This is a genomic window from Pseudonocardia acidicola, assembly GCF_012911935.1.
GTDB classification, from domain to species: Bacteria; Actinomycetota; Actinomycetes; order Mycobacteriales; family Pseudonocardiaceae; genus Pseudonocardia; species Pseudonocardia acidicola.
Genome location: NZ_JAAXLA010000030.1, coordinates 1 through 56,254, shown reverse-complemented (window position 1 = coordinate 56,254; position 56,254 = coordinate 1). Strand labels below are relative to the sequence as shown.

Genomic DNA, 56,254 nt, shown 5'->3' with positions numbered 1-56,254 from the left:
GGCACCGGGCTTGCAGATCTCGTCGAGCGCGGCGAACACGGCGCGTTTGATGTCGAGTTCCTCGGCGATGGCCTCGATGACCAGGTCGACGTCGGCGAAGTCCTCGAGCCGGGTGGTGCCGGTGATCCGGGACATCGTGGCGTCGCGGTCGGACTCGGAGATCCGGCCGCGGACCACGGCCTTCTCCAGCGACTTGCGGATACCGGCGATGGAGCCCTCGACCTTGCTGTCGCTGCGACCGCGCACGATGACATCAAGCCCGGCCTTGGCCAGCACCTCGACGATGCCGCTGGCCATCGTCCCGGTGCCGACGACACCGACGCGCTGCACGTCGCGCACGGGCACGTCGTCGGGCACGGTCCCGTTCGGGGTGAACGCGTCGGGCACCACCTTCGACGAGTGCGGCTTCTCGTAGGTGTAGAAGCCGCGCCCGCTCTTGCGGCCCAGCAGCCCGGCAGTGATCATCTGCTTGAGGATCGGCGTCGGCGCGTGCAGCTGGTTGCGCGACTGCCGGTACATCGTGTTGAGGATCTCGTAGGCGGTGTCGAGCCCGATCAGGTCGAGCAGTGCCAGCGGACCCATGGGGTAGCCACACCCGTAGCGCATCGCGGCGTCGAGGTCCTCGCGGCTGGCGTAGTGCGACTCGTACATGCCCGCGGCGTGGTTGAGGTAGCCGAACAGCAGCGCGTTCGCGATGAACCCGGCGCGGTCACCGATGACCACCGGCACCTTGTCCAGCGTCGCGGCGAAGGCCTTGAGATCGTCGATCACATCGGGCTCGGTGACGACGGTGCGCACCAGCTCGACGAGCTTCTGCACCGGCGCCGGGTTGAAGAAGTGCATCCCGACGACCTTGCCGGGCCGCGCGGTGCGCACGGACAACTCGGTGACCGAGAGCGACGAGGTGTTCGACGCCAGGATGACCTCGGGCCGGACGACCTTGTCGAGCTCGGCGAACACGGCGGCCTTGAGGTCCAGGCTCTCCGGGACGGCCTCGATGACGAGGTCGGCGTCGGCCATGTCGGCCAGCGACGTCGTCGTGGTGATCCGGCCGAGCAGCTCGGCGGCGGCCTCCTCGGTCAGCTTCCCCCGCTCGATGGCCCGCCGCGTCGACGTCTCGAGGTGGGAACGGCCCCGGGCCACGGCCTCCTCGTCCACCTCGGCCGCGATCACCTGCAGGCCGTTGCGCGCGAACACCTCCACGATGCCGGCGCCCATCGTGCCCAGGCCGACCACGCCGACCGTCCGGAACTCCCGTGCCACGCGCATACCTCCCGCTACCCCGAGGGACAAGTTCGCAACCGATACTCCCATCCCTGGCCGCTCGGTATCCCACGCATGTCACCGGGAACACCCTTCCCAGACGGGTGGCCGGGTGGATGCGGGTCGGCTCAGAACAACCGCAGGTCGTCGGATTCCACGCCGCGCAGCGCGTTGTAGTCGACGACGACGCAGCGGATCCCGCGGTCCTCGGCCAGCGTCCGGGCCTGCGGCTTGATCTGCTGCGCGGCGAACACCCCGGTGACCGGGCGCAGCAGCGGGTCGCGATCCATCAGCTCGAGGTAGCGGGTCAGCTGCTCGACGCCGTCGATCTCGCCGCGGCGCTTGACCTCGACGGCGACGCTGCGGCCCTCGGCGTCGCGGCAGAGCAGGTCGACCGGGCCGATCGCGGTCATGTACTCACGGCGGACCAGCGTGTAGCCCTCGCCGAGGACGGTGGGGTGCGCGGCCAGCAACTCCTGCAGGTGCGCCTCGACGCCGTCCTTCACCAGCCCCGGGTCGACCCCGAGGGTGTGGCTGGAGTCGTGCAGCACCTCGTCGATGGTGATCACCAGCGACTCGTCGGCCTTGTTGCGCACCGTCCACACGCCGGGCTGTTCCTCGAGCCAGCACGGCGGGCTCATCCAGTTCAGCGGTTTGTAGGCGCGGTCGTCGGCGTGCACGCTGACCGATCCGTCGGCCTTCACGAGCAGCAGCCGGGGCGCCATCGGCAGATGTGCGGTGAGGCGTCCGACGTAGTCCACCTGGCAGCGGGCGATGACGAGGCGCACGCTCGCAGAGCTTAGGGGGCAGCTGCGACAGGACCGGTGTTGCGGGCCGCCAGCGCGGCGCCCGCGGCCGCGAGCGCGGCACGCAACTGCGGCGGGTCGAGCGCCTCGACCTGCCCACCCAGAGCGGTGAGTTGTCCCGCCGCGACCACGATGCTCTCCACCTCCAGGATCAGCTCCCGCCAGCCCTCGTCGTCGGCCGGTCCGGCCAGCGCGATCGCCCGGATCGCAGCATCGTCGTCGGTGATGTGCGGCAGTGTCCGCAACCCGGCCGGTCCGACGCGCAGCCGCACCTTCTCGCGCAGCAGCGAGCCGGCGAACCGGGTGGCGGCGTCGGCCCACCATGCGGTGAGCACGAAGCGCGGCGGCCGCACGAAGCCCTCCCCGGTCGGCTCGGCGGCGAGGATCCGGGAGACCCGGTAGGTGCGGATCGTCATAGGCTCGCCAGCCACCCCGGCCACGAGGTACCAGACCCCTGCCTTGAGCACGAGCCCGAGCGGTTCGAGGACCCGCTCGACCGACCCGTCGCCGCGCCGGTAGTCGACACGCAGCCGGCGCTGCTCCCACACCGCCTCGGCCACCTCCGTGAGCCGGCCGGTCTGTTGCGCGGACTGGAACCAGCCCGGCGCATCGAGGTGGAACCGCTCGCCGACGGCCCGCGCGTGCTCGCGCAGGGCCGCCGGGAGGGTGGCGAGCAGCTTGGCCTGCCCGGCACTGAGCGCCGAGCCCATCCCCAGGTCGGCGAGCACCTGCGGCGCACCGATCGCCAGGATCGCGGCCGCTTCGCGCGAGGTCAGGCCGTCGAGGCGGGTGTGCCAGCCGTCGAGCAGCCGGATCCCGCCGCCGCGACCGGACTCCGTCCACAGCGGCACTCCGGCGGCCTGCAGCGCGGCGACGTCGCGGTAGATCGTCCGCTCGGAGACCTCCAGCTCGCCGGCGAGCTGGGCCGCCGTGGCCGCGCGGCGGCGTTGCAGGGTGAACAGCAGGGCCACCAGCCGGGACGCGCGCACCCCGCGATCGTGCCCTCCGTGACACGTCCCGGGAATACGTCGCCTTTGTACGATCTTGGTCGTTGATCGACAGCGGGGGCGCCGGGTGACGGACCTCGGTTACAGCATCGACGAGCTGCGACGGGGTGCGGGCGAGCACGCGACGCGGGTGAGGCCGCGGGGACTCCCGCCGGGGCATACACCAACGACCACGCGGAAGTGTTCGACGCCGACGTCTCCAACCACCGAGGGCCGGCTGCTGGCGATCCGCCTCGCCGCAGGATCGGCCGAGCCCACGCTCACCGACAGCCCGGAACCCTGGCTCCCGAAACCGCCGACTCACCCTCCCGAAACTGCCGACTCGCGGGTGGGGTCAGGCCTGGGTGTGGACGTAGGTGCCGGGGGCGTCGGCCAGCGGCGGGTGCTCCCGGTCCCCCGGCCCGTCCGGGGCTGCCTTCTTCGGTCCGGATCGCTCGCCGATCCACCCCGCCCAGTGCTCCCACCAGGTGCCGGCGTGCTCGGTCGCGCGCTTCCGCCATGCCTCGGGGTCCGTCCCCGGCTCGGGGCCGGTCCAGTACTTCGACTTCTTGTTGCCCGGCGGGCAGACCAAGGTCTGGATGTGTCCGGTGTTGGTCAGCACGAACGTCGAGGTCCCGCCGAGCAGGGCAGCCGAGGCGTAGCACCCGTTCCACGGCGTCAGGTGGTCGCTGGTGCCCCCGGTGACGTACGTGTCGACGGTGACCTGCTTGAGGTCGATCGGCGCCCCGAGCACGGTGAGCGCGCCCCGCTTGGTCAGCGTGTTCTTCTCGAAGATCTCCAGGAACTGGCGGTGCAGCCCGCTCGGCAGGTTCGTCGTGTCGGCGTTCCAGGCGAGGATGTCGAACGGCGGTGGGTCGGTGCCGAGCAGGTAGTTGTTGACCCAGTAGTTCCAGACCAGGTCGTTCGGGCGCATCCAGGTGAACACCGACGCCAGCGACCGGCCGTCGAGGACACCCGCTGAACGCGATCGCCAGTCCGCCAGCCGCAGCAGCGGTCCGGCCGACATCATCCCGATGGGCGCGGGCGCCGACCAGTCGAGCAGCGTCACCCCGAAACTCGCCGAGCGCACCCGTTCGTTCCCGGTCGCGGCAAGGTGGTTGAGCACTGTCGCAGTGGTGATGCCGCCCGCGCACAAGCCGAACAGGTTGACCTGCTCGGAGCGGGTGATCGCGGCGACGGCGTCGAGCGCGGACAGGATCGCGCGCCCGTAGGTGTCGAGATCCCAGTCGCGGTGGTCCTTGACCGGGTTGCGCCAGGAGATCGCGAACACCTGCTGGCCCTTCGACACCGCGTACTCGATGAGCGAGCGACCCGGCGCGAGGTCCATGAAGTAGTACTTGTTGATCTGCGGCGGCACCACGACGACCGGGACCTTGCGGACCTGCGCGGTCTGCGGCCGGTACTGCAGCAGTTCGAGGACGTCGTCGCGGTACACCACCGCACCCGGGGTGGCGGCGAGGTCGCGGCCGACGACGAATCTCCCGCGGTCCACCTGGCGGGGCAGCCCGCCGTTGTGCCGCAGGTCCGAGAACAGGTTGCCGATGCCGCGACGAAGGCTGCCGCCGCCGGTCTCCAGCGCCCGCTTCAGCGCGGCCGGGTTGCCGAACAGGGTGTTCGTCGGGGCCAGCGCCGAGGCCAGCACGGTGGCCAGGAACCTGGCGCGCTCGCGGTCGCGCCAGTCGGGCAGATCGGCATCGGCGACGGCCTCGTCGATGGCCGCGCAGGTGGCCAGGTAGGCCTGCATCAGCCGGTGGTAACCGGGGTTCTCGGTCCAGGTCGGGTCGGAGAAGCGGCGATCACCGCGGGCGGGTTCGACCTCGGACTGGCCCACCGCGACCTTGCCGAGCTCGGCGGCCAGCCGGGTTGCGGCGCCCGCCACCGCCGGGACACTGCCGGCGACCCGGACGGCGGCCTCGACCAGCCCCCGGATGCCCCCGCTCAGCACAGCCGATGGATCGGGCTTCGGGTCCGGCATCAGCGCGGCCACCCGGTGCAGGCCGGGGCGCGAACCAGGGTCGGGAGCATCGGGCCGCACAGTCACCATGTGATGTACCTCACTCCTCGCGTTCGGTGGAGTCAAGCCGCCCACCCGGCACCGTGTGCGCTGCGAAAACGCTCGGCGGCCGCCAGGTGTGGCCGACCGGGGGCGACGGTGCAGGCGGACGCGTGCCGCCGGGTTCGTGGCGGCCGCAGTGCGCGCCGCGCGACGCACAGGCAACGGTGGGGCCGGGAGGCCACGCAGGGACCCGGCGGGTGGAGATCACCTCCTGCCCGGTGATCGGGATCCGCGACTCCGCGCCCTTCGCCTGGCCACCCGGATCGCGCGACTCGTGCACGGAATTCCGCCGACTCGCACGTCGAGATGGGGCGACTCGCGGGTGAGGTGGTTCACGTTCGGGCGGCTGGGGCTTCCCGTCGCGGGCACGGCACTGTGTCGGGGTGGAGACGCTCAGCAGCCGCCAGGTGTACGCCAATCGGTGGATGACCGTGCGGGAGGACGCGATTCGCCGGCCCGACGGCAGCAACGGCGTCTACGGCGTGGTCGACAAGCCGACCTATGCGCTGGTCATCCCGCGCGACGGCGACCGCCTGCATCTGGTGGAACAGTTCCGCTACCCCGTGGGCCGGCGGCGATGGGAGTTCCCGGCCGGCACCGCGCCCGACCGCGCGGAGGTCGACCCGGCCGAGCTGGCCGCCCGGGAACTGGTGGAGGAGACGGGGCTGGTGGCCGGCCGGATGGATCTGCTCGGCGAGCTGGAGGTGGCGCCGGGCATGTCGAGCCAGCGCGGCATGGTCTTCCTGGCCACGGAGCTGACCGCGGGCCCGGCCCGGCGCGAGCACACCGAGCAGGACATGCGGGCGCGCTGGTTCGGCACGGCCGAGTTCGAAACGATGATCAGGAACGGGGAGATCACCGACGCGCAGAGCGTGGCCGCGTACACGTTGCTGCTGCTCCACGACCGCGGCTGACCGCCACAACAACCGACGACAAACAAGCAGGCTTGCTTGTTTGTTTGTGGCCGGGCACACTGCCACCCCGTGGTCACCCGCCAGCAGGAGCGCAGCGAGCTCACGCGCGCCCGGCTCATGGAGGCCACCGTCGCGAGCCTGGCCGAGCACGGCTGGAGCGGGACGACCACCACCGCGGTCGCGCACCGCGCCGGGGTGTCCCGCGGGGCGCAGCTGCACCACTACCCCACCCGCGCCGCGCTCGTCGTCGCCGCCGTGCAACATCTCGGCGCCGCCCGGATCGCCGAGATCCGCGAGCAGGCGGCCGCGCTGCCCACCGGCGCGGGACGCACCGTGGCCGTGCTGGACATGCTGGCCCGGCTCTACACCGGGCCGCTGTTCCACGCCGCGCTCGAGCTGTGGGTGGCCGCCCGCACCGATCCGGAGCTGCACGCGGAGGTCATGCCGCTCGAGGCGGCCATCGGGCGCGAGTCGCACCGGCTGACCGTCGAGCTGCTCGGCGCCGACGAGACGCGCCCGGGCGTGCGCGAGGCCGTCCAGCAGACCCTCGACCTGATCCGCGGCCTGGGCCTGGCCGACCTGCTCACCGACGACGGCCCGCGCCGCCGGGCCCTGCTCGCCGACTGGGCCCGCCACCTCGACGAAAGGCTCCGCGCAGGATGACGCCTGACCCCTGGGACACCCCCGAGCGCCGCGAGCTGCGCGCGACCGTCCGCCGGTTCACCGAGACCGAGATCGTGCCTCACCTGGACGGCTGGGAGCGGGCCGGCGAGCTCCCCCGCGAGCTGCACGCCCGGGCCGCGAGGCTGGGGTTGCTGGGTGTCGCGTTCGCCGAGGAGGTGGGCGGCGCCGGCGGCGGCCTGCTCGACTCCATCGTGGTGACCGAGGAACTGATCCAGGCCGGCGGCTCGGGCGGGGTCGTGGCCGGGCTGCTCACGCACGGCATCGCGCTGCCGCACATCGTCGCCGCCGGTGACCCGTCGCAGATCGACCGCTTCGTGCGGCCCACGCTGGCCGGGGAGACCATCGGTGCACTCGGCGTCACCGAACCCGACGCCGGGTCCGATGTCGCGGCGCTGCGCACCCGCGCGGTCCGCGACGGCGACCACTACGTCGTCAACGGGTCCAAGACCTACATCACCTCCGGTGTGCGCGCCGACTTCGTGACGGCCGCGGTGCGCACCGGCGGCGACGGCTACGCCGGGATCAGCCTGCTGGTGATCGAGAAGGGCACGCCCGGGTTCACCGTCACCCGCCGGCTGGAGAAGATGGGCTGGCACTGCAGCGACACCGCGGAGCTGTCCTTCGTGGACGCGCGGGTGCCCACGGCCAACCTCGTAGGACCGGAGAACGGCGCGTTCGCGCTGATCATGCAGCAGTTCCAGACCGAGCGGATCGCGCTGGCCGTGCAGGCCTACGCCACCGCGCAGCGCGCGCTGGACCTCACGCTGGACTGGGTGCGCAACCGCACGACCTTCGGACGCCCGCTGATCGCCCGGCAGGTGATCCGGCACCGGCTCGTCGACATGGCCCAGCGCATCGAGCTCGCCCGCACCTACACCCGCGAGGTGGCGACCCGGATCGCCGCGGGCCAGGAGGTCGTGGCCCAGGTGTGCATGGCCAAGAACGCGGCCGTCGCCGCCTGCGGCGCGACCGTCGACGACGCGCTGCAGTTGCACGGCGGCGCCGGCTACATGCGCGACTCCGAGATCGAGCGGCACTACCGCGACGCTCGGATCCTGGGCATCGGCGGCGGCGCCGACGAGGTCCTCACCGAGCTGGCCGCGCGACGGTTGGGCTTCGCCCCCGTGCGCGGATAACGCTGTTCCCACGACTATTTCCGCGCACGAGCACGACGAAGGAGTGCGAATATGGACCTGCGCGAGACCGACGAGCAGCAGATGCTGCGCACGTCGGTGGCCGCGATGGCCGCCAAGTACGGCCACGACTACCTGATCGCCAAGGCGAAGACCGGCGAGAAGACCACCGAACTGTGGGCCGAGGCCGGCGAGGCCGGTTACCTCGGTGTGGCCGTGCCCGCCGAGTACGGCGGTGGCGGCGCGGGCATGGTCGAGCTGGCGATCGTCGCCGAGGAGATCGCCGCGGCCGGCTGCCCGCTGCTGCTGATCGTCGTCTCGCCGGCCATCGCGGCGTCGGTGATCGCGACGTCCGGGACGCCGGAGCAGCGGGAACGCTGGCTGCCCGGGTTCGCGACCGGCCGGACCCGGATGTCGTTCGCCATCACCGAGCCGGACGCCGGATCGAACTCGCACAAGATCACCACGACGGCGCGCCGCGACCCGGACGGGGCGGGCTGGCGGCTGTCCGGGCGCAAGTACTACATCTCCGGGGTCGACGAGACCGAGGCGACGCTCGTCGTGGCCCGGCTGGAGGACGCGGCGTCGGGCGCCCTGCGCCCGGCCATGTTCATCGTGCCCACCGACACCCCGGGCATGAGCTACCAGCCGATCGACATGGCCATCACCTCGCCGGAGCGCCAGTTCACGGTGTTCTTCGACGACGCCCTGCTCCCCGACGACGCGCTCGTCGGCGGCGAGGAGTCCGGGCTCGCAGCGCTGTTCTCCGGGCTCAACCCCGAGCGCATCACCGTCGCCGCGTACTCCAACGGGCTGGCCCGCTACGCCCTGCGCAAGGGCACCGACTACGCCAGGGACCGCAGCGTGTGGGGCGCCCCGATCGGCAGCCACCAGGCCATCGCGCACCCGCTGGCCAAGGCGCACGTCGAGGTCGAACTGGCGAGGATGGCGACGACCAGGGCGGCCTGGCTCTACGACGCCGGCGACCACGCCGCCGCCGGCGAGGCGGCCAACATCGCGAAGTACGCGGCAGCCGAGGCCGCCATCAACGCCGTTGACGCGGCGGTGCAGGCGCACGGCGGCAACGGGATGTCGGTCGAGTACGGGGTGGGCACGCTGATCGGCGCCGTCCGCACCGCCCGGATCGCCCCGGTGAGCCGGGAGATGATCCTCAACTACATCGCCCAGCACACCCTGGGGCTGCCCAAGTCCTACTAGCCCGGAACCGAATGTCCGGGACATGCGATCGGTATTGTGATTCCCGAAAGGTTGATCAGTCCCCTCACCGTCATCCTGCCACGGAGTAGCGCCGTGATAGGATCGGGCCGTGGATAACTTCACGTACGCGATCGAGCGTGCGAGACTTAAGGCACTGATTGCGCAGCGCGACGAAGCGAAAGCCAAGGGTCACAATAATCGGTACGCAGACCTGGTTCGCGAAGTCCGCAGCAGCGAAGAGAAGCTTCAATCCATTCTGGGCGCAGGAAATCGGTAGGGTTGCCACCTGAGTGGATCGCCGCTCGCAAGGCGCGGGTCCGTTCAGGACGGACCGTCAGATAATGTCTGACGTCTTTTCGAGGGACGAACTCCATCGATGGTGCGGCAATCGTCATGACCGTCTCCCACCCGGCATGGATCCTGACCGCTGACGGCCCGGAGCATGTGCGACTTCCGATTCCCGCGACGGACTATCTGAGCGAACGCGAAGCGGTGGTGATCGGCGTCGGCACCGGGGAACTGACCGAACTCCGGATCGCTTATGCGACCGGCAAGCGTGAGGCGCTTTACGGCTCCCCGCTGGACGGTCTCCCGATCGCCGACCACCTCGCCGCGAAGAACGCGCGCGGGTACTGAGGCTCAGCGGCGGTACCGGGGCTCAGCGGCCGGTGGTCGGTCTCCTCACCACCGTCCCCAATGGACCACGTCCTCGAACGGACGGCGGTTGGGGCGCAGGATCGGGGTCAGCGGCCGGTCGGCGGGGTAGCCCATGGCGATCAGGCTCTGGGCGAACCTGTCGTCGGGGAAGCCGAGGAGCCGGCGCGCCAACTCCTGGTCCTCGACCGCCGAATGACCGCTCCCGATGCCGAGGTCGACCGCGGCCAGCATCATGCTCATCGTGGCCTGGCCGAAGTCGTAGTGGATCCAGTCGCGCTGCCGGTCGTTCTGCGGCACGGGCGCGATGAGTGCGATCGTCGCGGCCGAGGTCGCCACGTGACCCGCGCCCTGCCAGACCCGCGACAGTTCCCGCAGCGCTCCGCGATCGGTGACGACGACGAAGTCCCACGGCTGCCAGTTCTGCGAGGAGGGGCTGCGGCGACCCGCCTCGAGAACCCGCTCCAGGTGTTCGGCCGGAATCGGCCGATCCGCGAAATTGCGGACGTTTCGCCGAGACCTGATCGCATCCCATGTCTCCACGACCCCAACGTACCCAGCAGGACGCGTCCGGCGCCCGGCCGGAGCTAGAGATGCAGCAGTTTCTCGGCGTTGCCGTGGGCGATGCGGTCCCGGTCCCCCGGGCTGATCGGCAGCCCGTCCAGGAAGGTCCGCGCCTCCGCCATCGACGCGAAGGGGTGATCGGCGGAGAACATGATCCGCTCGACACCGACCTCGGCGAGCAGGATCTGGAACGTCGGCAGCCAGTTGAAGCCGGAGAAGGTGTAGTGGACGTTCTCCCGCAGGTAGGCGCCGACCGGACGGTGCAGCTCCGTCAGCTCGGTGGGCAGGGTCCGTTCCAGGCGCGGCATCATGAACGGCAGCGCCTCCCCCATGTGCCCGATCACGACCTGCAGCGTCGGATGGCGGTCGAAGGCGCCGCCGAGCACGAGGCGCAGCAGATGGGTCGCGGTCTCGATGTGCCAGCCCCAGGCCGCCATCGAGAGCATCCACGTGACCCGGGGGGCGAGCCCGCCGTAGGACGCCTCCACCACCGGGGCCGGTGGCAGCGTGGGGTGCAGGTAGATCGGCACGCCGAGCCCGGCGGCGCGCTCGAGCAGCGGTGCGAAGAACGGGTCGTCGAGGTAACGGCCCGCGCTGTGGCCGTTGACGACCGCGCCGACGAACCCGTATTCGCGCACGGCGCGCTCGAGCTCCTCGGCGGCGGCTTTCGGCGACGGTGTCGGGACGGTGGCGAACCCGGCGAACCGGGTCGGGTGCCGGCGCACCGCGTCGGCGAGCACGTCGTTCGACTCGCGGGCCAGCGCCACCGCGTCGGGTGCGGCGAGCTGCTCGACCCCGGGCGAGACCAGTGAGAGCACTTGCACGTCGATCCCCGCGGCGTCCATCGCCGCGATGCGACCGCCGTCCAGATCCGACAGCTGCCGGACCAGTGTCTCGTCGAACGCGAGGCGCGTACCGGGGCCGTTCTCGAATGCCGGGGTGGCGTAGTGCTCCTCGAGGGTGATCGTGCGCATCGGAACCCGCTCTCGTGGTCGTGGACGTCGGCCCACGGTGAGAATCTCGCGCCGCCGCGGCCGGCGCGCCCTGATCCGTCCCGGCTGCGCCGAACCCGCCGAATGCGAACCGTGCCCGGCACCGGAGTGCTGGGTGGCGTCCTACCCCACCCTAGGCGCGGCTGCCCGGTCGGCCCGCCAGCACCAGGACCGCATCGGCACCTCGATCTCGTCGAGGCCGGGGAAGCGCTGCTCCAGCGCGGCCCGCGCGCCTGCGAGGCCCGCGGATCGCTCCCGCGGGTCGGCAGTGATGAGGCCGCTGTAGGTGCCCAGCATGACGACGACGTCGTCGATCCGCATCGGGCGGGTGAACGCGAACGTCGTGCGTTCGACGTTCGCGAACAGCCCGCCCGCGGGCAGCGTGACGTCGCGGTGGCGTCGCCGCCGCGCCCGGGCCTCGGAGGGGTCGGCCGACGACGAATGGAACCGGTCGATGGCCCGCACCCAGTCGACCTCACGGTCACGGCTCGTCCAGATCACACCGAAGCGCCCACCGTCGCGGAGCACCCGCCCGATCTCGGGGACAGCCCGATCAGGATCCATCCAGTGCCACGCCGACGAGATGAGGACGGCGTCGGCGCTCGCATCGGGCAGCGGGATCGCCTCTCCCCGGCCCTCCACGACACGGACCCCCGGCGAGCGCGCCGACAGCACCGCCCGCATTCGGGGGTCGGGCTCGACGGCGACGACCTGCGGGACCCGCCGCGCCAGCGCGCGGGTCAGCAGGCCGGTCCCGGCGGCCACATCGACCGCGACCTCACACCCTCCGGGCAGCAACCATTCGACCGCGTCCGCCGGCGGCGAGGGCCGCACCCTGTCGTAGTCCTCGGCGATCGCGCCGAAGGACATCGCCCGCTGCTCACGCCCAGCCACGATGGGCACGGTAATCCGCGATCGGGTCGGTGCGTGGGCATGGTCGTCCCCCCAGCGACCATGCCCACGCACCGGGCTGGAGGGTCCCCGGCGGGTCCGCCCGGCCGTCGCGCCGGACGGACTGACCGTCCCGGAGACCATGCCCACTCCGTCTCTCAGGTGGTGTCAGCGGAGGCGGCGCTGCCACTCGTCGTCGATGTGCTCGATGAGGGATGCGAACAGTTCCGCGACGGCCTCCGCCGTCGCCGCCCCCGGGGCGGGGGCGCCGGGGGCCTCCAGCGATGCGGCCAGCGCGTGCCGCAGGACGTCGGCGCGGCGGGCCGGGTCGCCGGGCGTGGTGGGCGACGGCAGCGATTCGACGAAGTAGAACCCGTTGTTGACGGCGCTGAGCAGGTAGAGCTGGGCGGAGACGTCGAGGTCGGTGCGCAGCAGCCCCGCGTCGCGCAGCAGCCCGAACCAGGCCCGCCCGATCTCGGCCCGCCGCTGCGCCAGCTCGCCGAGGGTGTCGGCGGCCTCGTGCGCCAGCCGGCCGAGGATCTCGCTGTCGCCCAGGTAGAGCCGGCGAACGACCGGGTCCTCGGCGAGGGCGAGGAACACCGACCGCAGCATCCGGCTGGGCAGGGCCTCGGCCGGGTCGGCCCGAATGCGGTCGATCATGCCGGCGACGACGCCGTGGTGGGCCCGCAGCAGGACCGTCAGGAACAGCGCCTCCTTGGTGCGGAAGTGCAGGTAGACGGTTCCCTTGCCGATCCCGGCGTGCCGTGCGACCTCCTCGATGGTCACCCGCTGGTACCCCCAGCGCACGAGCAGATCGGTGGCCGCGTCGAGGACGCGGTCGATCCGTTCGGCGGGACGGGACAGGGTGCTCATCGGCGGCGTTCCTCATCGTCATGACCAGTTCGGGACGCACTGCGTGACGCGATGACCGGAGTCGACATCTGGTCACCGGTGCAACGCTAGGACCTCCCCGCAGCCGCTTTCAAGGGTCCTTCGGCCCGGCTACGGTGACCCCCATGGCGGACTACGAGTACCTGCTGGTGAAGCACGAGGGCGACACCGTCCGGATCACCATGAACCGGCCGGAACGACGCAACGCGCTCTCCGAGGCCCACCTGCTCGAGCTGCTCGACGCGTTCGAGACCGCGGGGCGCAGCGACGCCAGAGGCATCGTGCTCGCCGCCGAGGGCAAGGCGTTCTCCGCCGGGCACGACTTCGCCGACGTCGCCTCCCGTGACCTCGCCGGGGTCCGTGACCTGCTCACGCTCTGCACCAAGGTCATGAACACCATCCAGTCGGTGCCGCAGGTCGTGATCGCGCGGGTCCAGGCGCTGGCCACCGCGGCCGGCTGCCAGCTCGTCGCCACCTGCGACCTGGCGGTGGCCGCCGAGTCGGCCGGGTTCGCGCTGCCCGGCGGCAAGGGCGGCTGGTTCTGCCACACCCCGGCCGTCCCGGTGGCGCGCAACATCGGCCGCAAGCGGCTCATGGAGCTGGCCCTGACCGGCGACGCCATCGACGCCACCACCGCCGCCGAGTGGGGCCTGATCAACTACGTGGTGCCCGCCGCCGAGCTCGACACCGCGGTCGACGCGCTGCTCGCCCGCGCCACCCGGGGCAGCCGCTTCGGCAAGGCGGTCGGCAAGCAGACCCTCTACGCCCAGCTCGACCGCCCGGAGGCCGACGCCTATGCGATCGCCGTCGAGGTGATGGCGTCGCTGTCGCAGTCACCGGGCGCCAAGGAGGGCATGGCGGCGTTCCTGGAGAAGCGCCCCGCGGTCTGGCCCGACTAGCCGGCCCTTAAGGTGCTGGGCGATGCTGACCCGCCGGAGCCTCCTGACGCTGGCGGGCGGCGGGATCGCCCTCGCCGCCACCGGCTGCGGCACCACCGTGTCCGGATCCACGCTCGACCGCGCCCGCCACGCCGGCGTGGCCCGGATCGGCATCGCCGGCGAGCGGCCGTTCGGCTACTCCGCGACCGACGGCCGGGTCACCGGGGAGTCACCCGAGGTCGCACGGGCCGTGCTGGCCGCGATCGCCGTGCCCGGCATCGAGGCCGTCCAAGTGGGATTCCGCGACCTGATCCCCGGGCTGCAGGCCGGACAGTTCGATCTCGTCGCCGCCGGGATGACGATCACGCCCCGGCGCTGCCAGCGGGTCGCGTTCTCCCGGCCCGACTTCCTGGCTCCCACCGCGTTCCTGGTGCCGCAGGGCAATCCGCGGCGCATCCGCAGCTTCGACGACATCCGCCGCGGACGGCTGAAGCTCGGCGTGCTGAGCGACTCCGCCGAGCAGGAGTACGCCCGGGCCGCGGGCATCTCCGACGCCGACGTGGAGACCTTCGACGGGCAGAGCGCGCTGGTCCGGGCCGTCGAGGACGGCCGCGTCCCGGTGGCCGCGCTCACCCGGATCTCGCTGCTCGACGAGCTGACCCGCAACCCGGGATCGGGGCTGGAGGTGACCGCCGGCGTCCGCCCGATCGTGGACGGGCGGGAGGTGGTTCCGGCCGGCGGGTTCGCGTTCCGGCTGGAGGACCGCGACCTGCGGGCGGCGTTCGACGGCGCGCTCGCCACCCTGCACGACTCCGGCGAGTGGCTGCGGATCGCCGCCCCGTTCGGCTTCGCCGAGGAGAACCTGCCACCGCGCGACCTCACCACCGACGCGCTGTGCACCCGGGCGCCGCAACGCTGAGCCGCTGCGTCAACCCCGTTCCAGCACCGCGCGCAGGAAGTCCCGGGTGCGCTGCTCGCGCGGCTCGCTGAACAGCTCCGCCGGTGCCGCGTCCTCGATCACCCGGCCGCCGTCGAACATCATCACCCGGTGCGAGAAGTCCCGCGCGAAGCCCATTTCGTGCGTCACGCACAGGATCGTGATGTCGGTCGTCTTGCCGATGTCGCGCAGCAGGCCGAGCACGCCGGCGACGAGCTCCGGGTCCAACGCGGACGTCACCTCGTCGAGCAGCAGCACGTCGGGCCGCATGGCCAGGGCGCGGGCGATCGCGACCCGCTGCTGCTGGCCCCCGGAGAGCCGGGTCGGGTGTGCATCGATCTTGTCACTCAGCCCGACGAGCTCCAGCAGGTCGGCGGCGCGGGCGTTCGCCTCCTCCCCGGACAGCCCGAGGACCCGGGTCGGCGCCTCGATGAGGTTGCCGCGCACCGTCATGTTCGGGAACAGGTTGAACTGCTGGAACACCATCCCGATGCGCTTGCGCACCTCGCGGGAGTGCTTCTCGTCGGCCGGGACGAGTCGGCCGCCCCGCTCCATGTGCGACAGGTACCGGCCACCGACGGTGATCGTGCCGGCGTCGACCTTCTCCAAGGTCATCAGCAGCCGCAGGATCGTGGTCTTGCCCGATCCCGACGGCCCGATCAGCGTGACGTGCTCGCCGGGCGCGACGGTGAAGCTCAGCTCGGACAACACGACGTTCGAGCCGAACCGCTTCTCGACGCCGTCGAAGACGATCATGGGGTCGGCGGTGGGGGTGTCAGGCGGGGGCACGGCGGCGCTCCAGTCGTCGGACCAGTATCGAGGCCGGGTAGCTCAGCAGCAGGAACAGCAGGCCGGCGATGGTGTAGGGCTCCGTGGGCCGGAACGTCTCCGAGGAGATCTCCTTCGCCTTGTTGACCACCTCCACCACGCCGATGCCGAGCAGCAGCGGGACCTCCTTGAACATGGAGATCACGTAGTTGCCCAGCGCAGGCAGCACCCGGGGGATCGCCTGCGGCAGGATCACCCCGGTCCAGGTGCGCGACCGCGGCAGGCTCAGCGCCGTGGCGGCCTCCCACTGCCCGACCGGCACGGCGTCGATGCCGGCCCGGTAGACCTCCGAGGTGTAGGCCGCGTAGTGCACGCCGAGCCCGACCACACCCACGACGAATGCGCTGAGCACGATCCCGAACTGCGGCAGCACGAAGAACAGGAAGAACACCTGCACCAGCAGCGGTGTGGACCGGATGAACTCCACCAGTGCCCACACCACCTGGTCGACGACCGGGGTCCGCGCCCGGCGGACCACCGCGATGACCAGCCCGAGCAGCAGCGCCAGTACCGACCCCAGGAGCGTGATCTCGATCGTGACCAGGAGCGCGCGCAGCAGCTCGGGGACGATCGAGACGGCGTAGCCCCAGTCCCACAGCGGCATCAGTGCGCTCCTACCGTCGCCGTCACGGCCCGGGCCGCCCGCGACGGCCGCCGCCCCACCTTCCGCGCAGCCACCCGCTCGGCCAGCCGCATCACCGCGGTGATGAGCACGGCCAGGACGAGATAGATCAGCAGCATCAGCACGAAGATCACCACGATGTCGCCGCCGAAGTTGGGCACCAGCACCTGCACACCCCGCTCGGTGACCTCGGGGACGACGATGAACGACAGGATCGCCGTCGACTTCAGCAGCTGGATGAACAGGTTGTTGAACGAGGGCAGCATCTCCACGACCGCCTGCGGCAGGATCACCCGGCGCATACGCTGCGCCGGGCTCAGGCTCAGCGCGATCGCGCCCTCGTACTGCGTCCGGGGCACGGACTGCACCGCGCCGCGGACGATCTCCGCGCCGTAGGCGCCGTGGTTGAGCCCGAGCACGACCACGCCCGCGAACAGCGGGACGAGCTGAAACCCGACGAGGACCGGGAGCACGAAGTAGATCCAGAACAGCTGGACCACCTCGGACGTGCCGCGGAAGGCCTCGACGTAGATCCGGCTGACGCCGCGGACCGGGCGGCGCGGCGAGAGCAGCGCCAGGCCCGCGGCGAAGGACAGCACGATCGTGAGCAGAATGCCACCGACCGTGGCGATGACGGTCGGCGCCAACCCGTCCAGCAGGACCGCGACGATCCGCGGAAGGTCGTCCACCCGGCCTCAGTCCCCGGCGCACAGCCGCTGGGTCGTCACGTCGGGCTTGGGCACGTTGTCCTGGTTGAACCCGAACGGCTGGGCGATCGTCAGCCACCGCCCGCTGTCGTGCAACGTCTTCAATTCGGCGTTGAACGCATTGACGAAGTCGTCGTCGCCCTTGCGGAACACGAACGCGCCTGCGGAGACCGTCTGCTTGCCGTCGATGACCGGGAAGAAACCAGAGGTCACCTCGACCGCGGCGCCCGGATTCTTCTTCACCACGTCGTTGAGCGAGATGTTGGTCAGCGCGGCGGCGTCGGCCCGGCCCGACGTGACGGCTTGCAGCAGCGTGTTCTGGGTGTCGAAGACCTGGATCTGGCCGTCGGGAATGCCACTCTTCTGCGCGTAGCCCTGCTCCACCGCGCCGCTGAGCACGGCCAGCCGCAGATTCTTGACCTTGACGTCGTCGAAGGTGTGCACTCCTTTCGGATTGCCGGTCGGCACCAGGAACGCCGTGGGGGCGGTGTAGTCCGGCGCGGAGAACGCCGCGTTCGCGCACCGGCCGGGGTTGATGAACATGCCGGCGGTGACCATGTCGAACTGCCGCGCGTTGAGCGCCGGGATCAGCGAGCCGAACTCCACGGTGGTGGCCTGGATGGAGTTGATGCCGAGCGCGGTGAGCACGGCCTTGCCCACCTCGACCGACTCCCCGGTGACGGTGCCGTTCGGGTCGGTGAAGCCGTACGGCGCCTCGTTCGCGATGCCGACCTTGATCGTCCCGGCACTGCGGGCGTTCTGCAGGGTGCTGCCGCTGCCGGTGCTCGTGCTGCTGCACGCCGACAACAGGGCGGGGCCGCCGAGGGCCACCACCCCGGCCACGGCCGTGCGCCGGAAGAAATCGCGTCGGGTCCAGATCCGCTCAGTCATCTCCGCCCCCGGGTGTCGGCGTCGCTGATGGCCGGTAGTCGCAGCTCTCCACGTGCGGTGACCGGCGATGTGGCCCGAACGTAGGTGATCAGTCGGGAAAACAGTTTTCCGGCAACGGGTTGTTACCAGAACGCAATCGGAGCCCCGGGTTGTGACGGCTTTTCACCCGATCAGCGGCCATGACGGCCGGCCCTCACGGATACCCGTGGTTGGGATACCGGCCCCCGCCGCCAATGCTTGATCGCGCCGCGTTCCCGGCGATAGGCCATGATGCGGCGCATGGCATTGCACATCGCCGGACTCTCCATGCCCGGCCCGTCCGAACTCATCGCCGGCGCCCGGGCGGTGGCGGGATGGACCGAGGAGGCCGTCGGTGCGGCGATGACGCTGCCCGAGCGGGCGGTCCGGGTGCTCGACGGCGTGGACGGGCTGCTCGGCCGGGTGGGCGGCATCGCCGACCGCGTCGACGCGGTCGTCGACCGGGTGGACGGACTGCTGGCCCGCGTCGACGGCGTGGTCGGCGACGCGGAGAGCCTGCTCGGCTCGGTGCGCGCCGTGGCCGACGCCGCGGGCGGGATCGTCGCGCGGGCCGATCAGGTGGCCGAGTCCGCGGCCGGGCTGGTCGCGCGAGCCGACAAGGTCGCGATCGGCGCGGCCGGCCTGGTGGCCGACGCGGGCCGGGTGGCGACCGAGGCACAACTCGTGGTGACGAGCGCCGGCGGGGTGGCCGGCGATGCCTCCGGCGTGATCGAGAAGGCGACCGCGGTAGCCGACCGGGCCGGCGTGGTGGTCGAGCAGGTCGCGACCACCAGCACCGGGGCGACCGACCTGCTCGCCACCTATCAGCCCATCGCGCAACGGGCCGCCCCGTTGGCCGCGAAGTTCGTCGACGAGCTCTCCGACCAGGAGGTGCAGGCCGCGATCCGGCTGGTCGACCAGCTACCGGTGCTGACCGAACACCTGGAGAGCGACATCCTGCCGATCCTCGCCACCCTGGACCGGGTGGGCCCGGACGTGCACGAGCTGCTCGAGGTACTCAAGGAGGTCCGGCTGGCCATCAACGGCATCCCCGGCTTCACCTTCTTCCGCCGCCGCGGCGAGGAGCGCGAATAGCGCACGAGCGCGTCAGCGCAACCCGTGGGCCTGCCGCACCAGGGTGACGATCTCGCCCATCATCTCGGTGAGCCGGTAGTCCTTCGGCGTGAAGACGGCGGCCACGCCGCGCTCGCGCAGCGCCCGCTCGTCCTCCGGCGGGATGATGCCGCCGACGACCACCGGGACGTCGTCCGCGCCGGCCGCGCGCAGCCCGTCGACCACCGCCGGGACCACCTCGAGATGCGAGCCGGACAGCACCGACAGGCCGACGACGTGCACGCCCTCCTGTACCGCGGCCGACACGATCTGCGCCGGGGTGAGCCGGATTCCCTGGTAGACGACCTCGAAGCCGACGTCACGGGCCCGCACGGCGACCTGCTCGGCGCCATTGGAGTGCCCGTCCAGACCCGGCTTGCCGACCAGCATCCGCAGCCGCGAACCGATCTCCTCACCGGTGGCCCGGACCCGGTCGCGCACCGCCGCGATCTCCGTGGCGGCCTCGCCGGAGGCGACGGCGGCGGAGACGCCGGTCGGCGCCCGGAACTCGCCGAAAACCTCGCGCAGCGCGCCGGACCACTCTCCCGTCGTCACGCCGGCCTTGGCGCAGGCGATCGAGGCCTCCATGAGGTTGGCGTCGGTCTTGGCCGCGTCCCGCAGCTCGGCCAGCGCGGCCTCGACGGCGGCGCTGTCCCGCTCGGAGCGCCACCGCCGGATGGCCTCGATCGCAGCCGCCTCCACCGCCGGGTCGACGGTCTCGATGGCCTGCGCGCCCTCGGCCTGCAGCGGGCTGGGCTCGGTGGTGTCGAACTTGTTGACCCCGACGACGATGTCCTCGCCGGACTCCATCCGGCGGCGCCGCTCGGCCAGCGACGAGACGAGCTCGCCCTTCATGTAGCCGGACTCGACGGCGGCCACCGCGCCGCCCATCTCCTGCACCCGGTCGATCTCGGCACGGGCGCCCTCGATCAGCTCGGCGACCTTGGCCTCGACGACCCGGCTGCCCTCGAACAGGTCCTCGTACTCCAGCAGGTCGGTCTCGTAGGCCAGCACCTGCTGCATGCGCAGCGCCCACTGCTGGTCCCACGGCCGCGGCAGCCCCAGCGCCTCGTTCCACGCGGGCAGCTGGATGGCCCGGGCGCGGGCGTCGCGCGACAGCGTCACCGCGAGCATCTCCAGCACGATGCGCTGGACGTTGTTCTCCGGCTGGGCCTCGGTGAGTCCGAGCGAGTTGACCTGCACGCCGTAGCGCAGCCGCCGCTGCTTGGGGTTCTCCACCCCGTAACGCTCGCGGGTGATCTCGTCCCACAGCCGGCCGAGGGCGCGCAATTTGCACATCTCCTCGACGAAGCGCAGCCCGGCGTTGACGAAGAACGAGATGCGGCCGACGACGTCGCCGAACTTCTCGGCGGGCACCTGGCCGGAGTCGCGCACCGAGTCGAGCACCGCGATCGCGGTGGACAGCGAGTACGCCAGCTCCTGGGCGGGTGTGGCGCCGGCCTCCTGCAGGTGGTAGCTGCAGATGTTGATCGGGTTCCACTTCGGGATGTTCGTGACCGACCAGGCGATCATGTCGGAGATCAGCCGCATGCTCGGCGCGGGCGGGAACACGTAGGTCCCGCGCGACAGGTACTCCTTGACGATGTCGTTCTGGGTCGTGCCCGCGAGGGTGGCGCGGGGTGCCTCGTGCTCGTCGGCCACGGCGACGTAGAGCGCGAGCAGCCACATCGCCGGCGCGTTGATCGTCATCGACGTGTTCGCCTCGGCCATGGGGATGCCGTCGAACAGCGTGCGCATGTCGCCGATGTGGCTGACCGGGACACCGACCTTGCCGACCTCTCCCTTGGCGAGCTCGTCGTCGGGGTCGTAGCCGGTCTGGGTGGGCAGGTCGAACGCCACCGAGAGGCCGGTCTGCCCCTTGGCCAGGTTTCGCCGGTAGAGCGCGTTCGACTTCTCGGCCGAGGAGTGCCCGGCATAGGTCCGGATCACCCAGGGTCGGTCGCGCTCACGGTCGGTCGGGTACGGCACCGGACACCTCCGCCATCGTGGATCGCCTGATCGTACTGGCCAGTAGCCCTACGCACCCCGGCGATCGCGCCTCGTCACACTCGCGTGGATGAAAAAGTACGCAACTGGCGTGGAAAACCACGCAGCAGGTCCGACCGTATCGATCCAGCACCGGGCCACCCTGCGCCACATGGCCGACGATGGCCGCCGTGGACGTGCCCGATCGGCCCCCGGTGACTACCGGCTTCTCGTTGTCGGCACCGATCTCGTGAACGCCGGGACGGTGCTCAGCCGCCGGGCGCTGGAGTAGCACCCGACAAGGTTTCGCCGAGTCTCGTGCGGCCCACCCGGGGCGATGGCCACCAGCACCGCCGACGTCCTCGTCCGGACCCTCAAGGAGTCCGGCGTGAGACGGGTCTACGGGCTGCCCGGGGACTCCCTCAACGCCCTGACCGACGCGCTGCGCCGCGACGGTCAGGTCGCCTGGGAACACGTCCGCCACGAGGAGAGCGCCGCGTTCGCCGCGGCCGCCGAAGCCGGGCTGACCGGCAGGCTGGCGGTGTGCGCCGGCAGCTGCGGGCCGGGAAACCTGCACCTGATCAACGGCCTGTACGACGCCGCACGCAGCCGGGTCCCGGTGCTCGCCATCGCCGCGCACATCCCGAGCAGCGAGATCGGGACGAACTACTTCCAGGAGACCCACCCGCAGTGGATCTTCGCCGAGTGCAGCGTGTACCGCGAGCTGGCCGCCACGGCCGACCAGGTGCCGCGGATCCTGGAGATCGCGATGCGCACCGCCGTCGCCGAGAGCGGCGTCGCGGTGGTCATCGTGCCCGGCGACGTGCTGGCCGACGACGCCCGCGGCCGGCCGCCCTCGCCCGTGCTGCCGACCGCCTCGGTGGTGCGGCCCGGCCATGACGAGCTGCGCCGGGCCGCCGGACTGCTCGACGACGGGGAGCGGGTGACGATCCTGGCCGGCGCCGGCTGCGCGGGTGCACACACCGAGCTCGTCGCGCTGGCCGAAGCGCTGCGGGCGCCGGTCGTGCACGCGTTGCGCGGCAAGGAACACGTCGAGTACGACAACCCGTTCGACGTCGGGATGACCGGGCTGATCGGTTTCAGCTCCGGCTACCGGGCGATGGAGCGCTGCGACGTGCTGCTCATCCTCGGCTCCGACCTGCCCTATCCGCAGTTCTATCCCGAGGACGCGACCGTCATCCAGGTCGACGTGCGTGGCGAGCAGCTGGGCCGGCGCACGCACGTCGAACTGGGGCTGGTCGGCACCGTCGCGGACACGGCCGCCGCGCTGCTGCCGCTGCTGACCCGCAAGACCGACAGCACCCACCTCGACGACATGCGCCGGCACTACGCCAAGGCCCGCCGCGGGCTCGACGCGCTGGCCGGCCCGGACCGCGACCGGGCCCCGATCCACCCCCAGTACGTCGCCCGGATGCTCGACGAGCTGGCCGCGGACGACGCCGTGTTCATCCCCGACGTGGGCACCCCCGTCGTCTGGGCCGCGCGGTACCTCACGATGAACGGCCGGCGACGGCTGATCGGCTCCTTCAGCCACGGCACCATGGCCAACGCGGTGCCGCAGGCGATCGGCGCGCAGGCCTCGCACCCCGGCCGCCAGGTCGTCGCGCTGGCCGGCGACGGCGGGCTGTCGATGCTGCTCGGCGACCTGATCACGCTGCGGCAGCTCGCCCTGCCGGTGAAGGTGGTGGTGTTCAGCAACAGCGCGCTGTCGTTCGTGGAGCTGGAGATGAAGGCGGCCGGGATCGTCACGTTCGGCACGGAGCTCGACAACCCGGACTTCGCCGCCGTCGGGCACGCCCTCGGGCTGCACAGCCGCCGCGTGGAACGCCCGAGCGAGCTGCCCGGCGCGCTGCGTGACGCGTTCGCTCACGACGGGCCCGCGCTGGTGGAGGCCATGGTCGCCCGCCAGGAGCTGACCCTGCCGCCGACGCTGACGCTGGAGCAGATCCGGGGGTTCACGCTCTACGCGACACGCACGGTGCTCTCCGGACGCGGTGACGAGCTGGTCGACCTCGCGAGGACCAACGTGGTCCGCCGGCTGATCTGAGCGGCGCTCACACCCGGTGGTAGCGGGCGTCGAAGAAGCAGAAGATCCCGAAGCAGGCCAGCCCGGCTGCGATGGCGATGAGCAGCAACGGCCCGAACGGCTGCGCCGCGAGCGCCTTCAGGGCCCCGTCCAGCCCGATGGCCTGTTGCGGGTTGTAGGTGATCGCGGCGACGCCGACCAGCACGCCGAGGATCACCAACGCGATCCCCTTCGCGATGTAGCCGATCTGTCCGGTGAGCTCGGCGACCCGCCTGGCCCGCGGCTGCGCACGGCGCAGGCACATGTCCTCGGTGAAGTTCTTCCGCCACCCCTGGTAGATCATTCCGACACCGGTGACGGCGATGCCCAGCGCGATCACACCCACGATGACCGGGCCACCGGGCAGCGCGAGCAGCCCCCCGGTCGGCTTCTCGCCGCCGCCTCCGCCACCGGACGACACGCCGACCGCGACGCGCGCCGCCAGCGCCGCCAGGGCCGCGAAGAGGACCGCCTGCCCGGCGTTGACCAGGCGCTTCATCAGGCGCTTGCGCCGGTCGGTCACGTAGCCGAAGCCCCAGATCGCCGCGGCGATCCGCCACAGCACCACGGCCACGAACCCGACCACGATCACCCACAGCAGCGCCTGGCCGAACGGCTGCGCCGCGATGGCCTGCATCGCCCCGTTCTGGTCGGCCCGCTCCCGGCCACCCAGCGCGACCTGCACCGCGAGCCACGCGATGAGCAGGTGCAGCACCCCGTTCGAGGCGATGCCGATCCGTGCCCCGATCCGGATCGGCAGGCTGCTCGCGACCTCCTGCGCGGAGTCCTCCACGGCTCGGCCTGCATGACGCACCCGCTGCGGCGCGGGATCGGCTGTACTGGACATCGGGGACCTCCTGGCGACGTGCGGCGACGGTCGCACGAGACACCGCTGTCGGCGAGCGCTGCTGCTCCGTCCAGAGCAACCGGCCGGCGCGCCGCCCTGATGACGGCGACAGTTCCCGTGTACCCCTGAACCGCCCGCGGCCACCCTGTCCGGCCGCCTGACCGCCCGGGTCAGCGCGCGGGGTCGGTGCTCACCCGGGAGATGTCGGCGCCCAGCGCCCGCAGGTTCTCGACGAACCGGGGGTAGCCACGGTCGATGTGCTCGATGTCCCAGACCTCGGTCTGCCCGTCGGCGCACAGCGCGGCGAGCACGAGACCCGCGCCGGCCCGGATGTCGCTGGCCCACACCGGGGCGCTGGAGAGCCGCTCCACGCCGCGGACCACCGCGTGATGCCCGTCGGTGCGGGCGTCCGCACCCAGCCGGACCATCTCGTCGACGAACCGGAACCGGGCCTCGAACACGTTCTCGGTGATCATCGAGGTGCCGTCCGCGATGGCCGAGAGCGCGATCGCCATCGGCTGCAGGTCGGTGGCGAAGCCCGGGTAGGGCAGCGTCACGAAGTCCACGGCGTTCGGCCGGCCGTCCATCCGGACCGTGAACTCCCCCGGGGCGATGTCGGTGTGGGCGCCGGCGCTGCGCAGCTTGTCCAGCACGAGGTCGAGGTGGTGCGGGTCGACGCCGCGCACGGTCACCTCGCCACGGGTCATCGCGGCCGCGAACGCCCACGTGGCCCCGACGATGCGGTCGCCGATCACCCGGTGCTCGGTCGGCTGCAGGCCGGTCACGCCGTGCACGGTGAGCGTCGAGGAACCCGAGCCCTCGATCTTGGCGCCCATCTGCTGCAGCATCGTGCAGAGGTCGACGATCTCCGGCTCGCGCGCGGCGTTGTCGATGACGGTGGTGCCCTCGGCGAGCACGGCGGCCATCAGGATGTTCTCGGTGGCGCCGACGCTGGGGAAGTCGAGCCAGATCTGCGCGCCGTGCAGCCCCTCGGCGTGCGCGACCACCCGGCCGTGCTCGATCTCGGTCGTCGCGCCGAGCTTGCGCAGCCCGGAGGCGTGCATGTCCAGCGGCCGGGAACCGATCGCGTCCCCGCCGGGCAGCGGCACCACGGCGCGCCGGCAGCGGGCCACCAGCGGCCCCAGCACACACACCGAGGCCCGCAGCTTCGACACCGACCGGTAGTCCGCCTGGGCCCCGGGCTCGGCCGGCACGTCGATGCTGACGGTGCCGCCGTCGACGGTGACCGTGCAGCCGAGGCTGCGCAGCACGTCGGCCATCAGCGGGACGTCCAGGATCTCCGGGCAATTCGTGATCGTCGTCGTGCCCTCGGCGAGCAGCGCGGCGGCCATGAGCTTCAGCACGCTGTTCTTCGCCCCGACGACATCGACCGTGCCCGACAACCGGGCACCGCCGCGGACCGCGAAATGCTCCACCACGGGCGACGACGGTATCGGCCCACGCGATTCCGTCCACGTCCACCCCGGCTCCCAATACCGGGGGCCTGGGCTGTACCGGTCGCGACATACCGGGCCCACGCTTGTTCCGGTCGGCTACCGTCGGCACCATGGCCGTGCACCTGACCAGGATCTACACCAAGACCGGCGACGACGGGACGACCGCGCTGGGCGACTTCAGCCGGGTCCGGAAGACCGATCCCCGGCTCGCGGCCTATGCCGACACCGACGAGTGCAATGCGGCGATCGGCGTCGCCGTCACCGTCGGGCAGCTGGCCGAGGAGGTCCTGGTCCCGCTACGGCAGATCCAGAACGACCTGTTCGACGTCGGCGCGGACCTCTGCGCCCCGATCGTGCCGGAGCCGGAGTACCCGCCGCTGCGGCTCACCGAGGAGTACGTGACCCGCCTCGAGGGCTGGTGCGACTCGTTCAACGAGGGGCTGCCCAAGCTCGACTCGTTCATCCTGCCCGGCGGCACCCCGGGCGCGGCCTACCTGCACGTGGCGCGCACGGTGGCCCGGCGCGCGGAGCGCTCGGTGTGGGCTCTGCTCGAGGTCGACGCCGAGCGCACGAACCCGCTCACCGCGAAGTACTTGAACCGGCTCTCGGACCTGCTGTTCATCCTCGGTCGCGTGGCCAACCCGGACGGCGACGTCCTCTGGCACCCCGGCGGCCCCTCGTCCCCCCGCTGATCCGCGAGTCGGCACTTTCAGGAGGGTGAGTCGGCACTTCGAGAAGGGCGAGCCGGCGCTCCGGGGACGGCCGACGCTTCCCAGATGTGCGACTCACCCGCCCGCAAGTGCCGACTCGCCCTCCCGAAAAGGGCGACTCGCGGGGTCATGAGGCTTGGCGGTAGCCGGTGCTGCGGCCGGGCGGGGTCGCTTCCAGCCACGACAGGAAGCCGGTGAGCACACCCGGCGCCATCGCCAGCTCCAGCTCCTCGCCGTCGGCCCGGCACCGCAGCACCACGCCGGCCTGCGGGATCGCGTAACTCTCCGGACCGGTGGGCGCCCGCCGGTCGACGATCTCCAGCTCGTTGCGGTCGATCGACACCGTCGGCCCGAACCGGAAGCTGGTCAGCCGGTGCCAGGCCAGCTCCTCGCCGCGGTAGCGCCCGACACCGAAGTGCCAGCCGGCGGCGGAGTCGCGGGGTGCCCCGCATACGCGAGGGCGGCGGCGCAGACACACGTCCACACCGCCGCCCCGCATCAGACGTACTCGCCGAACGGCGAGCCACCCGAGCAGCAGACACGCGAGCAGCAGCAGAACCCCGACGACGATGGCCACGGTCCCCACTGCGAACCCGCTACTCGGCCGCGTCGGCGGCCCTCAGCCGGGCCTCGGCACGGGCTTTCGCCTCGCTGGTGTCGGCGCGGTCCCGGGCCGTGCGCGCCCGGGACACGTCGATCTCGTCCGACAGCTCGGCGTACTCGGCCAGCACCGTCACGTTCTCCGGCGTGATGGAGAGGAAGCCACCGTGCACCGCGGCCGTGATCGAGGGGCCCTCGGTGGTGTCGATACGCACCACCCCGGCCTCCTCGAGCTGGGCCAGCGTGGGCTCGTGGCCGGGCAGCACGCCCACCTCGCCCTCCTTGGTGCGGGCGAGCACGAACCGGGCCTCACCGGACCAGATCCGTCGCTCGACCGCGACCAGCTCGACCGTCATCTGCGCCATCTGATCAGCCCTGGCCCATCAGCTTCTTGCGGTTGCGCTCCAGGTCCTCGAGACCACCGCAGAGGAAGAACGCCTGCTCCGGAACATCGTCGAACTCGCCCTTGGCGATCTTGTCGAACGCCTCGATAGTCTCCTTCAGCGGGACCGTCGAGCCCGGCTGGCCGGTGAACTGCTCGGCGACCAGCAGGTTCTGCGACAGGAAGCGCTCGATGCGCCGCGCCCGGCGGACCAGCTGCTTGTCCTCCTCGGACAGCTCGTCGATACCGAGGATCGCGATGATGTCCTGCAGGTCGGAGTACTTCTGCAGGATCCGCTTGACCTCGTTGGCCACCCGGAAGTGCTCCTCGCCGACGTACTGCGGGTCGAGGATCCGGGAGGTCGACGTCAGCGGGTCCACCGCCGGGTAGATCCCCTTCTGGGAGATCGGCCGGGAGAGCTCGGTGGTCGCGTCCAGGTGGGCGAACGTGGTCGCCGGCGCCGGGTCGGTGTAGTCGTCGGCGGGCACGTAGATCGCCTGCATCGAGGTGATGGACCGGCCCCGGGTCGAGGTGATCCGCTCCTGCAGCTCGCCCATCTCGTCGGCCAGCGTCGGCTGGTACCCCACCGCGGACGGCATGCGGCCGAGCAGCGTCGAGACCTCGGAGCCGGCCTGGGTGAACCGGAAGATGTTGTCGATGAACAGCAGCACGTCCTGGGCCTGCTCGTCGCGGAAGTACTCCGCCATCGTCAGCGCCGACAGGGCGACCCGCATACGGGTGCCCGGCGGCTCGTCCATCTGACCGAACACCAGCGCGGTGTCCTTGATGACGTCGGCCTCGGTCATCTCCGTGATGAGGTCGTTACCCTCACGGGTGCGCTCACCGACGCCGGCGAACACCGACGTACCACCGAAGTTCTTGGCGACGCGGGTGATCATCTCCTGGATGAGCACCGTCTTGCCGACGCCGGCGCCGCCGAACAGCCCGATCTTGCCGCCCTGCACGTACGGGGTCAGCAGGTCGATGACCTTGATGCCGGTCTCGAGCATCTCGGTCTTGCCCTCGAGCTGGTCGAACGCGGGCGCCTTGCGGTGGATGCCCCACCGCTCGCCGGTGATCTCCAGGTCGGGCTGGTCGAGGCAGTCACCGAGCGCGTTGAACACGTGCCCCTTGACCTGGTCGCCGACCGGCACCGAGATCGGGCGGCCGAGGTCGGTCACGACCGCGCCGCGGACCAGGCCGTCGGTGGGCTGCATCGAGATGGCCCGGACCAGGCTGTCGCCCAGGTGCTGGGCGATCTCCAGGGTCAGCGTGCGCGAGACCCCGGCGAAGGAGACGTCGACCGTCAGAGCGTTGTACAGCTCCGGGACGGCGTTGCGCGGGAACTCGACGTCGACGACCGGGCCGGTGACCCGGACGACCCGGCCGGTCCTGGTCTGGGTATCAGCGGTGGCGGTCATCAGTTCTCACTTCCTGCGCTCACGAGAGCGTCGGCGCCACCGACGATCTCACTGATCTCCTGGGTGATCTGGGCCTGACGGGCCTGGTTGGCCTCCAATGTCAGGGTACGGATCAGTTCGTTCGCGTTGTCGGTCGCGGCCTTCATGGCCCGCTGCCGGTTGGCCGACTCGGATGCCGCCGACTCCAGCAGCGCCGCGAACAGCCGCGCCCCGACGTACTTCGGCAGCAGGGCGTCGAACAGCACGTCGGCGCTCGGCTCGAACTCGTACAGCGGGCGGGGGCCCTCGTTCGTCCGCTCGCCGGCCTCGACTCCCGTCGGGCCGCCGGTCTGCGTCTCGGAGACGACCGCGCCGTTCTCGGAGGCGTACTCGACCTCCATCGGTGCCATCCGGCGGGCCTGCGGGGTCTGCGTGACCATGTTCTTGAACTGCGTGTACACGAGGTGCAGCTCGTCGACGCCCTCGATGCCGTCCGGGCCGGCCGAGCCGTTCTCGTCGTCCTGCCCGGCCATGAAGGCCGCGACGATGGTGCGGGCCGCCTCGGCCGCGTCCGCGTAGTTCGGCTGCTCGGAGAAGCCGGTCCAGGAGGCCGCGATCTCGCGCTGGCGGAACTTGTAGTAGTTCACGCCCTTGCGGCCGATCACGTACAGCACGGGCTCCTTGCCCTGCTCACGCAGCAGCGACTGGAGCTGCTCGGCCTCCTTGAGGACGTTGGCGTTGTACCCGCCGCACTGGCCGCGGTCACTGGTCACGACCAGGACCGCGGCCCGCTTGGCGTTCTCCCGCTCGACGAGCAGCGGGTGGTCCAGCGCCGAGTTGCTCGCCAACTCCGTGAGGACCCGGGTCATCTCCTCGGCGTAGGGCTTCGCCTCCTCGACCCGGGCGCGCGCCTTGGCGATCCGGGACGTGGCGATGAGCTCCATCGCCCTGGTGATCTTCTTGATGGACTGCGTCGACCTGATCCGCCGCCGCAGCACGCGAATCTGTGCCGCCATCGGTGACTATCCGTTCAGCTCGAAGCCGGTGCCGGCTTGTTGACCTTGACGGTCTCGCGGTCGACCTCGTCCTCGTCGAGGGCCTCGGCCTGCTCCGCTCTCGGGACCACCGAGGACCCGTCGGAGGTGGTGAACTGCTTCTTGAACTCGTCCACCAGGCCCTTGAGGCGCTCGATGGTCTCGTCCGTCAGCTTGCCGGTGTCGCGGATCTCGGCGAGCACGCCCTCGTGCTGGCGGCGCAGGTGCTCGATGAACTCCCGCTCGAAGCGGGCGACGTCCTGCACCGGCACCGAGTCGAGCTGGCCGGAGGTGCCCAGCCAGATCGAGACGACCTCGTCCTCGACCGGGTACGGCGAGTACTGCGGCTGCTTGAGCAGCTCGACCAGGCGGGTGCCGCGCTCCAGGGCCTTGCGCGAGGCGTCGTCGAGGTCGGAGCCGAAGGCGGCGAACGCCTCCAGCTCGCGGTACTGCGACAGGTCGAGGCGCAGCGATCCGGAGACCGACTTCATCGCCTTGATCTGCGCGGCACCACCGACCCGGGAGACCGAGATGCCGACGTTGATCGCCGGCCGGACGCCCTGGTTGAACAGGTCGGACTCGAGGAAGACCTGGCCGTCGGTGATCGAGATGACGTTGGTCGGGATGTACGCCGACACGTCGTTCGCCTTGGTCTCGATGATCGGCAGACCGGTCATCGAGCCCGCGCCCAGCTCGTCGGAGAGCTTCGCGCAACGCTCGAGCAGCCGCGAGTGCAAGTAGAAGACGTCGCCCGGGTAGGCCTCGCGGCCCGGCGGGCGGCGCAGCAGCAGGGAGATCGCGCGGTAGGCCTCCGCCTGCTTGGACAGGTCGTCGAAGACGATCAGGACGTGGTTGCCCTGGTACATCCAGTGCTGGCCCAGCGCGCTGCCGGTGTAGGGGGCGATCCACTTGAAGCCGGCCGGGTCGGACGCCGGGGCGGCGACGATGGTCGTGTACTCCAGCGCGCCCGCGTCCTCCAGCGCCTGCCGGACACCCGCGATGGTGGAGCCCTTCTGGCCGACCGCGACGTAGATGCAGCGGACCTGCTGCTTCGGGTCGCCGGTCTCCCAGTTCTGCTTCTGGTTGATGATCGTGTCGACGCAGACCGCGGTCTTACCGGTCTTGCGGTCGCCGATGATCAGCTGCCGCTGGCCCCGGCCGATCGGGGTCATCGCGTCGATGGCCTTGATGCCGGTCTGCAGCGGCTCGTGCACGCTCTGCCGCTCGACCACCGAGGCGGCCTGCAGCTCGAGCACGCGGTCGGTCTCGGCCTCGATGTCGCCCAGGCCGTCGATCGGGGCGCCCAGCGGGTCGATGACGCGACCCAGGAAGGCGTCGCCGACCGGGACGGAGAGCACGTTCCCGGTCCGCTTGACCGGCTGCCCCTCCTCGATGCCGGCGTAGTCGCCGAGGATGACCGCACCGATCTCACGCTGGTCGAGGTTCAGCGCGACGCCCAGCACGCCACCCTCGAACTCCAGCAGCTCGTTGGTCATCACCGAGGGCAGGCCCTCGACGTGGGCGATGCCGTCGCCGGTGTCGGCGACGACGCCCACCTCTTCACGGGCGGTCTCGGTCTCCAGCGACGAGACGTAGCTGGAGATCGCACTCCGGATCTCCTCCGGGGAGATCGTCAGCTCTGTCATGGCTGTCGTCTGTTCCTTCTTCTCGATCAGTCAATAACGTCTCTGGGACCGACACCGCGGCCGCGGATCAGCGCGGCAGCCGCCGACGGGCCTCTTCCAGCTTGCCCGCCACGCTGCCGTCGATGACCTCGCCGCCGACCCGGATCACGAGCCCGCCCAGCAGGCTCTCGTCCAGGTCGACCTGCAGCGACATCGCGCGGCCGTAGAGCCGCGACAGGGTTCCCGCCAGTCGCTGTTCCTGCGCATCCGTCAGGGCCACCGGTGCGGTCACCTGGGCCACGTAACGGTCGCGACGGGCGGCGGCGAGCTCGGCGAGCTCCTCTGCGGCGATGTCGAGGTGCCGGCCACGCGGCAGCCGCACCGTCTGGCGCAGCAGCGCGAGGGTGACCGGCGAGACCTTGCCCTGCAGGATCCGGTCGAGCAGTTCGACCTTCTTCTCCGCCGGCTGCGTCGGGTCGGCCAGCAGGACGGCCAGTTCGGGCTCACGGTCGAGGATCCGGCCGAAGCGGAACAGCTCGTCCTCGACGTCGTCGAGGGTGCCGTTCTTCTCCGCCACGGCCAGGGTGGCGCGGCGGGCCAACTCCTCGAGCGCCTCGACCAGGTCGATCGTCTGCGACCACCGGGCCGCGACCGCGGCCGCGACGATGTCCAGCGCCGGCTGGGACACCTTGCCGTTCAGCAGCCGCTGGACCAGCCCGGTGCGGACCGACTCCGGGGCCGACGGGTCGGCCAGGTGCCGGCGCAGCGACGGCGTCTCCTGCAGCAGGCGGGTGACGGCGAACAGCTCGTCACCCATCCGCTCCAGATCCGCCGGGGCCGCCTGGTCGATGTAGGCGTCCAACCGGGCCGCGACCTCGGCAAGCGACTCGCGGCTGGTCGCCTGGAGGACGAGAGCCATCAGTTCGCCCCACCCGCAGCCGGGGTGGTCTCCCGCCGCTGGTCGAGCCCGTCCAGCTCGGCCAGGAAGCTGTCGACGGTCGCGGCACGGCGCGACTCGTCGGACAGGTCGACGCGCACGATGCGCTCGGCGAGCTGGACAGCCAGCCCGCCGACCTCCGCGCGCAGGGCGCGGACGGTCTGCTCACGAGCGGCCGCGAGCTGGTCGAGGCCACGCTGGCGGATGCGCTCCGCCTCCTCCTCGGCCTGGGCGCGCAGCTCGGCCTTGATCTGCTGCCCCTCGGCGCGGGCCTCGTCGCGGATGCGGGCGGCCTCGGCACGCAGGCCGGCCAACTGCTCCTCGTACTGCTGATGCAGCCGGTTGGCCTCCTCCTGCGCCTCCTCCGCCCGCTTGAGCCCACCCTCGATCTTGTCGGTGCGCTCCGCGTAGATCTTCTCGAACTGCGGGAAGACCGTGCGCTTGAGCACCCAGAAGAGCAGCAGGAACGCGATGAGTCCGACGACGATCTCGACGGGGTGCGGCGCGAGGGGATTGATGGTCTCGGCCGCCAGAAGGGTGGTCGTCATGTGTGTGTGCTCCTCCGCCTACGACCGGCTTCCGGCGTTATCAGCCCTGCAGCGCGAACGCGAGCACCAGGCCCAGAATGGCCAGCGCCTCGGACAGCGCGAAGCCGATGAACGCGATGCCCTGCAGCTGGCCGCGGGCCTCCGGCTGGCGGGCCACGCCGTTGATGAAGGCGGCGAAGACGATGCCCACGCCGATACCGGGGCCGATGGCCGACAGGCCGTAGCCGATGACGTTGAGGTTGCCGCTGATGTTCACGGTTTCCGCTTTCCTTTCGATCCGGTCCGCGGTACGTCCCGCGGCTCCGTGAGGTCTGTGGTCGGTAGGCCTAGTGATCGTCGGCGAGCGCGGCGCCGATGTACGAGGCGGTCAGGATGGTGAAGATGTAGGCCTGCACCACCTGGATGAAGGCCTCGAAGAACGTGAAGACGATGCCCATCCCGAACGCGAAGGGGGACAGCACCTTCAGCGCGATCGAGTCGGCGACGAAGAGCATGTACTCGCCGCCCAGGATGAACACCAGCAGCAGGTGCCCGGCGAACATGTTGCCGAACAACCGCAGCGAGAGAGTGACCGGCCGCAGCAGGATGTTCGAGATGAACTCGATCGGGGTGAGGATGAAGCGCACCCAGACCGGGACGCCGGGCGGCCAGGTGGTGACCCGCAGGTACCCGACGAAGCCGTGCTTCTTGATCCCGACGTAGTTGTAGATGCCCCAGACGAGCGCGGCGAGCGCGTAGGGCACACCCGGGTGCGAGAACGTCGGGAACTGGATGAACGGAATGATCCCGAACAGGTTGTTCACCAGGAGGAAGGCGAACAGCGTGGTCAGGTAGGGGACGAACTTGAGGAACTCCGGCCCGATGTTGTCCCGCGCGATGGTGTTGCGCACGATCCCGTGGAACGACTCACCCAGGAACTGCGCCTTGCTCGGCACCAGCGCCGGCTTCCGGATCGCATAGCGGAACGCCACGTAGACGATGATCGCGGCGAGCACGAGCTGCAGGACCGGCTTCGTCACCTCGCCGAAAATCGGCGGCAGGTCGAAGCTCGACGTCCCGGGCGCCTGGAACCCAGGGGCTGGGGCGGTGGCCAACGTGGTCACCCAATGCTCCTTCCGGTTCCGCCGACCGGGCGACACCGGGTCGGCAGAATCGTAACGATCAAGACTTAACGTACCTGAGGTAAATCAGGTACAACGAGGCCGCCCCTCCGAACAGGAGTCCGATCGGAAGAAGAACCCGCGTGTCCAGCAGCTTGTCCAACCCCCACCCGAGTGCACCGAAGATCAGGAACCCGGAGAGCAGGTAGGACAGAGCGGTCCAGGCGTCGGCTGGAGGTGGTGGTTCGCCACCCCCGCCGCGCGGCTGGTCCGGCTCCATCAACGGGACCATATCAGGCACGTTAGCGGCCACTTACCAGGGACGACCTCGGACGACGTTCTTTCGGGCCGCCCGGTCACCACAGGACGCCCCGATCCACCGCCGACGTCGCTCTATCACTGGTAGAAGAACCGACAGGGCGTGGCGCAGGTCTCAGAGAGACCGTCATCACGGACACCGGCAACGTATCGGACATGACTCCGTCCACTCGTTCAGAGCAACCCCGGATACCCGGACGCGCCTGGACGACACTCACAGATCGATGACCGGCGTCCGGGTCCGGACGAAGCCGATGATCTCACCGATGATCCACGCCGCCGTCACGGCGAGAATGGTGATTGCGAAGGTCTGGTTGTCGAACAATGTGGTGCCGCGCAGCAGGATCAGGAACACCAGCAGGACGACGATCTTGCCGCCGAATGCCGTCATCGCACTGATCATCACGGCAGCCGGGCTCGCCTGTGCGGTCGCCCGCATCACCAGGGTGCTGACCGACCCGGCCACCATCGCCAGGACCGCGCCGACGACCGCGCCGACGGCGCCACCGCCCCCGCGCAGCACGGCGGACACCACGACGGCGACCACGCTCGTGACCGCCGCGAGGATCAGCGCGTTTCGTTGCATGGCTCGGGCCAGCCGCAGCACCGTCTTGACGTGGGGCGCCTCGGCGGGTTTCGGCGCGGCGGCGTCGCCGGCACTGTCAGTACTCATCCGCGAATCCTTGCTCTCGGGACGGCGGACGCGAGCACGGCCACGACGAGCCCCACCCCGACCGCCCACAACACGATGAACGGGTCCTTGATCAGCGCCAGCGCCACCGCGCCGAACGCCAGCACGCCCGCCCACAGGTAGATCAGCAGCACCGCGCGACGATGGCTGTGCCCGATCTCGAGCAACCGGTGGTGCAGGTGCATCTTGTCCGGGGAGAACGGGCTCGTCCCGGCCCGGGTACGGCGCACCACGGCCATCAGCAGGTCGAGCAGCGGCACGAACACCACCGCCGCCAGCACGATGAGCGGGGCGAACAGCGCCAGGATGTCGCTGCCGTCGGTGGTGGTGCTGATGGAGATGCGCCCGGACGCGCTGGTCGTCGCCGCGGACAGCAGCAGTCCGATCAGCATCGAGCCCGAGTCGCCCATGAAGATGCGCGCCGGATTGAAGTTGTGCGGCAGGAAGCCCAGACAGGCCCCGGCCAGCACGGCGGCGATGAGCGCGGGCGAGTACGCGGACGGGTCGTTGCCGTTCTGCTTCACCAGCCCGATCGCGAACACGCAGGTCGCGGCGGCCGCGATCAGCCCGATGCCCGCGGCCAGGCCGTCCAGGCCGTCGACGAAGTTCATCGCGTTGACCAGCGCCACGGTGAGCAGCACGGTGAGCAGCACGCCCTGCTCCTGGCCCAGGACCAGCAGCGAACCGGAGATACCGGTCCCACCGCCACCCCAGGGCACGTAGAACACGGCGAACTGGATACCGAAGAGCACCAGCACGCCGGCCGCGGTGATCTGCCCGGCCAGTTTGGTGATGGCGTCGAGCTCGTAGCGGTCGTCCAGGACGCCGACCGCCACCAGCAGCACCGCCGCGACGAGCACACCGGGCACGTCGGTCGAGTAGTCGAACGCCAGCCGCAGGGCCGGGAGCTGTGCGGCCAGCCCGATTCCGGCGAGCACGCCCGCGAGCATCGCCAGCCCGCCCCAGCGCGGGGTCGGGGTGACGTGCACGTCGCGCCCCCGGGGCCACGCGACCGCCCCCATCTTCAGGGCCAGCACCCGGACCACGCCGGTGAGCAGGAAGGTGACGACGGCGGCGGTCAGGCCGGCGAGCAGGTACTCCCGGATCGGCAACCCCAGCCCGAGCGAGGGCGTCTGGGTCGGCACGATGATCGCTTCTCGCCCGCCCGGCCCGTCAGGGCCGCGGGTACGCGGGGTTCCGGGCGACCAGGGCGGAGACCGCCTCGGCGACCTCGGCCAACTCGGCGTCCCCGGCCGGGGTGCCCTGCTCGGCCTTCACCGCGCGGCCGAGCAGCCGGCCGATCTCGGCCATGTCGGACTCGACCATGCCCTGCGTCGTCACGCTCGGCGAGCCGACCCGGATGCCCGAGGGCTTCATCGGCGGCGCCGGGTCGTAGGGGATCGCATTCTTGTTCAGCGTGATCCGCGCGGCGTCGCTGCGGGCCTCGGCCTCGCTGCCGGTGACCCCGATGGGCCGCAGGTCGATCAGCGCGAGGTGGGTGTCGGTGCCGCCGGACACGGCGCGCATGCCCTCGGCCTCCAGGCTCTTGGCCAGCGCCTGCGCATTGGCGATGACCTGGGCGGTGTAGGCCTGGTACGCCGGGGTCGAGGCCTCCTTCATCGCGACGGCCTTGGCCGCGACCGAGTGCATCAGCGGGCCGCCCTGGGAGAACGGGAAGACGGCCTTGTCGATGGCCTTGGCGTGCTCCGCGCGGGACAGGATCATGCCGCCGCGGGGGCCGCGCAGCACCTTGTGCGTGGTCGCGGTGACGACGTCGGCGTAGGACACCGGCGACGGGATGGCCTTGCCGGCCACCAGGCCGATGAAGTGCGCGGCGTCGACCATGAAGATGGCGCCGACCTCGTCGGCGATCTCCCGGAACGCCTTGAAGTCGATCAGCCGCGGGTAGGCGGTCGCACCGGCGATGATGATCTTCGGCCGGTGCTCGCGGGCCAGGTCGCGGACCTGGTCGTAGTCGATGAGCTCGGAGTCCTCGCGGACGGTGTAGGACACCGCGTTGAACCACTGCCCGGAGAAGTTGACCTTGCTGCCGTGCGTGAGGTGGCCGCCCTGCTTGAGGTCCATGGCCAGCACGGTGTCGCCGGGCTTGGCGAAGGCCGCGTAGGCGGCGAGGTTCGCCGACGCCCCGGAGTGCGGCTGCAGGTTCGCGTGCTCCGCGCCGAACAGCTCCTTGGTCCGCGCGATGCCGATCTCCTCGGCGACGTCGACGACCTGGCAGCCGCCGTAGTAGCGCCGGCCGGGGTAACCCTCGGCGTACTTGTTCGACAACGTCGAACCGAGCGCGGCGAGCACCGCCGGGCTGGTCAGGTTCTCGCTCGCGATCAGCTGCAGCCCGCCACGCAGGCGGTCGAGCTCGCTCAGCACGACTCCTGCGATCTCGGGATCCTGCTGCTGCAACGCGTCGAAGTCCGGGCCCCAGAACGGTGTACTCACGGTTCTCCAGGCTACCTGCGACGTACAGGCAGGTGAGAGGCGACCTCGGACCGGCCTCGACCCCCGCGGACGCCACCTGGCCGGAGCACCGCTCTCCTCTGGTTGCGGCGCTCTTCCGGCATGCCACACTGGCGGGATGTCCGCGCCTGCGAACGCCCGCGCCCGGGTGCGCGCCCAACTGACGAGCGAGATCGCGGAGGTCGCACGCCGCCACCTCGCGACGAGCGGCGCGGCCGCGCTGTCGCTGCGCGCGGTGGCCCGCGAGCTGGGGATGGCGTCCTCGGCGGTGTACCGCTATTTCCCCTCCCGCGACGACCTGCTCACCGCGCTGATCGTCGAGGCCTACGACGCGCTCGGCGAGGCCGCCGAACAGGCCGAGGCCGCCCTCCCCCGCGACGACCTACGCGGACGCTGGCGCGCGGCGTGCCGTGCGATCCGGGACTGGGCGCTGGCCCACCCGCACGAGTACGCGCTCGTCTACGGCTCCCCGGTGCCCGGTTACGCCGCCCCGGAGGCCACCATCGACCCGGCCGCCCGGGTCGGCGTGGTGCTCGCGCAGGTGCTGGCCGATGCCCGCGCCGCGGGACGGCTGGCCCCGGCTCCGCCCGCCGCGGCCGGCGCCGACGCGGCCCTGGCCGACGGCCTGGCCGAGGCCCTCGGGCTGTCCTGCGACGACCCGGACTCGTCCCTGGCCGCGCGCGCGGTCCTCGCGTGGTCGTCCCTGTTCGGCGCCGTCAGCTTCGAGCTCTTCGGGCACACGCACAACGTGGTCGCCGACCACGACGCGTTCTTCGACCACGCGGTCGACCAGCTCGCCACCCAGGTCGGCCTGCCATAGCCCATCGAGTGCACCCGCACGGTGGTTCGATCACGAGCGCACAGCAGTGAGGTAACACTCGGGGCGCGTGGCGGCGCGAGTTCGGCCGAACGGCCACGACATTGCCGCGATGTTGGGACGCTCCGAGCGTGCTCGACGGCCCGTTCCGCGGCTCGGACGTCCTCGCCTGCGGCGTGCTGACGCCCGGCGTGCTGCGCGGACCCCGGTTCCGGCGGCTCTTCCCGGACGTCTATCTGCGGGCGGGCGCGACAGTCGATCTCCGAACCTTGTCCCGGGCCGCATTCCTCTTCGTCGAACGCCGGGGCGGGGTGCTGAACGGCTACTCCGCGGCGGAGCTGCTCGGATGCAGCTGCGGCCCGGTACGGACGCCGGCGGAAGTGCTCGTCGCGCGGCATGTGAAACCACAGCGAGGACTACGGGTGACCCGAGGTGCGGCAGCCCCGTCCGAGCTGGTCGACGCCGACGGATGCCGGTTGACCTCGCCGCTGCGCACCGCATGGGACCTGGCCAGGCGAGAACCGCTGGTGGAGGCCGTCGTGGCGGTCGACGCGCTGGCCCGGCGCGGCGCCTTCGCTCCGAAGACCCTGCTGCAACTGCGCGCACTGCAGCCCGGTGCCCGCGGCTGCCGGCAGCTCGACCGGGTCGTGGCCCTGGCCGACCCCGGCGCCGAGTCGCCCATGGAGACCCGGCTGCGGCTGCTCCTGGTTCTGGCGGGGTTGCCGGCACCGGTGGTGCAGTACCGCCTGTTCGACGAGCACGGCTTCGTGCTCGCTCGCTTCGACCTCGCCTACCCCGACGCGCTGCTCGCGATCGAGTACGACGGCGATCGGCACGTCGACGAGCTGGATCGCCGCCGCGACGTCCGGACCGGGCGTCACGGCTGGCACACGATCCGCTTCGGGAAGGGCGACCTCACCCGCACGCCACAGACCACGCTCACGGCCGTTCGAGACATCTACCGCCGCCGCCGCGCTCTCCTCGCCGCGCCGACTGCACCCTGACGGCGATTCGATCATGAGCGCACAGCACTGAGGGTGCGCTCGGCCGCCGTAGGCCGGGTCAGGCCGTCAGGACCTCACGGCCCAGGACCTCGGCGATGTCGGACAGCGGGACCGCGCCCTCGCGCAGCACCCGGGGTGCGTCGGCGGTCAGGTCGACGATCGTGGAGGCGATCGGCTCGCCGGAGGGCCCGCCGTCGAGGTACACCGCCACCGAGTCGCCGAGCTGGGCCGCGGCGTCGGAGGCGTTCGCGGCCGGCGCCGAGCCCGACCTGTTCGCGCTGGACACGGCCATCGGCCCGACGTCGCGCAGCAGTTCCAGCGCCACCGGGTGCAGCGGCATCCGCAGCATGACGGTGCCCCGGGTCGCGCCGAGGTCCCAGGCCAGCGACGGGGCGTGCGGCAGCACCAGCGACAGCCCGCCGGGCCAGAACGCCTCGATGAGCTCGCGGGCGGCGGCCGGCACGCCCATCACCAGGCCGTCGATGGTCGACCAGGAGCCGACGAGCACCGGCACCGGCATGTCCGGGCCGCGGCCCTTGGCCGCGAGCAGCGAACGCACCGCGGCGCCGGAGAACGCGTCGCAGCCCACCCCGTAGACGGTGTCGGTCGGCAGTACGACGAGCTGACCGGCGCGCACCGCGCGGGCGGCCGCGGCGAGTCCTTCGGCCCGGGCGTCCGGGTCGGAACAGTCGAAGGTAGGCGGGGAGGTCACGACGCGAGCCTACGACCGGCGCCGATCGGGCCTGCGAGGCCGTCCCTCAGCGGCCGGGGCCCGGCCGGCGCGATTCGGGGCGCCGCCGCCGGGCGGTCGCGAACCGCGGCCGCCCGGCGAGGTCGGTGTGCTCCTCGACGTCGCTGAGCACCTTGCGCCTGCGCAGCAACGCAGGGACGGTCTCGCCGTGGGTGTCGTCGTGCTCGATGCCCAGCCAGCCGCCGTATCGCAGCAGTGCGGCCGAGGAGGAGATGACCGCACGGATGATCTCCAGCCCGTCCGGGCCGCCGAACACCGCATCCGGCGGATCCCATTCGGTGACCTCCGGTGGCAGCGGCGTGCCGTCGGGCACGTACGGCGGATTGCACACCACCAGGTCGACCTTCGACTCCAGCTCGACGAGCAGGTCGGACCACCGGACGTCGGCGGCGTGCAGCGTGACGGGCGTGCCGCCGGTCGCGACGTGCGCGGAGATGTTGCGCCGGGCCCAGCTCAGCGCGCCCGGGTCGGCCTCGACGGCGTGGACCCGCGCGTCCGGCCGGCACGCCGCGATTGCCAGCGCGAGCGCCCCGGACCCGGTACACAGGTCCACGACCAGCGGGTCCGGCACGTCGGCGATGCGTTGCAGGCCCCACTCGAGCAGCAACTCGGTCTCCGGGCGCGGGGTGAACACCCCCGGGCCGACGGCGACCGTGGCGGGGCCCAGCACCGCGGTGCCCAGCAGGTGCTGCAGCGGCTCCCGGGCGGCGCGGCGCACCACCAGCCTGCGGTAGGCCTCCACCACCGGCGGGTCGACGAGCGGAACCATCATCAGCCGCCCGCGCTCCACGCCGACGACGTGCGCGGCCAGGATCTCGGCGTCCACCCGGGGGCTCTCGACCCCCGCGGCGGCCAGCATCCGCTCGGCCTCCAGCACGGCCACCCGCAGCGGTTGCCTGGTCATGCTCATTCCAACGACTTCCGGGGCCGCGAGCGACTCATTGCCCGACCGACTCCGCGCGGTCGGCCGCGACCAGCGCGGCCAGCACGTCGTCGAGGTCACCGTCGAGGACGGCGGCCAGGTTGTAGGCCTTGTAGCCGACCCGGTGGTCGGAGATCCGGTTCTCCGGGAAGTTGTAGGTGCGGATCCGCTCCGAGCGGTCGACGGTGCGGACCTGCGAGCGCCGCTGGTCCGAGGCCCTGGCCGCGGCCTCCTCCTCGGCGAGGGCCTGCAGCCGGGACCGCAGGACCTCCATGGCGCGGGCCCGGTTCTGCAGCTGGGACCGCTCGTTCTGGCAGGAGACGACGATGCCGGTGGGCAGGTGCGTGATGCGGACCGCCGAGTCGGTGGTGTTGACGCTCTGCCCGCCGTGCCCGGAGGAGCGGAACACGTCGATGCGCAGGTCGTTCTCGTCGATCTCGACGTCGGCGTCCTCGCCGGTGTCGGGGTAGACCAGGACGCCGGCGGCCGAGGTGTGGATGCGGCCCTGCGATTCGGTGACCGGCACCCGCTGCACGCGGTGCACGCCGCCCTCGAACTTCAGCGCCGACCAGACTCCGTCCGGGGTGGGTGTGCGGGACCGTACCGACAGCGTGATGTCCTTGTAGCCACCCAGGTCGGAATCGGTGGCGTCGAGCACCTCGGTCTTCCAGCCGCGACGCTCGGCGTAGCGCAGGTACATCCGCACCAGATCGCCGGCGAACAGCGCGGACTCCTCGCCGCCCTCCCCCGACTTGACCTCGAGCACCACGTCGTCGCCGTCGTGCGGGTCCCGCGGGACGAGCAGCTCGGCCAGCCGGGTCTCCAGCGCGGCGATCCGCCCGGTCAGCTCCTCGGCCTCCGCGGCGAAGGCCGCATCCTCGCGGGCCAGCTCACGTGCGGCCTCGTGGTCGGCGCGGGCCGCGCCCAGCTCGCGGGCGACGGCCACGATCGGGCCGATCTCCGCGTAGCGGCGGCCGAGCTTGCGGGCGTTCGCGGCGTCGGCGTGCACGGCCGGGTCGGCGAGCATCAGCTCCAGGTCGGCGTGCTCGGCGAGCAACGCATCCAACGACGCAGCCGGTGCGGTCATCTCTCGTCGTTCCGTTCTCGGGATTCCGTTCTCGGGTCGAGCCTTCGGGCGCCGGGCCCCCGAAGGGGCCCGGACATGCGGACGGCGCCCATCACACAGCGGTGATGGGCGCCGTCGGTGAAGCTACTTGCCGGCGCGGGCGCCGCGCTTGCCGTAGCGCGCCTCGAACCGGGCGACCCGGCCACCGGAGTCCAGGATCTTCTGCTTGCCGGTGTAGAAGGGGTGGCAAGCCGAGCAGACCTCGACGGTGATCGCGCCGCTCTTCTTGGTGCTACGAGTGGTGAACTGGTTGCCGCAACCACAGGTGACCTGGGTCTCGACGTAATCGGGGTGGATACCCGAACGCATGGGCTTTCCTCTCTTCATGGCCGCCGGGTCCCTCCGGGGAGGGTGAACCGGAACCGGGAGTGACGTGCTATTCAACCATCCGGGCCGCCCGCGGATTCCCACGGGCGGCCCGGATGTGTCAGCCGGCGGTCGCCCCGCCTCAGTTGTCGTCCGAGCCGGGGGTCGTCTTCGCGACCGACATCAGGAACTCGATGTTGGTGCGCGTCTTGCGCAGCCGGTCCAGGATCAGGTCGATGGCCTGCTGGTCGTCGAGGGCGGCGAGCACCCGGCGCAGCTTGACCGTGACAGCGAGCTCGTCCGGGCTGAGCAGGAGCTCCTCCTTGCGGGTACCGGACGCGTCGATGTCGATCGCGGGGAAGACCCGCTTGTCGGCGATCTTGCGGTCGAGCTTGAGCTCGGCGTTACCGGTGCCCTTGAACTCCTCGAAGATCACCGTGTCCATCGTGGACCCGGTCTCGACGAGGGCGGTGGCGAAGATGGTCAGCGAACCGCCGTCCTCGATGTTGCGCGCCGCGCCGAGGAAGCGCTTCGGCGGGTACAGCGCCGTGGAGTCGACACCACCGGACAGGATCCGGCCCGACGCCGGCGCCGCCAGGTTGTAGGCCCGGCCCAGTCGGGTGATCGAGTCGAGCAGCACGACGACGTCGTGGCCCATCTCGACCAGTCGCTTGGCCCGCTCGATGGCCAGCTCGGCGACCGTCGTGTGGTCCGACGGCGGGCGGTCGAACGTGGACGCGATGACCTCGCCCTTCACCGACCGCTGCATGTCGGTGACCTCCTCCGGCCGCTCGTCGACGAGCACGACCATGAGGTGGCATTCGGGGTTGTTGGTGGTGATCGCGTTGGCGATCGACTGCATGATCATGGTCTTACCGGCCTTGGGCGGCGAGACGATCAGTGCACGCTGGCCCTTGCCGATCGGCATGACCAGGTCGATGACCCGGGTGGTCAGCTTGCTCGGCTCGGTCTCCAGGCGCAGCCGCTCGTTCGGGTAGAGCGGGGTCAGCTTGGTGAACTCGGGCCGCTGCTTGGCGAACTCCGGGTCACGGCCGTTGACCGTGTCGACCCGCACGAGCGGGTTGAACTTCTGTCGCGCCTGCTCACCCTCGCGGGGCTGGCGGACCGCACCGGTGATCGCGTCACCGCGGCGCAGGCCGTACTTGCGGACCATCGACAGCGACACGTAGACGTCGGTCGGGCCCGACAGGTAGCCGGTGGTGCGGACGAACGCGTAGTTGTCCAGGATGTCGACGATCCCGGCCACCGGGAGCAGCACGTCGTCGTCACGCACCTCGGTGTCGACGTTGTTCTGGCCACCGCCGCCACCGGTGCGGTCGCGGTCGCGGTCGCGGCCACGGCGGCGATCCCGGAAGCGGCGGCCGCGGCGGCCGCGACCATCACCCTCGTCGTCGGAGTCGTCGTCGCGGCTGTCGCGGGTGTTCCGGTCGTTGCGGTCGTTACCGCCCCGGTTGTCGTTGCGGTCACCGCGGTCGTTGCGGTTGTTGTCCCCGCGGTTCTCGCCGCGGTTGTTCCGGCCGCCGTCGCGGTCGCCCCGGCCCTCGCGGTCGCCGTCCTGGCGGGAGCGGCGGCCGTCCTGGCGGGAGCCGCGGTCGTTGCCGTCGGTGTCGGTCTCGCCCTTGCCCGCCGTCTCGGCGGGCACTGCCGCGGCACCGGTCTCAGTGGCGGCTCCGCCCTGGTCGGTGGCCTGCTCGGCGTTGCGGTCGGCGCCACGGCCACGCCGGGTCTGACGGGTGCGGCGGGTGCCGGTCTCGGCCTCACCGGTCGCCGGAGCGGCGGACTCGGTGGCGTTGCCGGCGGTGGCGTCGGGGGTGGCCGCCGGGGCGCTCGAAGAGGCGCGGTCAGCGGCGGGCGCCGTCGCCGGCGCGGACTCGGCGGCCGGCGACGCGGCAGCCTCGGTGCCGGCGTCCTTGGCCGCAGGCTGCGGGTCCGGCGCTCCGGCCGGGCGCGAGGCCGTGCGGCGGCGCCGAGTGGTCGTGGTGGTGGTGGCAGCGGCGGGCGCGGCACCGTTGTCAGAGCCCGACGCAGGGGCGTCGGCACTGGTCACGGGCGCGGCGGCGGTGCCGTCACCGTTCTCGGGGAGCGGCAGTTGCGTGGATGCCGCCCGACGGGACGACGAGGTCGTGGACGCCCCGGAGGCCGCGGCAGCGCCGCCGGCCTGGCGTTCCTTGATGGCAGCGATGAGATCGCCCTTCCGCATCCCGGTGGTGTCGGGGATGTTCAGCTCACCAGCAAGCTGGCGCAGTTCCGCCAGAACCATCCCGGACAGGCCGCCCCGCTTACGGGGAGGAGCGGTGGTCACGGCATCTGCTGCGGCAGTCTCGGTGCTGACGAGATCAGTCTCGCTCACGAAGGTCCTTCCTGACCGACCCGGGTCATTTGCCCTGGTCAGCGGATTCACAACTCGCCCGGACGGTCCGCCGGACGAAAATCGGCTACGGGGCCGCGTGGTCGGCAACCGTCCCGACAGCAGGGGGCGGCGACCATTGCGACGGTCGCGGGGAAGAGGCCGCTCGGTCCGGAACCAGATCTCCGTGCCCCGTCCTGAAGGAGGGGCGAAGATTCCGGCTCGAGAGGCCACGCGGATGACGCGTGGATCGCCGTGCGGTCCCGAGGGTAGACGTTCTTACCTGCTCGGGCAACAACCCCCCTCGTGGCGCGCCGAACTATCCGATCTCGACCTGCGCGCCGGTGGCGTCGACGGGTAGTGCCGCAACGGTGAAGCCGTGCAGATCGATTCCCTCGGGCAGAGTCCCGTCGCTGGTCAGCGCGAGAACGGTCGGCCCGGCACCGGAGATCGCCGCCGGCACATCGTGTGCGCGCAGGACGTCGACCAGATCGGCCGATTCGGGGTAGGCCGGGCGCCGGTAGCCCTGGTGCAGCCGGTCCTCGGTGGCCTCGAGCAGCAGGTCGGGACGCTGGGTGAAAGCCAGCACCGACAGTGCCGTGCGGCTCCCGGTGAACGCGGCGTCGACCAGCGGTACCCGCTCGGGCAAGAGCCCACGGGTCGTCTTGGTGGACGACTCGACCCCCGCGACGAGCGCTACCGGGTGGATTCCGGCGTGCGCGTCGAGACGTACAGCGTTGAACCGGCCCGCGTTATTCCCGGGGGTCTGCTCGGATTCCCACGCGATGACGAACCCGCCGAGCAGGCTGGCCGCCGCGTTGTCGGCGTGCCCCTCCATACCTGCGGTGACCTGCAACAAGGCGTCACGCTCGAGTTCCGGGTCACGGCCCGCGAGCACGGCGGCGGCCACCGCGCCTGCCACTGCGGCGGCGGCGGAGGAGCCCAGCCCGCGCGAGTGCGGGATGGCGTTGCGGCAGCGCAACCGCAACCCGGTCGGCGCGTCGCCGAAGATGGCCCACGCGGTGCGCATCGCCCGGACGACGAGGTGGGAATCATCACAGGGAACCTGTCCCGCGCCCTCGCCGGACACCTCGACGTGCACGCCGGGCGACGAGACCGCGGTGACCTCGACGTCGTCGTGGAGCGACAGCGCCAGCCCCAGCGAGTCGAAGCCCGGGCCGAGGTTGGCCGACGAGGCCGGTACCCGGACGCGGACCTCCCTCGGCCGGCCCATCAGCGCACCATCACTGCAGCTCGAGGGCCGCCGCGACGGCACCCGGGTCGATCGGCACCACCGTCGGCGCCGGGGCGGTGAGCAGCGCGGTGTCGGGGTCCTTGAGGCCGTGGCCGGTGACCGTGCAGACGACCAGCGATCCGCGCGGCAGCGTGCCGTTCGCGCTCGACTGGAGCAGCCCGGCCACGCTCGCCGCCGATGCCGGCTCGACGAACACCGCCTCGCGGGAGGACAGCAGCCGGTAGGCGGCCAGGATCTCGTCGTCGGTCACCGCCGCGAACAGCCCGTTCGACTCGTCACGCGCCGCGACCGCGGAACCCCACGACGCCGGGGCACCGATCCGGATCGCGGTGGCGATCGTCTCCGGATTCTTGACCGGCGCGCCGTTCACCAGCGGCGCGGCACCGGCGGCCTGGAAGCCGAACATCCGCGGCAGTTCCGAGATCAGCCCGTCGGCGAGGTAGCCGCGGTAGCCCTTCCAGTACGCGGTGATGTTGCCCGCGTTGCCCACCGGCAGGCAGTGGATGTCGGGCGCCCGGCCGAGTTCGTCGCAGATCTCGTAGGCGGCGCTGGCCTGCCCGGCGATGCGGGTCGGGTTCACCGAGTTCACCAGCGCGATCGCCGGGTAGTCGGCCGCGGTCTTGCGGGCGAGCTCCAGGCAGTCGTCGAAGTTGCCGTCGATCTGCAGGATCTTCGCCCCGTGCGCGACGGCCTGGGCCAGCTTGCCGAGCGCGATCTTGCCCTGCGGGACGAGAACGGCGCAGGTCAGGCCGGCCCGCGCGGCGTAGGCGGCGGCAGAGGCCGAGGTGTTCCCGGTGGACGCGCACAACACGCCCTGCTTGCCGTCGGCCAGTGCCGCGGTGACCGCCATGGTCATCCCGCGGTCCTTGAACGAGCCGGTCGGGTTGGCGCCGTCGACCTTGAGGTAGACCTCGCATCCGGTCGCCTCGGACAGGTGCGGCGCCGGCAGCAGCGGCGTGCCGCCCTCGCCGAGGGTGACGATCGTCCAGTCCGGCTGCACGGGCATCCGGTCCCGGTAGGCCTCGATCACCCCCGGCCAGCGGTTCAGCCCCGTCCGGGCAGGCGTTGCAGCACTCATCCGGCCACCCCCAGCGCGCTCACCGAGCGGCCTAGATCCTCTACCCGCAGCACGCTGTCCACTCCGCGTACCGCGTCCAACCCGCTCAGCGCGTCCACCGTCGCGGCCAGCGCCGCGTCGGGGGCCCCGTGCGTGACGACGACGAGGCGGGCCCCGCCTTCGTTGTCCCCGTTGAGCGGGAGTTGCCCGCCCCCGGTCTGCCGGACCGCGGCGATGCTGACGCCGTGCTGGGCGAACTCCCCCGCTATCGCGGCGAGCACACCGGCGCGGTCGGCCACCTCCAGGCTCACGTGGTACCGCGTGGGTACCGCGCCCATCGGGCGCACCGGCAGGCTCGCATAGGCCGACTCGCGCGGGCCGCGCCCACCGACCACCTGGTTGCGGGCCACCGCGACCAGGTCGCCGAGCACGGCGCTCGCGGTCGGCGCGCCGCCGGCGCCCTGCCCGTAGAACATCAGCTGCCCCGCCGCCTCGGCCTCGACGAACACCGCGTTGAAGGCACCGTCGACGGCCGCGAGCGGGTGGCTCTGCGGGATCATGGCCGGATAGACCCGGGCCGACACCGAATCCTCGCCGCCGGCATCGACCCGCTCGCAGATGGCCAGCAGCTTGATCGTGCAGCCCAGCGTGGCGGCCGCGGCGATGTCGGCCGCGGTGACCCCGCGGATGCCCTCGCAGTACACGTCGGCGGCGCAGACCCGGGTGTGGAAGGCCAGTGAGGCCAGGATCGCGGCTTTCGACGCGGCGTCGTAGCCGTCGACGTCGGCGCTCGGATCGGCCTCGGCGTAACCCAGCCGGGTCGCTTCCTCGAGCGCTTCGGCGTACCCGGCGCCGGACGCGGTCATCGCGGAGAGGATGTAGTTGGTGGTGCCGTTGACGATCCCGGCCACCCGGGTGATCCGGTCACCGGCCAGCGACTCGCGCAGCGGACGCAGCAGTGGGATCGCCCCGGCCACCGAGGCCTCGTAGTACAGGTCGACGCCCGACGCGTCGGCCGCCTCCGCCAGCGTCGCACCGTCCTCGGCAAGCAGCGCCTTGTTCGCGGTCACCACGGACTTGCCCGCCTTGAGCGCCTCGAGCAGCAGCGTCCGCGCCGGCTCGATGCCCCCGATCACCTCGACGACCACGTCGACGTCGTCGCGGGCGACCAGGCCCGCCGCGTCCGTGGTGAGCAGCCCCTCGGGCAGTTCAGGGTGCCTGTGTGGGCGGCGCACGGCCACCCCGACCAGCTCGACCGGGGCACCGATCCGTGCCGCGAGGTCGTCGGCCTGGGTGTCCAGCAGCCGCACCACCTCGCCACCGACCGTCCCGCAGCCGAGCATCGCCACCCGGATCGGCGCGCCGTTGCCCCTCGGGCCGTTCCCCGTCACGCCACTCCTCCCAGCGGTCCCGGTGAGTTCCGGGCACGAATCATGACTGCTCGCGGGCCGGTACGGGGCAACAGAGTGCCCCGGTTCACCCGGCCACCTCCAGCCGGAACTGGTCCTCCACCGTCTCCCGGCGCAGCAGCACCCGGGCCTGCCCGTCGCGCACAGCGACCACCGCGGGCCGCGGCAGCCGGTTGTACGAGCTGGCCATCGAATAGCAGTACGCGCCGGTCGCGGCCACGGCGAGCAGGTCGCCGGGCGCGAGATCGGCCGGTAGCCAACAGTCCCGGACGACGATATCGCCGGATTCACAGTGCTTGCCAACCACCCGCGACAGCGCAGGTTCCGGGCTGCCGTCGACCGCCGAGGCCCGGGAGACCAGCCGGCAGTCGTACACCGCGTCGTAGAGCGCGGTGCGGATGTTGTCGCTCATCCCGCCGTCGACGCTGACGTAGCGCCGCGACGAGCTGCTGCCCAGCGGGACGTCCTTGAGCGTGCCGACCTCGTAGAGCGTCACGGTGCCCGGCCCGGCGATGGCCCGGCCCGGCTCGACGGCGATGTCCGGCACGTCCAGCCCGGCGGAGTGGCACTCGCGCTTGACGATGTCGCGCAGCTGCCCGGCGAGCTCGGCGACGCTCAGCGGCACCTCGTCGGCGCGGTAGGCGATGCCGATGCCACCACCGAGATCGAGGGTCCTCAGGTCGGCGAGCTTGTCGGCGCCGTGCTCGCGGTGCAGCTCGGCGAGCAGCCGGACCACCCGGTGGGCGGCCACCTCGAAGCCCTCGGTGTCGAAGATCTGGCTGCCGATGTGGCTGTGCAGCCCGACCAGCGACAGGCCCTCGGACTTGAGCACCCGGCGAGCCGCCTCGGCGGCGTCGCTGGCGGGCCCGCCCGCGATGGAGAAGCCGAACTTCTGGTCCTCGTGCGCGGTCGCGATGAACTCGTGGGTGTGGGCCTCGACGCCGACCGTGACCCGGATCATCACCGGAGCCACGACGCCGCGCTCGCGGGCGACGGTGTCGAGCCGGGCGATCTCGTGGAACGAGTCGAGCACGACCCGGCCCACGCCGGCCTCGACCGCGTCGATCAGCTCGGAGATCGACTTGTTGTTGCCATGCAGCGCGATCCGCTCGGCCGGGAACCCGGCGCGCATCGCGACGGCGAGCTCGCCGCCGCTGCACACGTCCAGCGACAGGCCTTCGTCGGCGACCCAGCGGGCCACCTCGGTGCACAGGAACGCCTTGGCCGCGTAGTGGACGGACTCGGCGCCGAACGCGGCGGCGAACTCCGCGGCGCGGGAGCGGAAGTCGTTCTCGTCGATCACGAACAGCGGGGTGCCGTACTGCTCGGCGAGATCCCGGACGTCGACGCCGGCGACCTCGACCACGCCGTCGGCACGCCGCCCGGCGTTGCGCGGCCACACCGCAGGGGCGAGCTCGTCGAGCTCGGCGGCGCAGGCCGGCTTGGGGCCGGCGGTCTCCGGGGGTGTCTGCACGCCGGCATGCAGGGGGCCGGCGGGGTGGACGTTCACTTCGGTCCTCTCACATCCGCTCGGGAGCGGAGACGCCGAGCAGGCCCAGACCGTTGGCCAGCACCTGGCGGGCAGCCACGCTCAGCGCGAGCCGGGCGCGGTGCAGGTCGGTGACCTCCTCGTCGCCCATCGGCAGCACCCGGCAGGAGTCGTAGAACTTGTGGTACGCGCTGGCCAGCGACTCCAGGTAGCGGGCCACCCGGTGCGGTTCGCGCAGCTCGGCCGCCGTGGCGACGACGGCCGGGAACTCCCCCAGAGTACGGATCAGATCGCCCTCGCGCGGGTGCTCGAGCAACCCGTAGGCGTCACCGACCTCGACGCCCAGATCGGCGGCGTTGCGGGCCAGCGACGCCAGCCGGGCGTGTGCGTACTGCACGTAGAACACGGGGTTGTCGTTGCTGCGCCGGGCGATCAGGTCGAGGTCGATGTCCAGAGTGGAGTCGACCGAGGACCGGATCAGCGAGTAGCGGGCCGCGTCGACGCCGACCGCGTCGACCAGGTCGTCCATGGTCACGACCGTCCCGGCGCGCTTGCTCATCCGCACCGGCTGCCCGTTCTTGACCAGGTTGACCAGCTGCCCGATCAGCACCTCGACCACCGCCGGGTCGTCGCCGAACGCGGCCGCGGCCGCCTTGAGCCGGGCGATGTAGCCGTGGTGGTCGGCGCCGAGCATGTAGATGCACAGGTCGAACCCGCGCGCCCGCTTGTCGAGCAGGTAGGCGATGTCGCCGGCGATGTAGGCCGGGTTGCCGTCACTCTTGATGACGACGCGGTCCTTGTCGTCGCCGTGGTCGGTGGAGCGCAGCCACCAGGCGCCGTCCGCCTCGTAAAGGCTGCCCGACTCCTTGAGCCGGTCGACCGCGGCCTCGACGGCGCCGGAGTCGTGCAGCGACTGCTCGTGGAACCACACGTCGAAATCGGTGCCGAAGGCGTGCAGCGCGCGCTTGATCTCGTCGAACATGAGGTTCACGCCGACCCGGCGGAAAACCTCGTCACGCTCGGCGTCGGGCAGGTCGAGCGCACCGGGCTCCGCCGCCAGCACCTGCGCGGCGATCTCACCGATGTAGGCGCCGCCGTAGCCGTTCTCCGGCGGCGGCTCACCCTTCGCAGCCGCCACCAGCGACGCGACGAACCGGTCGATCTGCGCGCCGGCGTCGTTGAAGTAGTACTCGCGCGTGACCTTCGCACCGCGCGCGATGAGCACCCGGCCCAGCGCGTCGCCGACCGCGGCCCACCGGGTGCCGCCCAGGTGCAGCGGCCCCGTCGGGTTGGCCGAGACGAACTCGAGGTTCACGTTGCGGCCAGCCAGTTCGTCACCGGTGCCGTAGGCCTTGCCGGCGGCCAGCACCTCGCCGACCAGCGCACCCTGCGCGTCGGCGGCGAGGCGCAGGTTGATGAAGCCGGGGCCGGCGACCTCGGCGGCGGCGATGCCGGGGCGGCGGGCGAGGTCCTCGACCAGCCAGCCGGCCAGGTCGCGCGGCGCGACGCCGGCCTTCTTCGCGGTACGCAGGGCGACGTTGGTCGCGTAGTCGCCGTGTTCAGGGTTGCGGGGGCGTTCGACGCCGACGTCGGAGGGCAGCGCCGCGACGTCCAGGCCTCGGTCGGCCAGCACGTCCAGCGCGGCGACACGAACCAGGTCGGCGAGCACGTCGGGAGTCACTTCACCGAGTCTAGGAGGTGCTGCTCAGGGGCCTCTCATGCGGCGCTCCTACACTGCGGGACCGCGACCCGCCATCCGGGCGAAGGTCGCAGAAGCCACATTCGACGACCTCGGGGACGGTCCATGGTCAGCGGCAAGAACAGCAAGGCGGGCCGCAACGCCCGTACGCCGGTCGTCACCCGGCGGTCCACTCCGTGGGGCCTGATCGCCGCCGTGCTGGTCCTGGTGATCTTCGCGGGCTCGGTGTTCGGCTATGCGTTTTTCCGCAACAAGGAGAACACCGACCGCGCCAACGCGCTTGCACCGTTCACCCCGACCGCGCAGAACCAGGACCCGTCGCGGCAGATCCAGGGCGTCGACGTCATCAACTACCAGGGCGGACAGCACGTGCTGCCCACCGACCGCGTCGCCTACACGCACTCCCCGCCCTTCGGTGGCGCGCACGACGGGTACTGGGCCGCCTGCAACGGTGTGGTCTACCCGAACCCGGTGCGCCAGGAGAACCTGGTGCACTCCCTGGAGCACGGCGCCGTGTGGATCGCCTACAACCCCGACCAGGTCACCGGGGCCGCGCTCACCACGCTGAAGGCCAAGGTCGACGGCCAGCCGTACACGGTGATCTCGCCCTACCCCGGCCTCGACCAGCCGATCTCCCTGCAGTCCTGGGGCCACCAGCTGAAGCTGAGTGACGCGAACGACATCCGGATCGACCAGTTCATCACCGCGCTGCGGCGCAACCAGTACACCTACCCCGAGGTCGGCGCGAGCTGCCAGGCCCTCGGCCCGGGCCAGTTCGACCAGGACAACCCGCCGCCGTTCGTCCCCACGCCGCCGGTCAGCGACATCGGCCGCACCGTCAACGGCAGCCCTGTCGTGGCGGAGAACGGGGGCACCAGCGGCGTCACCCCCGACTCGATGGGCGGCGGCACGGGCGGCACCGGGAGCGGCGGATGACACTGGGTGGAGTGAGCGCCTCGGCCGTGTCCCCGGATCCCGAGACCGAACCGCCCCCGGACGGTCCGCCGCCCGCTGTGGACGACCAGGGACCGGGGCCGGGTGGCGAGGGGCCACGTGAGCCGCGCTGGGCCCGGCCGCTGGTCGCCGTCGTCGCCGCGGTGGGCCTGCTGCTGCTCGGTGCCGCGGCCGGCCTGCTGATCGGCCTCCCGGGATCGTCGAGCACGACCACACCCGCGGCGGACTCGGTGGACGTCGGTTTCGCCCAGGACATGACCGTGCACCACGAGCAGGCCGTCCAGATGGCCGCCTGGGAACGCGACCACACCACGGACCCGGTGCTGCACCAACTCGCCTACGACATCGAGTCGACCCAGACCCAGCAGATCGGCCGCATGCAGGGCTGGCTCGGACTGTGGGGCCAGGCCTCGTTGCCGGTCGGCGGGCACCACATGGCATGGATGAGTGGCGCCATGAGCCACGACCACGGCGGCTCCATGACGAGCGGTGGCGTCGCCACGATGCCCGGGATGGCCAGCGACGAGGACCTGAAGCGGCTGCGTGCCGCCACCGGCAAGGACCTCGACGTGCTATTCCTGCAGCTCATGCTCCGCCACCACGAGGGTGGCACCTCGATGCTGCAGTACGCCGCGCAGCACGCCGACGTCCCCGAGGTCCGCAACCTCGCGAGCCAGATGCTCAGCTCGCAGACCTCGGAGGCTGCATACATGAAGCAGCTTCTCGCCCAACGAGGGGGGCAGCCGTTGCCGCTGTAGATCGTGCGATACAGTTCCCTCATCGCACGGCCCCCGTAGCTCAGGGGATAGAGCACCGCCCTCCGGAGGCGGGAGCGCAGGTTCGAATCCTGCCGGGGGCACCATCAGTGCCAACAGCCAGAACGGCCCCTCACCAGCTGAAACAGGGTGAGGGGCCGATCTTGTTGTGTCCGGGCGTCAGCGGCCGTAGGTGGCCGTTGGCGGGCGTCTGTGCCCAATACGTGCCCAAGTTTTCAGCCGTCGTCCCGGTGGCCGAGTGCCTGCATCACGCGCCGGCGCGCTGTTGTGTCCTGCCCGTCGAGGCATTTGGCGTAGACCTTCAGCAGCACCTCCACCGAGTGCCCGGCCCACTCGGCGACCTGAGTGGCCGGCACGCCCCCGTTGAGCCAGGTCGAGACGCAGGCGTGCCGCAGCGTGTAGGGCGTCGCGCCCAGCGGCGTCGCGGCCGTCTCCGGTGTGAAGGCCTGCCGACGAGCTGCCCGCCAGGCCCTCATGTACGTGAGCTTCGGCAAGTCGGTGGACCTCTCCCCCACGAACAGCCGGCCGTCGGCTCCCGTCCCGAACTCGGCGATGTGCTGTTGCAGCATCTCGGTCAGCTCTGGCGGGCACGGGACGACTCGGCTCTCCCCTCGCGCCCTGTTCTTGAGCTGTCTCCGGTCACGCTGGCGGCCGTCGTTGGTCCAGTCCGGCCCGGCATACGGAGTGGCCTCTTCAAGATGGATCTCACCCCATCCCGAATCGGGAATCGAGAGGTTGTGCTTGCGGACGTTGGCAGCCTCCTCCGGCCGCATGCCGGAGAAGTACATGAGCCCGAAGAAGGCGACCAGGCGCGGACCGCTGCGCTTCGTCTCGCGCACGGCGTTGAGCAGGGTCCGAGCCTGGACCGGGTTGACCACCGACCTGCGATCGATCCCGCTCGCGGCCTTCGGCGCCTTCCACTTGAACGCGGGCAGCGGGTTGACGTCGAGGCACCCCCGTTCCACTGCGTACTCCGCGATGTTGGACAGCACCCGCCGGCGCTTGCTCACGACGCTTGCCGCTCCGGGCGTCCCGTCGAGCTTCGTGCTGATCTCCGTCAGGACGCGCCGCAGGACGGCCGGCTCGGCCAGCCGAGCGACGGTGCCCGAGTGACGACGAACCCAGCCCAGTGCCTCGCGGACCTCCGCCGGGCAGTCCGCGGTATCCCGCCTGCTGGTGTTGAACGCCCACCGGTGGAGCGACCGGCGGATCAGCGCCGCATCAGGACGACCGCGGTCGCCGTCGAGCAGACCGACGGTGATCGCCGTCAGCGCCTCCGAGATGCTGCGCCGGTAGGTCGCGGCCGCCGGCGCCCACTTCATGTCGACGTAGTCACACGCGAACTCGTACCAGCCCAGGTCCCGAGAGGGTCGTGACGCCGAGATCGGGTGCCCCGTCTCGACCGAGAATGCCTCCCCTCGCCGCGTCGCCGAGATCAGCTCGGAGCGGAAGCTGTCGGCGAGAGCACGCGTCTTGAAGCGCTCCTTCCTGGCTCGGTCGCCGACCTTCCACCGGACGATGTAGGCGGTGCCCCGCTGTCCCTGGTAGGTCGCGATCGACCACACACGGACGTCGTAGGTGGCGGTCATCAGGCGGCCACCTCCTCGAGGGAGTCGAGCCAGCTCTCAAAGTCGGTGCGACGAATGCGGATCTCGCCATTGGGGAGCTTGATGCAGCGCGGGGCGCGTCCCTTGGCGCGCCAGTCGTAGAACGTGGATCGTGAGATGCCGAGTTCGGCGCAGAGGTCGTTGACGGTGAGGCGGGCGGGCGGCCGGCTCAAAGAGTTCTCCCGGGTCCGGGAGTGACAGTCACTCTGCTGTCACTCTGTTTGTCACAGCTGTTTGCGCAGGTCAAGCGGGGTCCAGTAACGGAGTGACAGGGGTAGGGCCTGAGTGGTGGTCCGCGGCTGTCACTCGGCCGGCTAGGCGGGGTCACAGGGATTCGCCCTGGTCAGCGGTGTTGGAGTGACGCAGTGACAGCAGTGACGGGGTGACGGCGGCGGGGGTGTCACTGCTGTCACCGGTGTCACTGTCGGCGGGCCGGTACTGGCCACCGGCGGTGGCGCGCAGCTGCCCGTCGTCGGCCATGCGCCGGCAGGTCTGCCGGACCGCAGCGGGGTCGAGCTGCAGCGCGTCGGCGATCTGCTTCGGGCGCTGGCCCGGGTAGTCGCGCAGGTAGCGCAGCACCATCGAGCGGGTGTCACGCATCAGGTAGTCCTCGGCGCGGCCGTCGAGGACTCGCCAGGCCCCGGCCTCGGGGTCGAAGGCGAGCGGGTAGTCGGTTTCGTCGACGTCGCGGCCGGTGACGTGCAGGACCCCGTCCGCCTGCGCGCGGGCGCGCTCCAGGACCAGGACGGCGTCGGCGGCGCCGGCCAGGCCGTTGGTGCCCGAGACGGTGGCCAGGAAGTCCTCGGCGGCGGCCTTGCGGACGTGGTGGACCAGGACGACGGCGACGTTGTGCCGGTCGGCGACCCGTTTGATCCGGCCCATGGCGGCGTAGTCGGCGTCGTAGGCGGCGACCCCGGCCGGTGGGGTGCCGCGGACCTTGGCGAACACGTCGATCACGACCAGCCGGGCGCCGGGGTGCGCGTGCAGCCAGGCATCGATCTGCTCGTCGCCGCCGGCCGGCATCGGCGGGCACGCGATCGAGAGGGTCAGCCCGGCCGGTGCGGGTCGGCCGGCCAGGACGGTGCGCATTCGGGACTGCAGCCGGCGCGGGGTGTCCTCCAGGGCGAGGTAGAGCACCGGGCCGGCCTGGACAGGGATGGACCCGAGGGCGGGGCGGCCGGCGGCGATGTCGAGGGCCAGGCCCAGGCCCATCCAGGACTTGCCGACCTTGGGTGGGCCGGCGAGCAGGGTGACCCCCTCGCAGATGATGCCGGGCACGGCCCAGCGGGGTTCGGGGAAGGCCATGGTCATCAGTTCCTCGGCGTCCCAGGCGGTGCGGCGGGGTGGGGGCACGGCTTCCAACCCGCGGCGCTCCCGCGCCGCGGCGGGGCCGCTCAGCGGGTCCTGATCGGGGCTGTGCGGGCCGGTCCCGGGGGCGGCGGGGTGGTGGGCCG

General features: G+C 71.5%; 56 protein-coding genes and 1 tRNA gene (1 of these 57 cut by a window edge). 17 read left to right on the top strand and 40 right to left on the bottom strand.

What is annotated here, in order from left to right; translation table 11 throughout:
• The 4 genes from HF526_RS17260 to HF526_RS17245 all read right to left on the bottom strand — a co-directional run.
• Positions 1-1,263, bottom strand: partial view of a 3-hydroxyacyl-CoA dehydrogenase family protein gene (locus tag HF526_RS17260; RefSeq protein WP_338051538.1) — the 5' portion only. Its footprint begins 522 nt before the window's first position; only the first 1,263 of its 1,785 coding nucleotides appear in the window; the start codon lies at positions 1,261-1,263; the stop codon falls past the left edge of the window.
• A 128-nt stretch (positions 1,264-1,391) separates the two neighbouring features.
• Positions 1,392-2,051 (bottom strand): endonuclease NucS, encoded by a 660-nt coding sequence (gene nucS / locus HF526_RS17255; protein WP_169382482.1) that lies wholly within the window; start codon positions 2,049-2,051, stop codon positions 1,392-1,394.
• A gap of 11 nt (positions 2,052-2,062) precedes the next feature.
• On the bottom strand, positions 2,063-3,058 hold the full coding sequence (locus tag HF526_RS17250) for a WYL domain-containing protein (RefSeq protein ID WP_169382481.1): 996 nt from the start codon (positions 3,056-3,058) through the stop codon (positions 2,063-2,065).
• Between the two features lie 352 nt (positions 3,059-3,410).
• Positions 3,411-5,120, bottom strand: coding sequence for an alpha/beta fold hydrolase (locus HF526_RS17245; RefSeq protein WP_169382480.1), 1,710 nt, complete (start codon positions 5,118-5,120; stop codon positions 3,411-3,413).
• Positions 5,121-5,515: 395 nt separating this feature from the next.
• Between HF526_RS17245 and HF526_RS17240 the strand changes: the two genes are divergently transcribed.
• The 6 genes from HF526_RS17240 (at position 5,516) to HF526_RS17215 (ending at position 9,717) form a co-directional block, all read left to right on the top strand.
• Positions 5,516-6,046, top strand: a complete 531-nt coding sequence (locus HF526_RS17240) for an NUDIX domain-containing protein (protein ID WP_169382479.1) — start codon at positions 5,516-5,518, stop codon at positions 6,044-6,046.
• Positions 6,047-6,163: 117 nt separating this feature from the next.
• Positions 6,164-6,709: a TetR/AcrR family transcriptional regulator gene (locus HF526_RS17235; RefSeq protein WP_169382506.1), complete on the top strand. Its 546-nt coding sequence runs from the start codon at positions 6,164-6,166 to the stop codon at positions 6,707-6,709.
• Positions 6,706-7,866 carry an acyl-CoA dehydrogenase family protein gene (locus HF526_RS17230; protein ID WP_169382478.1) on the top strand — a complete coding sequence of 387 codons (1,161 nt, stop codon included), beginning with the start codon at positions 6,706-6,708 and terminating at the stop codon, positions 7,864-7,866. The genes HF526_RS17235 and HF526_RS17230 overlap by 4 nt, the downstream gene beginning before the upstream one ends.
• Before the next feature lie 51 nt (positions 7,867-7,917).
• Positions 7,918-9,081 (top strand): acyl-CoA dehydrogenase family protein, encoded by a 1,164-nt coding sequence (locus tag HF526_RS17225; protein WP_169382477.1) that lies wholly within the window; start codon positions 7,918-7,920, stop codon positions 9,079-9,081.
• 109 nt (positions 9,082-9,190) lie between these two features.
• On the top strand, positions 9,191-9,358 hold the full coding sequence (locus HF526_RS17220) for a hypothetical protein (RefSeq protein WP_169382476.1): 168 nt from the start codon (positions 9,191-9,193) through the stop codon (positions 9,356-9,358).
• Positions 9,359-9,474: 116 nt separating this feature from the next.
• Positions 9,475-9,717: a hypothetical protein gene (locus HF526_RS17215; protein ID WP_169382475.1), complete on the top strand. Its 243-nt coding sequence runs from the start codon at positions 9,475-9,477 to the stop codon at positions 9,715-9,717.
• A gap of 45 nt (positions 9,718-9,762) precedes the next feature.
• Here the strand turns inward: HF526_RS17215 and HF526_RS17210 are convergent, their stop codons facing one another.
• The 4 genes from HF526_RS17210 to HF526_RS17195 form a co-directional block, all read right to left on the bottom strand.
• Positions 9,763-10,278: a nitroreductase family protein gene (locus HF526_RS17210; RefSeq protein WP_169382474.1), complete on the bottom strand. Its 516-nt coding sequence runs from the start codon at positions 10,276-10,278 to the stop codon at positions 9,763-9,765.
• Between the two features lie 44 nt (positions 10,279-10,322).
• A complete protein-coding gene (locus tag HF526_RS17205) occupies positions 10,323-11,273 on the bottom strand; it encodes an amidohydrolase family protein (protein ID WP_169382473.1) in 951 nt (316 codons plus the stop codon).
• A 141-nt stretch (positions 11,274-11,414) separates the two neighbouring features.
• Positions 11,415-12,185 carry a class I SAM-dependent methyltransferase gene (locus HF526_RS17200; protein WP_338051537.1) on the bottom strand — a complete coding sequence of 257 codons (771 nt, stop codon included), beginning with the start codon at positions 12,183-12,185 and terminating at the stop codon, positions 11,415-11,417.
• 165 nt (positions 12,186-12,350) lie between these two features.
• Complete coding sequence (locus HF526_RS17195) at positions 12,351-13,055, bottom strand: TetR/AcrR family transcriptional regulator (protein ID WP_169382472.1); 705 nt, start codon at positions 13,053-13,055, stop codon at positions 12,351-12,353.
• Between the two features lie 143 nt (positions 13,056-13,198).
• Here HF526_RS17195 and HF526_RS17190 point away from each other — a divergent pair, with 143 nt between their 5' ends.
• Complete coding sequence (locus HF526_RS17190) at positions 13,199-13,972, top strand: enoyl-CoA hydratase-related protein (protein ID WP_169382471.1); 774 nt, start codon at positions 13,199-13,201, stop codon at positions 13,970-13,972.
• 22 nt (positions 13,973-13,994) lie between these two features.
• Positions 13,995-14,870, top strand: coding sequence for an ectoine/hydroxyectoine ABC transporter substrate-binding protein EhuB (gene ehuB / locus HF526_RS17185; protein ID WP_169382470.1), 876 nt, complete (start codon positions 13,995-13,997; stop codon positions 14,868-14,870).
• A 9-nt stretch (positions 14,871-14,879) separates the two neighbouring features.
• Here ehuB (HF526_RS17185) and ehuA read toward each other — a convergent pair whose 3' ends face one another.
• Genes ehuA through ehuB (HF526_RS17165) form a run of 4 tightly spaced genes read right to left on the bottom strand, consistent with a single transcriptional unit; the run spans position 14,880 to position 17,936 of the window.
• Positions 14,880-15,644 (bottom strand): ectoine/hydroxyectoine ABC transporter ATP-binding protein EhuA, encoded by a 765-nt coding sequence (gene ehuA, locus HF526_RS17180; protein ID WP_169382504.1) that lies wholly within the window; start codon positions 15,642-15,644, stop codon positions 14,880-14,882.
• 19 nt (positions 15,645-15,663) lie between these two features.
• On the bottom strand, positions 15,664-16,320 hold the full coding sequence (gene ehuD / locus HF526_RS17175) for an ectoine/hydroxyectoine ABC transporter permease subunit EhuD (protein ID WP_211177360.1): 657 nt from the start codon (positions 16,318-16,320) through the stop codon (positions 15,664-15,666).
• Entirely contained in the window at positions 16,320-17,027 is a 708-nt protein-coding gene (gene ehuC, locus HF526_RS17170; RefSeq protein WP_169382469.1) for an ectoine/hydroxyectoine ABC transporter permease subunit EhuC, read from the bottom strand. The genes ehuD and ehuC overlap by 1 nt, the downstream gene beginning before the upstream one ends.
• Before the next feature lie 6 nt (positions 17,028-17,033).
• Positions 17,034-17,936 (bottom strand): ectoine/hydroxyectoine ABC transporter substrate-binding protein EhuB, encoded by a 903-nt coding sequence (gene ehuB / locus HF526_RS17165; RefSeq protein WP_211177359.1) that lies wholly within the window; start codon positions 17,934-17,936, stop codon positions 17,034-17,036.
• A gap of 279 nt (positions 17,937-18,215) precedes the next feature.
• Here ehuB (HF526_RS17165) and HF526_RS17160 point away from each other — a divergent pair, with 279 nt between their 5' ends.
• A complete protein-coding gene (locus HF526_RS17160; RefSeq protein WP_239028789.1) occupies positions 18,216-19,049 on the top strand; it encodes a hypothetical protein in 834 nt (277 codons plus the stop codon).
• 12 nt (positions 19,050-19,061) lie between these two features.
• Here the strand turns inward: HF526_RS17160 and HF526_RS17155 are convergent, their stop codons facing one another.
• Entirely contained in the window at positions 19,062-21,056 is a 1,995-nt protein-coding gene (locus tag HF526_RS17155; RefSeq protein ID WP_169382468.1) for a methylmalonyl-CoA mutase family protein, read from the bottom strand.
• Positions 21,057-21,144: 88 nt separating this feature from the next.
• Here HF526_RS17155 and HF526_RS17150 point away from each other — a divergent pair, with 88 nt between their 5' ends.
• A complete protein-coding gene (locus tag HF526_RS17150) occupies positions 21,145-21,345 on the top strand; it encodes a hypothetical protein (RefSeq protein WP_169382467.1) in 201 nt (66 codons plus the stop codon).
• Positions 21,346-21,390: 45 nt separating this feature from the next.
• The gene (gene poxB / locus HF526_RS17145; RefSeq protein WP_169382466.1) at positions 21,391-23,121 is read left to right on the top strand and encodes a ubiquinone-dependent pyruvate dehydrogenase; all 1,731 of its coding nucleotides are present in this window, start codon (positions 21,391-21,393) and stop codon (positions 23,119-23,121) included.
• A gap of 7 nt (positions 23,122-23,128) precedes the next feature.
• Here the strand turns inward: poxB and HF526_RS17140 are convergent, their stop codons facing one another.
• Together HF526_RS17140 and murA are read right to left on the bottom strand one after the other, a co-directional pair.
• Entirely contained in the window at positions 23,129-23,986 is an 858-nt protein-coding gene (locus tag HF526_RS17140) for a DUF1206 domain-containing protein (RefSeq protein WP_169382465.1), read from the bottom strand.
• Between the two features lie 170 nt (positions 23,987-24,156).
• Positions 24,157-25,425 carry a UDP-N-acetylglucosamine 1-carboxyvinyltransferase gene (gene murA / locus HF526_RS17135; protein ID WP_169382464.1) on the bottom strand — a complete coding sequence of 423 codons (1,269 nt, stop codon included), beginning with the start codon at positions 25,423-25,425 and terminating at the stop codon, positions 24,157-24,159.
• A 128-nt stretch (positions 25,426-25,553) separates the two neighbouring features.
• Between murA and HF526_RS17130 the strand changes: the two genes are divergently transcribed.
• The gene (locus tag HF526_RS17130; protein WP_169382463.1) at positions 25,554-26,135 is read left to right on the top strand and encodes a cob(I)yrinic acid a,c-diamide adenosyltransferase; all 582 of its coding nucleotides are present in this window, start codon (positions 25,554-25,556) and stop codon (positions 26,133-26,135) included.
• Between the two features lie 145 nt (positions 26,136-26,280).
• On the opposite strand, the gene HF526_RS17125 is transcribed toward HF526_RS17130, so the two are convergent.
• The 12 genes from HF526_RS17125 to HF526_RS17065 form a co-directional block, all read right to left on the bottom strand.
• Complete coding sequence (locus tag HF526_RS17125) at positions 26,281-26,739, bottom strand: DUF2550 family protein (protein WP_169382462.1); 459 nt, start codon at positions 26,737-26,739, stop codon at positions 26,281-26,283.
• Between the two features lie 10 nt (positions 26,740-26,749).
• Complete coding sequence (locus HF526_RS17120; RefSeq protein ID WP_169382461.1) at positions 26,750-27,118, bottom strand: F0F1 ATP synthase subunit epsilon; 369 nt, start codon at positions 27,116-27,118, stop codon at positions 26,750-26,752.
• Between the two features lie 4 nt (positions 27,119-27,122).
• Positions 27,123-28,556: a F0F1 ATP synthase subunit beta gene (gene atpD, locus HF526_RS17115; protein WP_169382460.1), complete on the bottom strand. Its 1,434-nt coding sequence runs from the start codon at positions 28,554-28,556 to the stop codon at positions 27,123-27,125.
• A complete protein-coding gene (locus HF526_RS17110; RefSeq protein WP_169382459.1) occupies positions 28,556-29,551 on the bottom strand; it encodes a F0F1 ATP synthase subunit gamma in 996 nt (331 codons plus the stop codon). The genes atpD and HF526_RS17110 overlap by 1 nt, the downstream gene beginning before the upstream one ends.
• Positions 29,552-29,565: 14 nt before the next feature.
• On the bottom strand, positions 29,566-31,215 hold the full coding sequence (atpA, locus tag HF526_RS17105; protein ID WP_169382458.1) for a F0F1 ATP synthase subunit alpha: 1,650 nt from the start codon (positions 31,213-31,215) through the stop codon (positions 29,566-29,568).
• Positions 31,216-31,282: 67 nt separating this feature from the next.
• Positions 31,283-32,113 carry a F0F1 ATP synthase subunit delta gene (locus HF526_RS17100; RefSeq protein WP_169382457.1) on the bottom strand — a complete coding sequence of 277 codons (831 nt, stop codon included), beginning with the start codon at positions 32,111-32,113 and terminating at the stop codon, positions 31,283-31,285.
• Positions 32,113-32,679, bottom strand: coding sequence for a F0F1 ATP synthase subunit B (locus tag HF526_RS17095; protein ID WP_169382456.1), 567 nt, complete (start codon positions 32,677-32,679; stop codon positions 32,113-32,115). Before HF526_RS17095 ends, HF526_RS17100 begins: the two co-directional genes overlap by 1 nt.
• A 40-nt stretch (positions 32,680-32,719) precedes the next feature.
• On the bottom strand, positions 32,720-32,935 hold the full coding sequence (atpE, locus tag HF526_RS17090) for an ATP synthase F0 subunit C (RefSeq protein WP_420821627.1): 216 nt from the start codon (positions 32,933-32,935) through the stop codon (positions 32,720-32,722).
• 70 nt (positions 32,936-33,005) lie between these two features.
• Complete coding sequence (gene atpB, locus HF526_RS17085) at positions 33,006-33,782, bottom strand: F0F1 ATP synthase subunit A (RefSeq protein ID WP_169382455.1); 777 nt, start codon at positions 33,780-33,782, stop codon at positions 33,006-33,008.
• A gap of 529 nt (positions 33,783-34,311) precedes the next feature.
• The gene (locus tag HF526_RS17075; RefSeq protein WP_169382453.1) at positions 34,312-34,770 is read right to left on the bottom strand and encodes a Cg1360 family ATP-synthase-associated protein; all 459 of its coding nucleotides are present in this window, start codon (positions 34,768-34,770) and stop codon (positions 34,312-34,314) included.
• The gene (locus HF526_RS17070; protein ID WP_420821630.1) at positions 34,767-35,936 is read right to left on the bottom strand and encodes a glycosyltransferase family 4 protein; all 1,170 of its coding nucleotides are present in this window, start codon (positions 35,934-35,936) and stop codon (positions 34,767-34,769) included. Before HF526_RS17070 ends, HF526_RS17075 begins: the two co-directional genes overlap by 4 nt.
• Positions 35,937-35,961: 25 nt before the next feature.
• Positions 35,962-37,242 carry a serine hydroxymethyltransferase gene (locus HF526_RS17065; protein ID WP_169382451.1) on the bottom strand — a complete coding sequence of 427 codons (1,281 nt, stop codon included), beginning with the start codon at positions 37,240-37,242 and terminating at the stop codon, positions 35,962-35,964.
• Between the two features lie 136 nt (positions 37,243-37,378).
• Here HF526_RS17065 and HF526_RS17060 point away from each other — a divergent pair, with 136 nt between their 5' ends.
• Positions 37,379-38,080, top strand: coding sequence for a TetR/AcrR family transcriptional regulator (locus HF526_RS17060; RefSeq protein WP_169382450.1), 702 nt, complete (start codon positions 37,379-37,381; stop codon positions 38,078-38,080).
• Between the two features lie 128 nt (positions 38,081-38,208).
• Entirely contained in the window at positions 38,209-39,081 is an 873-nt protein-coding gene (locus HF526_RS17055) for a hypothetical protein (protein WP_169382449.1), read from the top strand.
• A gap of 58 nt (positions 39,082-39,139) precedes the next feature.
• Here the strand turns inward: HF526_RS17055 and HF526_RS17050 are convergent, their stop codons facing one another.
• From HF526_RS17050 to argS, 10 genes are all read right to left on the bottom strand, one after another.
• Positions 39,140-39,793 (bottom strand): L-threonylcarbamoyladenylate synthase, encoded by a 654-nt coding sequence (locus HF526_RS17050; RefSeq protein WP_169382448.1) that lies wholly within the window; start codon positions 39,791-39,793, stop codon positions 39,140-39,142.
• Between the two features lie 46 nt (positions 39,794-39,839).
• Positions 39,840-40,736: a peptide chain release factor N(5)-glutamine methyltransferase gene (gene prmC / locus HF526_RS17045; protein ID WP_169382447.1), complete on the bottom strand. Its 897-nt coding sequence runs from the start codon at positions 40,734-40,736 to the stop codon at positions 39,840-39,842.
• A gap of 34 nt (positions 40,737-40,770) precedes the next feature.
• On the bottom strand, positions 40,771-41,841 hold the full coding sequence (gene prfA, locus HF526_RS17040) for a peptide chain release factor 1 (protein ID WP_169382446.1): 1,071 nt from the start codon (positions 41,839-41,841) through the stop codon (positions 40,771-40,773).
• Positions 41,842-41,964: 123 nt separating this feature from the next.
• A complete protein-coding gene (gene rpmE, locus HF526_RS17035) occupies positions 41,965-42,189 on the bottom strand; it encodes a 50S ribosomal protein L31 (RefSeq protein WP_169382445.1) in 225 nt (74 codons plus the stop codon).
• 139 nt (positions 42,190-42,328) lie between these two features.
• Positions 42,329-44,467 (bottom strand): transcription termination factor Rho, encoded by a 2,139-nt coding sequence (rho, locus tag HF526_RS17030; RefSeq protein ID WP_239028794.1) that lies wholly within the window; start codon positions 44,465-44,467, stop codon positions 42,329-42,331.
• A gap of 406 nt (positions 44,468-44,873) precedes the next feature.
• On the bottom strand, positions 44,874-45,788 hold the full coding sequence (gene thrB, locus HF526_RS17025) for a homoserine kinase (RefSeq protein WP_169382443.1): 915 nt from the start codon (positions 45,786-45,788) through the stop codon (positions 44,874-44,876).
• 10 nt (positions 45,789-45,798) lie between these two features.
• Entirely contained in the window at positions 45,799-46,887 is a 1,089-nt protein-coding gene (gene thrC, locus HF526_RS17020; RefSeq protein WP_169382442.1) for a threonine synthase, read from the bottom strand.
• On the bottom strand, positions 46,884-48,209 hold the full coding sequence (locus tag HF526_RS17015; RefSeq protein ID WP_169382499.1) for a homoserine dehydrogenase: 1,326 nt from the start codon (positions 48,207-48,209) through the stop codon (positions 46,884-46,886). The genes thrC and HF526_RS17015 overlap by 4 nt, the downstream gene beginning before the upstream one ends.
• Before the next feature lie 133 nt (positions 48,210-48,342).
• Positions 48,343-49,785 carry a diaminopimelate decarboxylase gene (lysA, locus tag HF526_RS17010; protein ID WP_169382441.1) on the bottom strand — a complete coding sequence of 481 codons (1,443 nt, stop codon included), beginning with the start codon at positions 49,783-49,785 and terminating at the stop codon, positions 48,343-48,345.
• A gap of 10 nt (positions 49,786-49,795) precedes the next feature.
• The gene (argS, locus tag HF526_RS17005) at positions 49,796-51,445 is read right to left on the bottom strand and encodes an arginine--tRNA ligase (RefSeq protein ID WP_169382440.1); all 1,650 of its coding nucleotides are present in this window, start codon (positions 51,443-51,445) and stop codon (positions 49,796-49,798) included.
• 123 nt (positions 51,446-51,568) lie between these two features.
• Here argS and HF526_RS17000 point away from each other — a divergent pair, with 123 nt between their 5' ends.
• The 3 genes from HF526_RS17000 to HF526_RS16990 all read left to right on the top strand — a co-directional run bounded on the left by HF526_RS17000 (position 51,569) and on the right by HF526_RS16990 (position 53,279).
• Positions 51,569-52,399, top strand: a complete 831-nt coding sequence (locus HF526_RS17000) for a DUF3105 domain-containing protein (RefSeq protein WP_169382439.1) — start codon at positions 51,569-51,571, stop codon at positions 52,397-52,399.
• An 11-nt stretch (positions 52,400-52,410) separates the two neighbouring features.
• The gene (locus HF526_RS16995; RefSeq protein ID WP_338051535.1) at positions 52,411-53,175 is read left to right on the top strand and encodes a DUF305 domain-containing protein; all 765 of its coding nucleotides are present in this window, start codon (positions 52,411-52,413) and stop codon (positions 53,173-53,175) included.
• A 29-nt stretch (positions 53,176-53,204) separates the two neighbouring features.
• Positions 53,205-53,279, top strand: a tRNA-Arg gene (locus HF526_RS16990).
• A gap of 129 nt (positions 53,280-53,408) precedes the next feature.
• Here HF526_RS16990 and HF526_RS16985 read toward each other — a convergent pair.
• The 3 genes from HF526_RS16985 to HF526_RS16975 all read right to left on the bottom strand — a co-directional run.
• The gene (locus HF526_RS16985) at positions 53,409-54,782 is read right to left on the bottom strand and encodes a tyrosine-type recombinase/integrase (protein WP_169382437.1); all 1,374 of its coding nucleotides are present in this window, start codon (positions 54,780-54,782) and stop codon (positions 53,409-53,411) included.
• Positions 54,782-54,973 carry a helix-turn-helix transcriptional regulator gene (locus tag HF526_RS16980; RefSeq protein ID WP_169382436.1) on the bottom strand — a complete coding sequence of 64 codons (192 nt, stop codon included), beginning with the start codon at positions 54,971-54,973 and terminating at the stop codon, positions 54,782-54,784. The genes HF526_RS16985 and HF526_RS16980 overlap by 1 nt, the downstream gene beginning before the upstream one ends.
• A gap of 151 nt (positions 54,974-55,124) precedes the next feature.
• Positions 55,125-56,254 (bottom strand): AAA family ATPase (locus HF526_RS16975; protein WP_338051533.1); only part of this gene is annotated, 1,130 nt, incomplete at its 5' end.

Excerpts from the sequence above, each read along its gene's own strand:
- atpA (WP_169382458.1), bottom strand. The coding sequence starts at position 31,215 with ATGACAGAGCTGACGATCTCCCCGGAGGAGATCCGGAGTGCGATCTCC.
- HF526_RS17140 (WP_169382465.1), bottom strand. The coding sequence starts at position 23,986 with ATGTCCAGTACAGCCGATCCCGCGCCGCAGCGGGTGCGTCATGCAGGC.
- ehuB (WP_211177359.1), bottom strand. The coding sequence starts at position 17,936 with ATGACTGAGCGGATCTGGACCCGACGCGATTTCTTCCGGCGCACGGCC.
- HF526_RS17230 (WP_169382478.1), top strand. The coding sequence starts at position 6,706 with ATGACGCCTGACCCCTGGGACACCCCCGAGCGCCGCGAGCTGCGCGCG.
- HF526_RS17095 (WP_169382456.1), bottom strand. The coding sequence starts at position 32,679 with ATGACGACCACCCTTCTGGCGGCCGAGACCATCAATCCCCTCGCGCCG.
- ehuB (WP_169382470.1), top strand. The coding sequence starts at position 13,995 with ATGCTGACCCGCCGGAGCCTCCTGACGCTGGCGGGCGGCGGGATCGCC.
- HF526_RS17120 (WP_169382461.1), bottom strand. The coding sequence starts at position 27,118 with ATGGCGCAGATGACGGTCGAGCTGGTCGCGGTCGAGCGACGGATCTGG.
- HF526_RS17075 (WP_169382453.1), bottom strand. The coding sequence starts at position 34,770 with ATGAGTACTGACAGTGCCGGCGACGCCGCCGCGCCGAAACCCGCCGAG.
- HF526_RS17060 (WP_169382450.1), top strand. The coding sequence starts at position 37,379 with ATGTCCGCGCCTGCGAACGCCCGCGCCCGGGTGCGCGCCCAACTGACG.
- HF526_RS17000 (WP_169382439.1), top strand. The coding sequence starts at position 51,569 with ATGGTCAGCGGCAAGAACAGCAAGGCGGGCCGCAACGCCCGTACGCCG.
- HF526_RS17150 (WP_169382467.1), top strand. The coding sequence starts at position 21,145 with ATGAAAAAGTACGCAACTGGCGTGGAAAACCACGCAGCAGGTCCGACC.
- prfA (WP_169382446.1), bottom strand. The coding sequence starts at position 41,841 with ATGACCGCACCGGCTGCGTCGTTGGATGCGTTGCTCGCCGAGCACGCC.
- HF526_RS17100 (WP_169382457.1), bottom strand. The coding sequence starts at position 32,113 with ATGGCTCTCGTCCTCCAGGCGACCAGCCGCGAGTCGCTTGCCGAGGTC.
- atpD (WP_169382460.1), bottom strand. The coding sequence starts at position 28,556 with ATGACCGCCACCGCTGATACCCAGACCAGGACCGGCCGGGTCGTCCGG.
- HF526_RS17245 (WP_169382480.1), bottom strand. The coding sequence starts at position 5,120 with ATGGTGACTGTGCGGCCCGATGCTCCCGACCCTGGTTCGCGCCCCGGC.
- HF526_RS17130 (WP_169382463.1), top strand. The coding sequence starts at position 25,554 with ATGGCCGTGCACCTGACCAGGATCTACACCAAGACCGGCGACGACGGG.
- prmC (WP_169382447.1), bottom strand. The coding sequence starts at position 40,736 with ATGACCAGGCAACCGCTGCGGGTGGCCGTGCTGGAGGCCGAGCGGATG.
- HF526_RS17160 (WP_239028789.1), top strand. The coding sequence starts at position 18,216 with ATGGCATTGCACATCGCCGGACTCTCCATGCCCGGCCCGTCCGAACTC.
- HF526_RS17015 (WP_169382499.1), bottom strand. The coding sequence starts at position 48,209 with ATGCTCGGCTGCGGGACGGTCGGTGGCGAGGTGGTGCGGCTGCTGGAC.
- thrB (WP_169382443.1), bottom strand. The coding sequence starts at position 45,788 with ATGGGCCGGCCGAGGGAGGTCCGCGTCCGGGTACCGGCCTCGTCGGCC.
- HF526_RS17195 (WP_169382472.1), bottom strand. The coding sequence starts at position 13,055 with ATGAGCACCCTGTCCCGTCCCGCCGAACGGATCGACCGCGTCCTCGAC.
- poxB (WP_169382466.1), top strand. The coding sequence starts at position 21,391 with ATGGCCACCAGCACCGCCGACGTCCTCGTCCGGACCCTCAAGGAGTCC.
- ehuD (WP_211177360.1), bottom strand. The coding sequence starts at position 16,320 with ATGCCGCTGTGGGACTGGGGCTACGCCGTCTCGATCGTCCCCGAGCTG.
- HF526_RS17110 (WP_169382459.1), bottom strand. The coding sequence starts at position 29,551 with ATGGCGGCACAGATTCGCGTGCTGCGGCGGCGGATCAGGTCGACGCAG.
- rpmE (WP_169382445.1), bottom strand. The coding sequence starts at position 42,189 with ATGCGTTCGGGTATCCACCCCGATTACGTCGAGACCCAGGTCACCTGT.
- rho (WP_239028794.1), bottom strand. The coding sequence starts at position 44,467 with ATGGTTCTGGCGGAACTGCGCCAGCTTGCTGGTGAGCTGAACATCCCC.
- ehuA (WP_169382504.1), bottom strand. The coding sequence starts at position 15,644 with ATGATCGTCTTCGACGGCGTCGAGAAGCGGTTCGGCTCGAACGTCGTG.
- HF526_RS17215 (WP_169382475.1), top strand. The coding sequence starts at position 9,475 with ATGACCGTCTCCCACCCGGCATGGATCCTGACCGCTGACGGCCCGGAG.
- HF526_RS16985 (WP_169382437.1), bottom strand. The coding sequence starts at position 54,782 with ATGACCGCCACCTACGACGTCCGTGTGTGGTCGATCGCGACCTACCAG.
- HF526_RS17190 (WP_169382471.1), top strand. The coding sequence starts at position 13,199 with ATGGCGGACTACGAGTACCTGCTGGTGAAGCACGAGGGCGACACCGTC.
- HF526_RS17205 (WP_169382473.1), bottom strand. The coding sequence starts at position 11,273 with ATGCGCACGATCACCCTCGAGGAGCACTACGCCACCCCGGCATTCGAG.
- thrC (WP_169382442.1), bottom strand. The coding sequence starts at position 46,887 with ATGAGTGCTGCAACGCCTGCCCGGACGGGGCTGAACCGCTGGCCGGGG.
- HF526_RS17225 (WP_169382477.1), top strand. The coding sequence starts at position 7,918 with ATGGACCTGCGCGAGACCGACGAGCAGCAGATGCTGCGCACGTCGGTG.
- HF526_RS17235 (WP_169382506.1), top strand. The coding sequence starts at position 6,164 with ATGGAGGCCACCGTCGCGAGCCTGGCCGAGCACGGCTGGAGCGGGACG.